The following is a 56581-nucleotide window of genomic DNA, read 5'->3' on the forward strand; positions in this document are numbered from 1 at the left end:
CTGACGAAAACCTGCTCCGGCAGAATGCTTCAAGCTAACCAGGAAAGGCTCTAAACCAGCTCCACATCGATCACTCCGGGGGCCGAGCGCATGGCGGCGGCGATTTCGGGCGTGATCCGGTATTTCTGCGCCAACTCCACCTCGATCTCGCGCTTGCCGTCCTCCTTGATGACGATGAAGGAGACGAGGCCGTCGCCCCTGGCGTTAAGGTGGGCGGCAACGGCGCGCAGCGGGCCGGAATCGCGGACATAGACGCGCAGCGCCTTCTGCATCTGCAGCGACTTTTCCTCCAGCGACTGGATCGTCTGGATGCGCAGGCCGATGCCCTCGGGCCGCTCTTCGCCGGTCGCGGTGATGACGAAGGATTTTCCCGATTCCAGCATGTCGCGATACTGGTTCAGCATCTCAGAGAAGAGCACCGCTTCGAACTGGCCTGATGAATCCGAGAAGACGATGATGCCCATCTTGTTGCCGGTGCGCGTCTTGCGCTCCTGCTTGGAGATGACGGTTCCCGCGAGGCGCGCATTGCTGGCGCCCTGCTTCACGGCGGCCGCGAAATCACCGAAGGTCTGGACGCGCATTTTCTCCAGCACGCTACTGTAGCTGTCGAGCGGATGGGCCGTCAGATAGAAACCGAGGACCTGGAATTCCTTGAGCAGGCGCTCGGAGGGCAGCCAGGGCGAGAAGGGCGGCATCGAGATCTTTTCCGGACCCGATGACAACACGCCACCGAAGATATCCGACTGGCCGCTCAGCTTGTTTTCCTGGGCGCGCTGGGCATAGCCCATGATGCGATCGATGCCGCCAGAGAGCTGGGCGCGATCAAGATCGAAGCAATCGAAGGCGCCGGCGAAGATCAGGCTTTCCAACACACGTCGGTTCACCTGCTTGGGATCGATGCGCAGGCAGAAATCCTCGAGGCTGGCGAAGGGCGTGTCGCCGCGCACCTCGACGATATGATCGACGGCCGATTCGCCGACACCCTTCAGGGCCGCCAGCGCGTAATAGATGCGGTTGTCGCCGGTCTGGAAGTGGCGGAACGAGGTCTGCACGGAGGGCGCGATCACCTCGATACCGAGGCGCTTGGCATCCTGGCGGAAGTCGTTGACCTTTTCGGTGTTCGACATATCGAGCGTCATCGAGGCGGCGAGGAACTCGACCGGATAATGCGCCTTCATGTAGGCCGTCTGATAGGAGACGATGGCGTAGGCGGCCGCATGCGACTTGTTGAAGCCGTAGTTGGCGAACTTCGCCAGAAGCTCGAAGATGTTATCGGCCTGCGGCTTCGACACGCCGTTCTTGACGGCGCCGACGACGAAGCGCTCGCGCTGCTGGTCCATCTCCGCCTTGATCTTCTTACCCATGGCGCGGCGCAGAAGATCGGCCTCGCCGAGCGAATAGCCCGAGAGCACCTGGGCGATCTGCATGACCTGCTCCTGGTAGACGATAACGCCCTGCGTTTCCTTCAGCAGATAGTCGATGGTCGGATGGATCGATTCGAGCTCTTCCTCGCCATGCTTGCGGGCATTGTAGGTCGGGATGTTCTCCATCGGACCCGGACGATATAGCGCCACGAGCGCGATGATGTCCTCGATGCAGTCCGGCCGCATGCCGATTAGCGCCTTGCGCATGCCAGCACTTTCCACCTGGAACACGCCGACCGTTTCGCCGCGCGAGAGCATCTCGTAGGTCAGCTTGTCATCCAGCGGGATCGCGGCGAGATCAACCTTGATGCCGCGCTTGGCGACGAAATCGACGGCGACCTTCAGCGTCGTCAGCGTCTTCAGGCCGAGGAAGTCGAACTTGACGAGACCGGCCTGCTCGACCCACTTCATGTTGAACTGGGTGACCGGCATGTCAGAGCGCGGATCGCGATACATCGGCACCAGCTTCGACAGCGGGCGGTCGCCGATGACGATACCGGCGGCGTGGGTCGAGGCGTGGCGGTAGAGACCTTCGATCTTCTGGGCGATGTCGAGCAGGCGGGCGACGACGGGCTCCTTGTCGGCCTCTTCCTGCAGCTTAGGCTCTTCCTCGATCGCCTTTGACAGCGGTGTCGGGTTGGCCGGGTTGTTGGGCACCAGCTTGCAGATCTTGTCGACTTGGCCGTAGGGCATTTCAAGCACGCGACCGACGTCGCGAAGAGCCGCGCGCGCCTGCAGCGAACCGAAGGTGATGATCTGCGCCACCTGCTCGCGGCCATACTTCTTCTGCACGTAGCGGATCACCTCTTCGCGGCGATCCTGGCAGAAGTCGATATCGAAGTCGGGCATCGAGACGCGTTCCGGATTGAGGAAGCGTTCGAAAAGTAGCGAGAAGCGCAGCGGATCGACGTCGGTAATGGTGAGCGCATAGGCGACCAGCGAGCCCGCGCCGGAACCACGGCCGGGGCCGACCGGAATATCCTGCAGCTTCGCCCACTTGATGAAGTCGGCAACGATCAGGAAGTAGCCGGGGAATTTCATGCGTTCGATAACGCTGAGCTCGAATTCCAGGCGGTCGCGGTAGTCCTTTTCCTCGTAGCCCGCCGACATGCCGAGTGTCTGCAGGCGCATATCGAGACCCTCGACCGCCTGGCGGCGCAGCTCCAGCGATTCGGCGCGCTCCGCCTCTTCCGGATCGGCGGTGGCGCCGGTGAAGCGCGGCAGGATCGGCTTGCGGGTCTTCAAGACGAAGGAGCAGCGGCGGGCGATTTCCACCGTGTTCTCAAGCGCCTCGGGCAGATCGGCGAAAAGCTTCACCATCTCGGCGCGGCTCTTCAGATAGTGATCCGGCGTCAGGCGAAAACGCGTGTCGTCGGAGACGATGGCATTGTGCGCCACGGCCATCAGCGCATCGTGCGCGTCATAATCGTCGCGGGTCGGGAAGAAGGCCTCGTTGGTCGCGACCAGCGGGATCTCGTGCTCATAGGCAAGGCCGATCACACGCTGCTCGTGGCGCTTGTCATAGGTGCCCTGGCGCTGAAGCTCCATGTAGAGCCGGTCGCCGAACTTCTCCTTCAGAGACAGCAAGCGCGCGGTCGCCGGCGCGATGTGCCCCTCTTTCAACGGCATGTCGATCGGGCCGGTCGATGCGCCTGACAGCGCGATCAGGCCCTCGGTGCCGAGCTCGTCGAGCCACGACGCCTTGATGTGGACCGCCTGGCCGGCGCCCTCGCCGCTGAGATAGGCGCGGCTGACGAGATCCACCAGCCGCTCGTAGCCGGCGTCGGTGGCAGACAGGAGCACGATCGACGGCAGTTTCGCCAGCTGCTGCTGGCCGCGGCGCTCGGTCTCAAGCCCGTCTTCCATGTCGATGGAGACCTGGCAGCCGATGATCGGCTGCAGACCTTCGTCCATCGATTTCTGCGCAAATTCCAGTGCGACGAACAGATTGTTGGTATCGGTGATGGCGATTGCCGGCTGGCTATCGCCCGATGCCTTGTAGAGAATCTTCTTGAGCGGCAGCGCCCCCTCAAGCAGAGAGAAGGCGGAGTGCACACGCAGGTGAACGAAGCCCGGCGTACCGCCGATGAAGTCGCTCGCGCCGTTTTCAGTGCCCGCCATGATATGCCTTTCCGCGCATCCGTATGAATCGGATGCATTGTCGGATTTGGGGAGGACGATGTCCAGAGAGGCGGGTACCATCGGACCGCATGACAGCCATGCGGTCCCCGTTATTCTTAAATTGCCATGCAGATCAAAGAGAAGCTGGCAATGAACATTGCGATGGAGGTGAATGCTGCGATATCGCGGATCATGTCAGTCATTTGGCTCTCCTGTGCTCTTATGTTTTTATTTTGTTCCGCTCTTGTTCCGTTGTCAACAGGATTGTTTTCTGTTTGGTTAACGGCAAACGGGAGACGAGCATGCGTCGATTCATCTTTGTGGCAGTCCTGCTTTCAGCCAACGCGGCCTTCGGCGCGGATCCCGATCCGGCGCGCATCGTCGATGCGGCCATCGGCGACTGGAACGGCGATGGCAAGCCGGATCTGGCGCTGCTCGCCGGGGCCCCAGATAATGCCGCCGACGACCAGCTTGGCGTCTACATTTATCTGCGGGATGACCACGACCTGTTGCGGCTTGCGACCAGCGCGCCCGGCAAGATCTGGGGAACAACGGTGGCTGAGGGGATTTACGGCCAGGAGCCGTCGATCAAGGCGGCGGGCAAGAGCTCGATCGCGATCCATTCGCAGAACAGCGCCATCGGTCGCGACCGCTGGGAGCAGACGCTGACCCTTGCCTACCGAAACAATCAATTCGTCGTCGCCGGCTACACCTACAGCCATTACGACACGCTAAATCCGGACGGCGGCGGCTCATGCGACTACAATGCGCTTACCGGCAAGCTGCAGCGGGACGGAAAGGATGCGAAGGCCGAGGCGCGGACGATCGCGATTGCCGATTGGAAGGACGAAACCGGGCAGTCGATCTGCGGCGGCTAGACTGCTCCTGCCCGGCTGTGAAATCTCAGAAATCCACGACCTTGCCGTCGGCGATGGTGACACGGCGGTCCATGCGGGCCGCGAGCTCGTGGTTGTGGGTGGCGATCAGCGCCGCGAGGCCGGACTGGCGCACCAACGCTTCCAAGGCTTCGAAGACATAGCTGGCCGTCTCGGGGTCGAGATTGCCTGTTGGTTCGTCGGCGAGCAGAAGGCTCGGCGCGTTAGCGACGGCGCGGGCGATCGCCACGCGCTGCTGTTCACCACCAGACAATTCGCCCGGACGATGGGCGCCACGGTGGCCGATGCGCATGTAGTCGAGCAGCTGCCCTGCTCGCACCTTGGCTTCGTTGCGCGGCAGACCGGCGATCATCTGCGGCATCATGATGTTTTCGAGCGCCGAGAATTCGGGAAGCAGGTGGTGGAACTGATAGACGAAGCCGATCTCGCTGCGGCGGATCGCCGTACGCTTGTCGTCGGAGAGGCCATTGCAGGCATTGCCGCTGATGGTGACTTCGCCGCCATCGGGATGCTCAAGCAGGCCCGCCAGGTGCAGCAGGGTCGACTTGCCGGTGCCTGATGGAGCCACAAGCGCGACGATCTCGCCGCTGTTGATGGTCAGGTCCGCCTTCTTGAGGATCGAAAGCTGGGTCTCGCCCTGGCCATAGTGACGCTCGACGCCGGAAAGCTTGAGAACGGTATTCCGCTTCATGTAATCAGCATTCCTTATTCGTAGCGCAGGGCCTGCACGGGATCGAGCTTGGAAGCGCGCCATGCGGGGAAGATTGTCGCGAAGAAAGACAGCGTCAGCGCCATGACGACGACGGAGACCGTTTCGCCGACCTCCATCTTGGCCGGGAGCTGGCTGAGGAAGTAGAGCTGCGGGTCAAACAGGACCGTACCCGACAGCCAGGAGAAGAACGCGCGGATCTTCTCGATATTGATGCAGACGATGACGCCGAGCAGCACGCCGGCGAAGGTGCCAACCAGGCCGATGGCGGCGCCAGTCATAAAGAAGATCCGCATGATGGCGCCGGAGCTCGCGCCCATGGTTCTGAGGATCGCGATATCGCTGCCCTTGTCCTTCACCAGCATGATGAGGCCGGAGATGATATTCAGGGCGGCGACGAGAACGATCAGCGTCAGGATCATGAACATGACGTTGCGCTCGACCTGCAGCGCCGAGAAGAAGGTCTGGTTGCGTTGGCGCCAGTCGGTGATCGCGATCTGCCGGCCAGCGGCGGCCTCCACCTTGGGGCGAAGCTCGTCGATATTGTCGGGATTGTCGACGAAGAGTTCGATCGACTGAACCAGCCCTTCGGCGTTGAAATAGAGCTGCGCTTCCTCGAGCGGCATATAGATGATCGTCGCGTCATATTCCGACATGCCGATCTCGAAGATGCCCGAGACCTTGTAGGATTTGACGCGCGGATTGATGCCCATCGGCGTCACGTCACCTTCCGGTGATATCAGCGTAATATTGTCGCCCGCCTGCAGTCCCAGCTGGTCGGCCATGCGCGAGCCGATGAGAACGCCCTGGCCAGCCGCAAAACCGACGAGGTCGCCGGACTTGATGTTGTCGGAGACGGTTTTCACCTTGCTCAGGTCTTCGGCGCGAATGCCGCGAACCAGCGCGCCGGTGCCAGCACCGCCGGCACCGGAGGCCAGCGTCTGGCCTTCGACGAGCGGCAGCGCCACTTTGATGCCGGGGACGGCGCCCAGGCGATCGGTCAGCGCCGGATAATCCGTGAACGGACCATCGACCGGCTGCACGATCATGTGGCCGTTGATGCCGAGGATGCGCGAGATCAGCTCGGTGCGGAAGCCGTTCATCACGGCCATGACGATGATCAGCGTCGCGACGCCGAGCATGATGCCGATGAAGGAGAAGCCCGCGATCACCGAGATGAAGGCTTCCTTGCGGCGTGCGCGCAGATAGCGCCACGCCACAAGTCGCTCGAAAGCGGAAAATGGCCTGCTGGCCGCAGCCGAGCCGGATTTGGATCCCTGCTGGCTCACCGCTGCGTCTGCCATTTCGCCTCCCGCCTTCTTCTTAGCCCAAGAGCTTATTGATTGCCGCGTCGATGGTCATCGTTTCGCGGGCACCGGTCTTGCGGTCCTTGACTTCCACTTCGCCGTTCGCGACCGCGCGCGGGCCGGCGATGATCTGTACGGGCACGCCGATCAGGTCCGCGGTTGCGAACTTGGTGCCGGCGCGATCGTCGGTATCGTCATAGAGAACATCGACGCCGGCCTTGGAGAGCTCCGCGTAGATCTTCTCGCAGGCGGCGTCGCAAGCTGCATCGCCGGCCTTCATGTTGATCACGACGACATCGAAAGGCGCAACCGAGGCCGGCCAGATGATTCCGTTCTCGTCATGCGATGCTTCGATGATGGCGGGAACAAGGCGTGTCGGGCCGATACCGTAGGATCCCATGTGGACGGCGTGTTCCTTGCCATCCGGTCCCTGCACCTTCGCGCCCATCGGCTCGGAATATTTCGTGCCGAAGTAGAAGATATGGCCGACTTCAATTCCGCGTGCGGAAAGGCGATCGCTCTCGGGGATGGCGTCGAAAGCGGCTTCGTCGTGCATCTCGGACGTGGCGGCGTAAACCGAGGTCCACTTCTTGAAGATCGCGTCCAGACCGGCGACGTCGTCAAAGTTGGTGTCGACCGAGGGGATATCGAAATTCACGAAATCCTTGTGGCTGTAGACTTCCGATTCACCGGTGTCGGCAAGGATGATGAACTCGTGGCTGAGATCGCCGCCGATCGGGCCGGTGTCGGCGCGCATGGGAATGGCGCGCAGGCCGAGACGATCGAAGGTGCGCAGATAGGCCGCGAACATCTTCTTGTAGGAATGCTCGGCGCCTTCGCGGGTCATGTCGAAGGAATAGGCGTCCTTCATCATGAATTCGCGCGAGCGCATGGTGCCGAAGCGCGGACGGATCTCGTCGCGGAACTTCAGCTGGATGTGATAGAGGTTCAGCGGCAAGTCCTTGTAAGACTTGACCGAAGACCGGAAAATATCGGTGACCATCTCTTCGTTGGTCGGGCCGTACAGCATCGGACGGTCCTGACGGTCCTTGATGCGCAGCATCTCCTTGCCGTAGGCGTCATAGCGCCCGCTTTCCTGCCAGAGCTCGGCCGACTGCAGGGTCGGCATCGAGAGCTCGATGGCGCCGGAGCGGTTCTGCTCCTCGCGGATGATGTTGTTGACCTTGTCGAGCACGCGCTTGCCCAGCGGCAGCCAGGAGTAGATCCCCTGCGACTGCTGCCGGATCATGCCGGCGCGCAGCATCAACCGGTGGGAGACAATTTCAGCCTCCTTGGGGTTTTCCTTGAGGATGGGCATGAAGTAGCGAGACAGACGCATGGCGAATTCCAGAGCTGTTGAGACGCCGCCAAATAGCGGAATCGAAGGCAATCACAATGTTGGCAGCGTTCATAACCGCTTCGCGGCAGGAAGGAAACCCGCGAGGGATTTCCACAGGCTTCTCTTAGAGCAAGTTGGAGCCCGCAAACCGAAGAAACCAAGAAAGCGGCGAAATTATAATGACTTGCGCGAAACTCTTATCAACAGAAAAAATTTACTCGAGTGTAGCAAAAATGCAAAAAAATCTGATGACAAAGCACAATCTTTGAGCTAGCTTTAGCCCACAAAACAGGCAGGGAGTTCAAATCCCTACCATTTTCGCGGTCAAGTCTTGGGAGGATCAGATCTTAGGCGCGCTTGTCGCAGCCCCGGTAACGGTTAAGGATCACGCGATACTTAAAACAAGGCTTTTAGCCTTGTTTTTTTTTGGCTTTTCGACACCACGCCCCTCGCTCGAAACGCCCATCTTCCGCAACGTAAGCTGCCCATTCCGTTACGGCACCTCCATGCCGCAACTTGATGACATGCGTATGACGCACTTTCTCTCGCATCTGCTCAATTGGTGAGCAAACGCCCTCAGACGTTAGAGAATGACGGGCCGATCTGCGGGAGGGCATCGAAGCCCCAGCCGAAGTAGGTCGAAGAGACATACCAGAGGGTGTAGATGACGGCGGAGACCAGCGTCGTCAGCGAGAAGGTGAAGAGCGGTCGAAAACGCGTTGGAGCGCTGTGCACGGTGCCAAGCACGATATCGTCGTCCTCCGCCTGCGTCCGCAAGCCGATCGGCAAGACGGCAAAGAGTGTCATCCACCAGACGATGAAGTAGACGGCAAAGCCCTGTAGAAATGTCTGCAGCATAAGATCTCCCACCCAAGCGGCCGCATCGGGCCACCGCCCTTATAAGACGGAACAGCGACGATACAAAGCGGTGTTGAGAGGCTTGTGCGTTCTCTGCGGCGTTTGGGTCACTCTGCCGCAGCGATCAGACCTGCTCGAGCTCGATCAGCGTGCCGAAGAAATCCTTGGGGTGCAGGAAGAGCACGGGCTTGCCGTGGGCGCCGATCTTCGGCTCGCCATTTCCAAGCACCCTCGCCCCGGAGCTAAGCATCTGGTCGCGGGCCGCGATGATATCGCTCACCTCATAACAGATGTGATGCATGCCACCTGATGGGTTCTTCTCCAGGAAGGCCGTTATCGGGGATTGCGGGCCGAGCGGCTCGAGCAGTTCGACCTTGGTATTCGGCAGTTCGACGAAAACGACGGTGACGCCGTGTTCCGGCAATGCCTCGGCCGCCGATACCGTGGCGCCGAGCGTATCCCGATATGCGGCCGTGGCGGCTGCGAGATCGGGAACGGCTATGGCGACATGGTTGACGCGGCCGAGCATCGGATCAGACCTTGGTGACGAAGACGGTGACCAGCGGCTTCTTGCCCCAAATCTGGTTCGCCGTCGAACGGACCGCGCGGCGCATCGATTCCTGCAACAGGTCCAGATCCTTGCGGCGTGCGCGCGGAATGCTCTCGAAGGCGCTCAGCGCGGCGTCATAGAGCGTGTCTTCGAACTCATCGCCTTCATCGTCGTAGACAGGCAGGCCGATCGCCACCATGTCGGGTTCGCCGATGATATCGAAGCGGGCGTCGATCACGACGTTCAGCGCGACATGGCCGACATAGGAGAGCTTCTTGCGGTCGCCGATGCCCATTTCGTCGAAATCGCCGATCAGCGTGCCGTCCTTGAAGATGCGGCCATGCGGGGCTTCGTCGATCACTTCCACCGTACCGGGCGCCAGGCGCAGGACATCGCCGTTGCGCACGCGCGGAACGGTGGAGATGCCGGATTGCTCCGCGAGCTCCTTGTGGGCGGTCAGATGCGTGGCTTCGCCGTGCACGGGAACGACGACGGTCGGCCGCGTCAGTTCGTACATCTTCTGCAACTCGTTGCGGCGCGGGTGGCCGGAGACGTGAACGAGCGCTTCGCTATCGGTAATGATGTGAACGCCCTGCTCGACGAGGCCGTTCTTGATGTCCTGAATGGCCTTCTCGTTGCCCGGGATGGCGCGCGAGGAGAAGACGACCGTGTCGCCCGCAGCCAGCGCCACGTTGCGCATCTCGTCACGCGACAGCTTGGCAAGGGCTGCGCGCGGCTCGCCCTGGCTGCCGGTGAGGATGACGACGACGTTTTCGCGCGGAATATAGCCGTATTCCTCTTCGGCGATGAACGGCTTGATGCCATCGAGCAGGCCGAGATCGCGGGAGACGTTGACGACGCGCTTCAGCGAGCTGCCGAGCAACAGGACTTCGCGTCCGGCGGCCTCGGCGGCTTCGGCCACGGTGCGGATACGGCCCACGTTCGAGGAGAAGGTGGTGATCGCGACGCGACCTTCGGCATTCTCGATAATCTTGCGCAGGCTTTCCGAAACGTCCTTTTCGGACGGCGAGACGCCGTCGCGGAGCGCATTGGTCGAATCGCACATCAAGGCGAGTACGCCTTCATCGCCGAGCTGGCGGAAGCGTGCCTCGTCGGTCAGCGGGCCAAGCGACGGCTCGTGGTCGATTTTCCAATCGCCGGTGTGGATGACGTTGCCCAAAGGCGTGCGGATCATCAACGACATCGGCTCGGGGATCGAGTGGTTGACGGCCACGCCCTCGACGCTGAAGGGGCCGACATTGACGACGGTGCCCGCAGTGAACGGCGTGATCGGGATTTCGACCATCGTCGACTTCTCGTAGTTGCGCTTGGCTTCCAGGAGCCCGGCCGTGAAGCCTGACGCGTAGACAGGCACATTGAGGCCCGGCCACAGATCGGCCAGCGCGCCATAGTGATCCTCATGCGCGTGGGTGATGAAGATCGCCTTCAGGTTCTTGCGTTCCTTGGCGAGGAAGCGGATATCGGGCAGAACCAGATCGACACCCGGCAAATCTGGACCCGGGAAGGTCACGCCGCAGTCGACCATGATCCACTGGCGATGCGCGGACGGGCCATAGCCGTAAAGGGCGAGATTCATACCGATCTCGCCAACGCCGCCCAAAGGCAGAAATACCAGTTCGTCCTGCTTCGCCATACTGCTTGTTTTTCCAATCATCCAAAGAAGACGTCGCCGGCGGCGATCGTCATCATCCTGCCTGCCCCCGTATCGAGCAGCAACAGGCCATTATCATCAATTCCGCTGAAGTGGCCGGAAATCGAACGGTCCGGCAGATTCACGGTTATCTTTTCGCCGATACCGCAAGCGACGTCGCGCCAACGGGCGGTGATATCGCGAATACCGCGGCCGCGGTCCCACGCTGATAGCACATCGGCCATGGATGCGAACAGGTGCGCGAAGAGTTCCTGTGGAGAGGCGGAACTTCCCTGCTCTCGCAGGCACGTCACGGGATAGAGCGGATTGTCGGGCATGAAGGCGACGTTGATGCCGATGCCGATGACAAGGGCGTAGCGGCCGTCGGCCAGGGCCTCGCCTTCCATCAGAATGCCGCATGTCTTCTTGCGGCCGATCAGGATGTCGTTCGGCCACTTGACCTCGAGCGGCTCTGCGCTCGGCGGCAGAACCATCCGTACCGCCTCGTGCACGGCCACAGCAATCGCCAGCGGCAGGGACGAGATGCGCTCCATCGGCGCCGGATCGATCAGGAGAAGAGAGGCGTAGAGATTGCCGGGCTCAGACACCCAGGGACGACCACGGCGGCCGCGGCCGCCGGTCTGTCTTTCCGCGGTCACCCAGAGGCGACCGGCATCCCCTGCCCGGGCCCGGGCAAGGCATTCGCTATTGGTGGACAATGTCTCCGACAGAGCCTCGTGCCTGAAGTCATCGAGCGACTTCAGGCGCCGTGGGTCGAAGCTCATCAGAACAGCGTCGCGGCTGCGAGTTCGGCAGCACCACCGATCGGACCGCCGATGAGGACATAGGCGAGAACGAACAGGCCGGAAACGCCGAAGACCAGGCGCAGCGAGCCGGACACGCGGGCGAATTCGCCGGTAGCTTCATCGAACCACATCAGCTTGATGACGCGCAGGTAGTAGTAAGCGCCGACTACCGATGCGAGGACGCCGATGATGGCAAGCGCATAGAGCTTGGCTTCGATGGCGGCGACGAAGACGAAGTATTTCCCGAAGAAGCCTGCCAGCGGCGGAATACCGGCCAGCGAGAACATCAGGATGGTGAGAACCGTCGCCATCATCGGATTGGTGGTCGAAAGGCCCGCGAGATCAGCCACGTTTTCGACAACGGTGCCATCCTTGCGGCGCATCGACATGATGATCGCGAAGGAGCCCAGCGTCATGACCATGTAGATGAGCATGTAGAGCATCACGCCCGAAACGCCCGTCTGCGAGCCGGCGGCAAGACCGACCAGCGCGTAGCCCATGTGACCGATGGACGAGTAGGCCATCAGTCGCTTGATGTTCTTCTGGCCGATCGCGGCAAACGAGCCGAGCAGCATCGAGGCAATCGAGATGAAGACCACGACCTGCTGCCAGTCCGCCATGACGGGCTGGAAGGCGGTGATGACGATACGCGTCATCATGGCCATGGCGGCGATCTTCGGCGCGCTGGCCAGGAAGGCGGTGACCGGGGTCGGCGCACCTTCGTAAACATCCGGCGTCCACATGTGGAACGGAACGGCCGAGATCTTGAAGGCGATGCCGGCGAGGATGAAGACCAGACCGAAGATCAGGCCGAGCGAGCGAGCGCCATCCACCGTCAGCGCCTGGGCGATATCGGCGAAGTGGGTGTGGCCGGTGAAACCGTAAACCAGCGACATGCCGTAGAGCAGCATGCCGGAGGAGAGAGCGCCGAGCACGAAGTACTTCAGGCCGGCTTCGGTCGACTTGACGCTGTCGCGGTTGATCGCGGCGATGACGTAGATCGCGAGCGACTGCAGCTCGAGGCCGAGGTAGAGCGAGATCAGGTCGTTGGCCGAAATCATCAGCAGGATGCCGAGCGTGCAGAGCACGATCAGAACCGGGAACTCGAACTTGTCGAGCTGGTTTTCCTTGGCAAGGCCGAGCGACATGAACAGCGCCACGATGGAGCCGACCAGCGCCGTCACCTTCATGAAGCGGCCGAAGCCATCAGCCAGGAAGACGCCGCCATAGGCGAGGCCTTCGCTCGGAGCGAAGACCAGCCAGAGGGCCGCGACCGCCAACAGGATGATCGCGAGAACGCTGACCATGCGGCCGGAGCGCTCTCCCGAGAATACGCCGATCATCAGCAGGACCAGAGAGCCGATCGCAAGGATCAGTTCCGGTATCGAAAGATGCAGGCTTGCGAGTAGTGTTTCAGAGGTCATATCACAAAAGTCCCGTCATCATTTCATCGACAGCGCGACGTCATGCGCTGCCTGGACTGCGGCCGAATAGCTGTTGATCAGATGGTCGACGGAGGCAGCGGTCACGTCGAAGACCGGAGCCGGATAGACGCCGAAGAAGATCGTCAGAGCAATCAGCGGGTAGAGGATCAGCTGCTCGCGCGGCGACAGGTCGAGGAGAGCCTTGAGCTTTTCCTTGTCCAGCGTGCCGAAGATCACCCGGCGATAGAGCCAGAGCGCGTAAGCGGCCGAGAGAATGACGCCGGTGGCCGCAAAGAGCGCGACCCAGCTGTTGACCCGGAACACACCGATCAGCGTCAGGAATTCGCCAATGAAGCCCGAGGTGCCGGGAAGACCGACGTTCGCCATGGTGAAGACCATCATCGCAACAGCATATTTCGGCATGTTGTTGACGAGGCCGCCATAGGCCGCGATCTCGCGGGTGTGGGTGCGGTCATAGACCACGCCGACGCAGAGGAAGAGCGCTCCCGAGACGATACCGTGCGACAGCATCTGGAAGATCGAGCCCTGCAGACCCTGCGCGTTGGCCGCGAAGATACCCATCGTTACGTAGCCCATGTGGGCAACCGAGGAATAGGCGATCAGCTTCTTGATGTCTTCCTGCATCAGCGCCACCAGCGAGGTGTAGATGATGGCAATGACAGACATGGCAAAGACCATGGGCGCGAAGAAATCGGAGGCAACAGGGAACATGCCGAGCGAGAAGCGGATGAGGCCGTAGCCACCGAGCTTCAGGAGCACGCCCGCCAGGATGACGGAACCAGCCGTCGGCGCCTGAACGTGAGCGTCGGGAAGCCAGGTGTGGACCGGCCACATCGGCATCTTCACCGCGAAGGAGGCGAAGAAGGCCAGCCATAGCCAGGTCTGCATGTGCGGCGGGAACTTGTAGGCGAGCAGCGCCGAGATATCAGTCGTGCCGGCCTGCCAGTACATGGCCATGATGGCGAGCAGCATCAGCACGGAGCCGAGCAGCGTGTAGAGGAAGAACTTGTAGCTGGCGTAGACGCGATCCTTGCCACCCCAGACGCCGATGATCAGGAACATCGGGATCAGGCCGGCTTCGAAGAACACGTAGAAGAGAACGATATCGAGCGACACGAAGACGCCAACCATCATCACTTCCAGCATCAGGAAGGCGATCATGTATTCCTTCAGGCGCTTCTCCACCGAGAACCAGCTGGCGAGCACGCAGAAGGGCATGAGGAAGGTCGAGAGGATGACGAACAGCATGGAGATGCCGTCGACACCGAGATGGTAGCTGATGCCCGTGCCAAGCCAGCCGTGCTTCTCGATCATCTGGAAGCCCGGGTTCGCATTGTCGAAACCGATCCAGATGAAGAGCGACAGGATGAAGGTCACGACCGTCGTCAACAGGGCAATGTTGAGAACGTTGCGGCGGCCGTTCGGGCCGTTCTCATTCATCAAAAGCAGGAGCACCACGCCGACGAACGGCAGGAAGCTGACCGTGGAAAGAATAGGCCAATCGGTCATCAGAGGGCACTCCCGAGCATCATCCAAGTAACGAGCGCTGCAACGCCGATCAGCATGGCGAACGCGTAGTGATAGAGGTAACCGCTCTGCAGGCGCACGACGCGGTTGGTGACATCGACGACACGGGCGGCAATGCCGTTCGGGCCGTAGGTGTCGATAACGCCGACGTCACCCTTCTTCCACAGGAACCGGCCAAGGGCCTTTGCCGAACGGACGAAGAGGAAGTCGTAGAGCTCGTCGAAGTACCACTTGTTCAAGAGGAACTGGTAGAGCACCCGATGCTGGCGTGCGAGCACGGCTGGCGTCGATGGCGACTTGATGTACATGTACCACGCGGTCACGAAACCGATGACCATGGCGATGAATGGGCTGAGGGCAACGAGGGCCGGAACATGGTGGAACTCGTGGACCAGCTCATTGTGCTCCGAGGTGAAGAGCGCGCCCTTCCAGAACTCCGCATATTCCTCGCCGTAGAAGTGTCCTTCGAAGAACCAGCCCGCGAAGACCGCGCCGATCGCCAGCAGATAGAGCGGGATCAGCATGACCTGCGGCGATTCGTGCACGTGGTGCATGACCTCGTGCGAAGCGCGCGGCTTGTTGAAGAAGGTGAGGAACATCAGGCGCCAGGAATAGAAGCTCGTGAACAGAGCCGCGATGACCAGCATGGCGAAGGCGAAGCCAGCGACCGGCGAATGCGATGCGTAGGTCGCCTCGATGATCACGTCCTTCGAGAAGAAGCCGGCGAAGCCGATCGGCGTGAACGGAATGCCGACGCCGGTGATGGCGAGCGTACCGATCAGCATCATCAGGAACGTGACCTTGATGTGCGGACGCAGGCCACCCATGTTTCTCATGTCCTGCTCACCATCGACGGCGTGGATGACCGAGCCCGCGCAAAGGAAGAGCAGTGCCTTGAAGAAAGCGTGCGTGAACAGGTGGAAGATGGCCGCGCCATAGGCGCCGACGCCGAGAGCGACGAACATGTAGCCGAGCTGCGAGCAGGTCGAGTAGGCGATGACGCGCTTGATGTCGTTCTGCACGAGGCCGACGGTGGCCGCGAAGAAGGCGGTGATCGCACCGATGATGGTGACGACGGTCAACGCATCGGGAGACAGTTCGAACAGCGGCGACATGCGGGCGACGAGGAAGACGCCGGCGGTGACCATGGTCGCGGCATGGATGAGCGCCGACACAGGCGTCGGGCCTTCCATGGCGTCAGGCAGCCAGGTGTGCAGCAGGAACTGCGCCGACTTACCCATCGCGCCCATGAAGAGCAGCAGGCAGGCGCCGGTCAGCGCGTGTGCCTTGTCGAGGTGCATGCCGAAGAGGTTCAGGACCACTTCGCCACCCTCGCCGCCTTCATGCGCGAAGCTCGCGGCATTGGCGAAGATGGTGTCGAAGTTGATGGCGCCGAAGAGAACGAAAACGCTCGAGATGCCGAGGATGAAGCCGAAGTCGCCAACGCGGTTGACGATGAAGGCCTTCATCGCGGCGGCGTTCGCCGACGGCTTCTTGAACCAGAAGCCGATGAGCAGATAGGATGCCAGACCCACGCCTTCCCAGCCGAAGAACATCTGGGCAAGGTTATCCGACGTGATCAGCATCAACATCGCGAAGGTGAAGAGCGACAGATAGGCGAAGAAGCGCGGGCGATGCGGGTCATGGTGCATGTACCCGATCGAATAGAGATGGACGAGCGTCGAAACCGAGTTGACGACGATCAGCATGACCGAGGCCAGCGTGTCAATGCGCAGCGACCAGGAGACGTCGATGCCGCCGGACTGGATCCAGCGCAGGACTTCGACCTTGATCGGGCCGCCTTCGACATGGCCCATGCCGACGGTGATGAAGACGTACCACGACAAGACCGCCGCGATGATCATCAGACCCGTCGTGACGAATTCCGACGCCTTGGCGCCGATCGCGCGGCCGAAAAGGCCGGCGATGATCGCGCCGATCAGGGGAAGAAAGACGATAGCCTTATATAAAAACATAGCCTTATCAGCCCTTCATCATATTGACGTCTTCCACGGCGATGGAGCCGCGGTTGCGGTAGAAGACGACGAGAATTGCGAGACCGATGGCCGCTTCAGCAGCAGCGACGGTCAGAATGAACAATGCAAAGACCTGGCCGACGATGTCGTTCAGGAACGACGAGAAGGCGACCATGTTGATGTTGACGGCGAGCAGAATGAGCTCGATCGACATCAGGATGACGATGATGTTCTTCCGGTTGAGGAAGATGCCGAAGACGCCGAGCGTGAAGAGGATGGCGCTGACCGTCAGGTAATGGGAAAGTCCGATGACCATTGTGTTGTTTCCTTAAGCTCGCGCCTGCCTCAAAGCCCCTGCCCCGGCTTCACCGAGATCACCTCGACGGCGGTCTTCGGGTTGCGGGCAACCTGGTTTGCGATGTTCTGACGCTTGACCGTCGTGCGATGCTTGAGCGTGAGCACGATTGCCCCGATCATCGCGACCAGCAGGACGAGAGCGGCGATTTCGAAGAAGTAGACGTAATTCGTATAAAGCACGTCGCCGAGGGCGGCGGTGTTGGTGCGCTCGGTGATCGCGGGGATCGGCATGGCGACCGTCTTGGCGATCTCCGGCGAGATCACGCTGCCGCCGACCACGACGATCAGCTCGGCTGCGAGGATCACCCCGATCAGCGCACCGATCGGCGCGTATTCCAGAACGCCCGCGCGCAGCTCCGTGAAGTCGATGTCGAGCATCATGACCACGAAGAGGAAGAGAACCGCCACGGCGCCGACATAAACGACGAGCAGGATCATCGCGAGGAATTCAGCCCCGAGCAGCAGGAAGAGACCGGCCGCGTTGAAGAAAACCAGGATCAGGAACAGAACCGAGTGAACCGGGTTCTTCGACCAGATGACCATGAACGCCGACGCTATCGCGATAAAGGCGAAAATATAGAAAAATAGAGCCTGCAGACCCATGTTCGTGCCTTCTTCATCTTCCCACGGGCTGCCGGGTACTCCCCCCGCCCGATGAAGCTTCGCATTGGTTGCCGCGAAGCTCTGGTGCATGTTGACTGGGCGACGCTTCAAGCACCGCCCGGCATTTCAATTTCAATCAACGGTACGGAGCGTCGAGTGCGAGGTTGCGAGCGATTTCACGCTCCCAACGGTCGCCGTTCTCGAGGAGCTTCTGCTTGTCGAAGTAGAGCTCTTCGCGCGTTTCCGTCGCAAATTCGAAATTCGGGCCCTCGACGATCGCATCGACCGGGCAAGCCTCCTGGCAGAAGCCGCAATAGATGCACTTCACCATGTCGATATCGTAACGGACCGTGCGGCGGGTGCCATCGTTGCGGCGCGGGCCGGCTTCGATGGTGATCGCCTGAGCAGGACAGATAGCCTCACACAGCTTGCAGGCGATGCAACGCTCTTCGCCGTTGGGATAACGACGGAGCGCATGTTCGCCACGGAAGCGCGGGCTGACCGGACCCTTTTCGAACGGATAGTTCACCGTTGCCTTCTGCTTGAAAATGTAACGGAACGTCAGCCAGAAAGCGCTGATGAATTCCTTCAGGAACAACGAGCTGACAGCGTTGGACAAGCCTGCCATCTTCAACCTCCAATATTGCTGGAAACCAGGGCCGGCATGATCATGCCCCTGCCGTCAGCTTCAGCACGAATGCAACAATGATGACCATGGCGAGCGACAGCGGAAGGAAGACCTTCCAGCCGAGGCGCATCAGCTGGTCGTAGCGGTAGCGCGGCACGAATGCCTTGACCATCGCGAACATGAAGAACACCAGGCACGACTTCAGCATGAACCAGATGATGCCGGGAACCCAGTTGAGGAACCAGACGTCGACCGGCGGCAGCCAGCCTCCGAGGAACAGGATCGTCGTCAGCGAGCACATCAGGACGATGGCCGCGTATTCGCCGAGCATGAACATCATGTAGAGGGCCGAACCATACTCGACCATGAAGCCGGCGACGAGTTCGGATTCAGCTTCCGGAAGGTCGAAGGGCGGACGGTTGGTTTCAGCCAGTGCCGAGATGAAGAAGATGATGAACATCGGGAACAGCGCAAGCCAATGCCAGTCCAGGAAGGACGATGGCATGCCGAGACGCGTACCGATGCCGCTCTGCTGCGCGTGAACAATATCCGTCAGGTTCAGCGAACCCACGCAGAGAAGAACGGTGACGATCACGAAGCCGATCGAGACTTCGTACGACACCATCTGTGCCGCCGAGCGAAGCGCGCCGAGGAACGGGTACTTCGAGTTCGAAGCCCAGCCGCCCATGATGACGCCGTACACTTCAAGCGAGGAGATCGCGAAGATGTAGAGGATGCCGACGTTGATGTTGGCGATAACCCAGCCATCAGCGAAGGGAACCACGGCCCAGGTCGACAGTGCCAGAAGCACGGTGACCAGCGGGGCCAGAAGGAAGACCGCCTTGTCGGCGCCGGCCGGAATGATCGGCTCCTTGAAGACGAACTTCAAAAGGTCGGCGAAGGACTGGAAAAGGCCGAAAGGACCCACCACATTCGGTCCGCGACGCAGCTGTACGGCCGCCCAGATCTTGCGGTCGGCCAACAGGATGTAGGCGATGAAGACGAGCAAGCAGACGAGGACGAGAAGCGACTGACCGACCATGAGGAGGCCTGGCCAGACATATGTTGAAAGAAACGATTCCATAGTCCCCTGCCCTTACTCTGCCGCGACTTTGAAGTTGTTGCGGGCCAATGCCGAGCACTCAGCCATGACAGCCGATGCGCGCGCGATTGGGTTCGTCAAATAGAAGTCTTTCACCGGCGATGCGAAGCCGGCCTTGTTCATCTTGCCGGCTTTCTTGGCGACGGCAGCAATCTTGGCGCTGTCGCTTTCGGCAATCTCGTCGGCGGCCGCGAAGTGCGGGAACGCCTGGTAAAGCCTGGCGCGCAGCTGGCTCAGCGAATCGAACGGCAGCTTCTTGCCGAGAACGTCGGAAAGCGCGCGGATGATCGCCCAATCCTCGCGGGCATCGCCCGGTGCGAAGCCTGCGCGGTTGCCGATCTGAACGCGGCCCTCGGTGTTGACCCAGGTGCCCGACTTTTCCGTGTAGGCGGCGGCCGGCAGGATGACGTCGGCGTTCTGTGCGCCCTGGTCGCCGTGCGAGCCGATGTAGACGGTGAACTTCGCCTTCTTGGCTTCGAAGTTCATTTCGTCGGCGCCGAGCAGGAAGAGAACGTCCATCGAGGTCAGCATCTCGGCGGCATTCACGCCCTTGGCGCCCGGCACGAAGCCGAGATCGAGACCACCGACGCGGGCAGCAGCCGTGTGCAGGACGGCGAAGCCGTTCCAGCCATCGACGACAGCACCGACAGTGCCGGCGAGCTTGGCAGCACTTGCGAGAACGCCTGCGCCATCAGCGCGCGCGAGAGCGCCCTGGCCGATGATGATCAGCGGCTTCTTGGCGTCGGTCAGAACCTTGGCGAAGCTGTGCGCGCCGTCGACCAGATCCTTCAGCGTGTCCGGGCCGGAGCCGAGATATTCGTAGTCGTAGCGCAGTTCGCCGGCTTCGCCGATCACGCCAATCGGGAAGTTGCCGCGGCGCCAGCGCTTGCGGATACGAGCGTTGAGAACTGCGGCTTCGAAGCGCGGGTTGGCGCCGATGATGAGCAGCGCGTCGGCCTGTTCGATGCCTTCGATCGTCGGGTTGAAGAGGTAGCTTGCGCGGCCCAGCGACGGATCAAGTGCCGTCCCATCCTGGCGACAGTCGAGGTTCTCGGAACCGAGCGACTTTACCAGTTCGGACAGAGCGTACATCTCTTCGACCGAAGCGAGGTCGCCGGCGATGGCGCCGATCTTGTCGCCAGCGGTCGAGGCGACAGCCGACTTGATCGCTGCGAACGCATCCGGCCAGCTTGCGACCTGCAGGCGGCCGTCCTTGCGAACGTAAGGCTTGTCGAGGCGCTGCGTCTTCAGGCCGTCCCAGATGAAGCGGCTCTTGTCGGAGATCCACTCTTCGTTGATCTGGTCGTTGACGCGCGGCATGACGCGCATGACTTCGCGGCCACGGGTATCGACGCGGATTGCCGAGCCGAGCGCGTCCATGACGTCGATCGTTTCGGTCTTGTTCAGTTCCCACGGACGAGCCGTGAAGGCGAAGGGCTTGGAGGTCAGCGCGCCGACCGGGCAGAGGTCAACGACGTTGCCCTGCAGCTCGGAGGTCATTGCCTGCTCAAGATAAGTCGTGATCTCGGCGTCTTCGCCACGCCCGATCAGGCCAAGCTCGGCAATGCCGGCGACCTCGGTGGTGAAGCGAACGCAGCGCGTGCAGTGAATGCAGCGGTTCATGACCGTCTTGACGAGCGGTCCAATGTACTTGTCCTCGACGGCGCGCTTGTCTTCCTGATAGCGCGAGCCGGCGATACCGAAGGCCATGGCCTGGTCCTGCAGGTCGCATTCGCCACCCTGGTCGCAGATCGGGCAATCCAGCGGATGGTTGATCAGCAGGAATTCCATCACGCCTTCGCGGGCCTTCTTGACCATCGGCGTGTTGGTGAAGACCTCGGGCAGTTCGCCGTTCGGGCCGCCGCGGATATCGCGCACGCCCATGGCGCAAGATGCCTGCGGCTTCGGCGGGCCACCCTTGACCTCGACGAGGCACATACGGCAGTTGCCGGCAACCGAAAGGCGTTCGTGGAAGCAGAAGCGCGGAACTTCAGCACCGGCTTCCTCACACGCCTGAATGAGGGTGTAATGATCCGGGACCTCGATCTCGTTACCGTCAATCTTCAGTTTTGCCATCGTCACTCAGTCCTGTTTCCCGTTCACCGGAAGCCGGTAAACAAACCTATTCTGCAACGTTTCCACTGCCAGGCCGGATTTTTATCCCGCTGACACTGGTGTCGTCCAAATTTTCGTCTCCGCCCCCCGAGGCCCGGGAACCGGCCTGCGACGTCGCGGCATTGGGACCCTCCCCGCGCCGCTCAGTCTTGTCTCTCCTCCGATCGCGATCCGCGACCGGACATCATCACGTCCGCTTCCGGCCCTTTGCCGTCAGCGCCTTGGCCTGCGCCACCCAGCCATCGCGGGCGATGCGGCCGTCGAAACCAAGCTCCGCGTCCAGGCGGGCCACGTCGGCATCCGACCAGGCGGCGATCTCGGCGAGCGTGCGAACACCCTTGGCCTTCAGCACCTGCTCGAGCTTCGGGCCGACGCCGGAGATCTGCTTGAGATCATCGACCTTCTTGCCACGCGCCGCCGGCTTAGCGGCTGCAACAGTCTTCGTCTTCGCCACCGGCTCGGCCTTGTCGGCAACCACGGCCAGCTTCACGCGGGCCGTCGTCTTCTTCGGCGCGGCCGGGCGAATGTTTTCCGACTTCACGTCGATCTCAGGCTTCGGCTCTTCCGGCGGCGTCTCGTCGAGAACCGCCGCCAGCTTGTTCGATGCTTCCATCGCTCCCTGGAGGGCGCCGAAGAAGGCGCCGGCCATCTGCGTGGAGAAGCCGAAACCGATTGCGGTCGCGGCAGCCATGGCGGCTGCCGGATTGACCATCATCGGCGCGATCGGCAAGGCGCGGGCATTTTCCAGCATCTCGGCGGCAAGACGGCCGAAGTCGGCCGAGAAATCGGCGATCCCTTCCTTCTTCTTGCTGTCGGATGCGTTTGCCATTGTCTTACTCAGCAGCCTCGAGAACCGCGCCATGATCCATGGCGTTTGCCGTATACTGATCGATGCGCGCTTCGATCTCATGACGGAAGTTGCGGATCAGACCCTGCACCGGCCATGCGGCAGCATCGCCAAGCGCACAGATGGTGTGGCCTTCGATCTGCTTGGTGACAGCGAAGAGCATGTCGATTTCGCGCTTCTGGGCGTTGCCCTTGGCCATGCGCTCCATGACGCGCCACATCCAGCCCGTGCCTTCGCGGCACGGCGTGCACTGGCCGCAGCTCTCGTGCTTGAAGAAGGCCGAGATACGGGCGATCGCCTTGATGACGTCCGTGGACTTGTCCATGACGATCGAGGCTGCCGTACCGAAGGAGGAGCCAACCGAACGCAGACCGTCGAAGTCCATCGGCACGTCGATCATGTCCTTGGCGGGAACGATCGGGCACGAAGCACCGCCGGGAATGACCGCGAGCAGGTTGTCCCAGCCGCCACGGATACCGCCGGCGTGCTTGTCGACGAGCTCACGGAAGGTGATGCCCATTTCTTCTTCGACGGTGCACGGCTTGTTGACGTGACCGGAGAGCATGAACAGCTTGGTGCCGACGTTGTTCGGGCGGCCGAGTGCCGAGAACCAGCCGGCGCCGCGACGGAGAATCGTCGGAGCAACGGCGATCGACTCGACGTTGTTGACCGTCGTCGGGCAGCCGTAGAGGCCCATGTTGGCCGGGAATGGCGGCTTCAGGCGCGGCTGGCCTTTCTTGCCTTCCAGGCTTTCGAGCAGTGCGGTTTCTTCACCGCAGATGTATGCGCCGGCGCCGTGGTGGACGAAGATGTCCATCGGGTAGCCGAGCTTGTTGTTCTTGCCGAGCAGACCGAAATCGTAGCACTCGTCGATCGCAGCCTGCAGCGCCTCGCGCTCGCGGATGTATTCGCCACGGACGTAGATATAGGCGGTGTTGGCGCCCATGGCGAAGCTAGCGATAACGCAGCCTTCGATCAGCGTGTGTGGATCGTGACGCATGATGTCACGGTCCTTGCAGGTGCCGGGTTCGGATTCGTCGGCGTTGACGACCAGATAATGCGGCCGACCGTCGTTTTCCTTCGGCATGAAGGACCACTTGAGACCCGTCGGGAAGCCTGCGCCACCACGACCGCGAAGACCGGAGGCCTTCATCTCGTTGATGATCCAGTCGCGACCCTTTTCGAGGATCTGCTTGGTGCCGTCCCAGTGGCCGCGGCTCATCGCGCCCTTCAGGGACTTGTCCTTGAGGCCGTAGATATTGGTAAAGATGCGATCTTTATCTTGTAACATGCTTCACCTCTTACCGCGGCTTCTTGCCGAAGACTTTAATGTATTCGGCTTCGCCGCCCTTGGCGAGCGCCTTGGCCTGCTTGACCCAGTCGTCGCGATCGATGCGGCCCTTGAAATTCAGGTAGCCATCGACCCACTCGCGCTCAGCCTTCTTCCAGCCCGCGACCTGCGCGAAGGTGAAGATGCCGAGTTCGTGCAGCGTGCCCTCGATCTTCGGGCCAACGCCCGAGATCAGCTTCAGATCGTCAGGGGTCGCAGGCTTTTCGATGCCGGCAGGACGGTTCTTGTCTGTCAGCGACGGCTTTGCCGTTGCCGGAACGGGTGCCGCGACACCCGGCTGTTCTTCAACGGCCTTGGCATTGCTGGCGGCAGCCTTTGGCGCCGTGACAGGCGTCTTCAGCGCGGCATTGGTCTCGGCGTCCGTGCTCTTGGCGCGGGCGGCTTCCGACGGGGGAACCGGTGCGGCGTCGACCGTTGCCGTCGCTGCTTCGGTAACAACCTTCTTGGCGGAGGCCTTCTTCTTCGGCTCTTCGTCGGTCAGCGACGTCGGGCCGCCTTCCGGAGAGGAGAAGTGACGGTCGATCTGCGGGCCGGGCGTGACGCTCGCGCCGTTGCCGGCATCGAAGGTGTCTATGATCTCGGCCAGGCGCTCCGGCGTCAGGTCTTCGTAAGTGTCCTTGCCGATCATGACCATGGGCGCGTTGACGCAAGCCCCGAGACATTCGACTTCTTCCCAGGACAGCGTCCCTTCGGCGTTACGCTCGAACGGATGGTGATGGATCTTGCTCTTGCAGACCGACATCAGGCCTTCCGAACCGCGCAGCATGCAAGGCGTCGTGCCGCACACCTGGATGTGGGCGCGCGTACCGACCGGGCCGAGCTGGAACTGCGTGTAGAAGGTCGCGACTTCGAGAACGCGGATATAGGCCATGTCCAGCATGTTGGCGACCTTTTCGATCGCCGCGCGGGTGACCCAGCCGTCCTGTTCCTGCGCTCGCATCAACAGCGGAATGACCGCGGATTGCTGACGGCCCGCAGGGTATTTCTGGATCGTCTTATCCGCCCAGGCCGCGTTCTCGTCATTGAAGGCGAACGCGGCAGGCTGGAATTGATCTTCGGCTAATCGACGAACGGACATTCTTCCTCACGCCTTGTCAGTTTAGGGCGCCACACTGCGACGAGGTCAGAGACCTCATCTCGCAAGCGTAGGCCGACTGGTCTTTCTGCAGGAACACAACGAAGAACTTTCCACCGTTGGGGACTGCAGCCTTGATTTGATAGCCCTTGGACAAAAGTTCGCCCATGGACGCCTTGTTTGCCGGCGGCGCTACGTCTTCCTGGCCCAGCTTGGGGCCAAGTCCACCGGCTTGCTGCGCGTAAGCGCCAGAAGCCAGGAGGAGAACGACGGTAACGAGCGACGGCAGTTTCATTAGCGGTCGACCTCGCCGAAAACGATGTCGAGCGAACCGAGAACGGCGGTCACGTCAGCCAGCATGTGGCCTTTGCACAGGAAGTCCATCGCCTGCAGGTGGGCATAGCCCGGGGCGCGGATCTTGCAACGGTAGGGCTTGTTGCTGCCGTCGGCGACGACGTAGACGCCGAACTCGCCCTTCGGCGCTTCGACAGCCGCGTACACTTCGCCGGCCGGAACGTGGTAGCCTTCGGTGTAGAGCTTGAAGTGGTGGATCAGCGCTTCCATCGAGCGCTTCATCTCGCCACGCTTCGGCGGAACGACCTTGCCGTCGATCGAGGAGACCGGGCCGACCTTGGCATCGCCGAGCAGGCGATTGACGCACTGCTTCATGATGCGGACGGACTGGCGCATTTCGATCATGCGGATCAGATAGCGATCGTAGCAGTCGCCGTTCTTGCCGATGGCGATGTCGAATTCGAGATCGTTGTAGCACTCGTAGGGCTGCGAGCGGCGCAGGTCCCAGGCAGCGCCGGAACCGCGAACCATGACGCCCGAGAAGCCCCAGGACCATGCGTCTTCCAGCGAGACGACGCCGATATCGACGTTACGCTGCTTGAAGATGCGGTTGTCGGTCAGGAGGCCTTCGATATCGTCGAGAACCTTGAGGAAGGGATCGCACCACTTGCCGATATCCTCCACCAGTTCCTGCGGGATGTCCTGGTGGACACCACCCGGACGGAAATAGGCCGAGTGCATACGGGCGCCACAGGCGCGCTCGTAAAACACCATCAGCTTTTCGCGCTCTTCGAAGCCCCAGACCGGCGGCGTCATCGCACCGACGTCCATGGCCTGTGTCGTCACGTTCATGATGTGCGACAAGATTCGGCCAATTTCGGAGTACAAAACTCGAATCAGCTGACCGCGAATCGGAATTTCCAGCTTCAGCATCTTTTCGACGGCGAGTGCGAAAGCATGCTCCTGGTTCATCGGCGCGACGTAGTCGAGGCGGTCGAAATAAGGAACAGCCTGCAGATAGGTCTTCGATTCGATCAGCTTTTCGGTGCCGCGGTGCAGGAGGCCGATATGCGGATCGACGCGCTCGATGATTTCACCATCGAGCTCGAGCACCAGACGCAGAACGCCGTGCGCGGACGGGTGCTCCGGTCCGAAGTTGATCGTAAAGTTGCGAACGTTATGTTCAGTCATAGCGACGCGCTCCGCGCTGGCAATTGGCATGAGACGGCGAACGGAGAGGCTTCAAGACAGTCGAGCCTCATCTCAATTCGCAGCCTTCTCGTCTCCCGGAAGTACGTAATCGGTGCCTTCCCACGGGGACGTGAAATCGAAATTGCGGAATTCCTGCTTCAGTTCGACGGGTTCGTAGACGACGCGCTTGGCGGCATCGTCATAACGTACCTCGACATAACCTGTCGTCGGGAAGTCCTTGCGCAGCGGATGGCCTTCGAAGCCATAGTCCGTCAGCAGACGGCGCAGGTCGGCATGACCGGAGAACGGAATACCGTACATGTCCCAGGCTTCGCGCTCGAACCATTCGGCGCCCATGTAGACCGACGTCGCCGACGGAACGGAAACGCCATCGGCAACAGCGAGCTTGACGCGGATGCGCAGGTTCTGCTTCGGCGACAGGAGATGATAGACGACATCGAAACGCTTTTCGCGCTGCGGCCAGTCGACGCCGCAGATGTCGATCATGCTGACGAAGCCGCAACGCGGATCGTCGCGCAGGAACGTCAGTAGCGCGACAATCGTTTCCGGCGTCGTCGTTACGTTCAATTCGCCATAGCTGATCGATGCATCGACAATCAGATCGCCGCGCATCTCGCGGAGATACGACGACAGTTCGCTCAAGGCTTCACTCATGACAGTCCTCCGCCCTTAGCGCTCAATCGTTCCGGTGCGCCGTATCTTCTTCTGCAGAAGCAAGACCCCGTAGAGCAGCGCTTCTGCCGTGGGGGGACAGCCCGGCACGTAGATATCGACAGGAACGACACGATCGCAGCCACGCACGACCGAGTAGGAATAGTGATAGTAGCCACCGCCGTTTGCGCAGGAGCCCATCGAGATGACGTAACGCGGCTCCGGCATCTGGTCATAGACCTTGCGGAGCGCCGGCGCCATCTTGTTGGTCAGCGTACCAGCGACGATCATGACATCAGACTGGCGCGGCGAAGCGCGCGGAGCAACGCCGAAGCGCTCCATATCGTAACGCGGACCGGAGACCTGCATCAGGCCTTCGACGGCGCAGCAGGCCAGACCGAACTGCATCCACATCAGCGAGCCGGTGCGCGCCCAGGTGATCAGATCGCGAGTGGAGGTGACCAGGAAGCCCTTGTCGGCCAGCTCGTCATTGATCTCGCCGAAGAACGCACTGTCGCTACCAATCGGCTTACCCGTTGCCGGGTCGATGATGCCTTTGGGATGCGGCGCGACGAGCGCCTTGTCGCTTGGGGCTACTCCCATTCCAGGGCTCCCTTTTTCCACTCATAAATAAAGCCGATGGTCAGCACGAGAAGGAAGACCATCATGGACCAGAAGCCGAACCAGCCGATCGCGCCGAAAGAAACGGCCCACGGGAACAGAAAGGCGACTTCGAGGTCGAAGATGATGAAGAGAATCGACACCAGATAGAAGCGGATATCGAATTTCATGCGGGCGTCGTCGAACGCGTTGAAGCCGCATTCGAAAGCCGAAAGCTTTTCAGCATCAGGCGCCTTGTAGGCAACGGCGAACGGCGCAATGAGCAGCGACAAGCCGATTACAAGGGCGATGGCAATGAAAATGGCGATCGGAATATAGGAACTGAGAAGTCCAGTCATCAGGTTCATCCCTGCTTGCCATTTGCGCCGGGAGGCGCAGCTGGGCATTTGCCCGGCAAGCGAACGTGCGTTGCAACAAGCCGTGGTTAGCGCAGCCACAGCCAATGCGCAAGAGTTTTAGCGTGTCAATTCCAATTGCACGCGTGCGACATTATTAGCCATGCACATTGTTTTTGCGACAAATCAACGCACAGCACGCGATCTTGCATGCCAGCCTAGCATATATTGCATAACTCGAGGGCTTTCATGAGTGGAAAATGCAGGATTTGAACAAGCCAGGCGGCGAACTCACGCTACCGAAGCGCTTGAGAACTAAGGCATATCCGCTGCGTGCGTCGCGCAGACCCGCGCGAAAAACTGCGAACCGCTGCATGTCTATGTATTTGATATGCAATCATCATTTTCGCGCAAGCGCGGCGCCACAAGTGCGACGCGCCTCGCCCAGCCACCCGACAGCGGGGCAAAATCGGTGACTTTGCGACGACTAAATGCGTGTTTCCTCATCTAGAGCCGGTGAATTGTCGGATAGTCGGAGGATCGGTTGCGATTCGATCAAAAACCAGCGCCAATCGGGTCGCTATGTCGCAGGCCCAACGGCTAAATAAAGGGCATTTCGGCCAGTGGATATCACGCGCACGCCGGCGCCGGAACGGACCGCGCGGGGTGATTGGGCGGGTGCACGACAGGCGCCTCGGACACACTCCCAGGACCCGCGATTCCTGACATGCGCGAACGCTACTTAAAGCCATAAGTTGCGTTAAATAGCCTCGCTGAAGAGGCGCATTCCGACACTTCTGTATTGGCAACGATAGCCGGGCGATGGCGGCGACGTGTGGGATTATCGAGTGCCAGAGACACGCTTGGTCGGTGGAACGTTGGGATGCACAGGAGAGGCGCCTGTCGCGCGCATTGCGCGGCTCCTGGTACACAATACGAGGCCGCCTGCCCTCTTGGCGACAATGGCGCCACACGGAAGGCATGGCGAAACGCGCAGGACCGCATGAGCAATGCGCACGACGTGCGCCCCGAATGCAGAAAGGCGCAAGCGCACCTTCTAGGTGATCTATGTTCTGGAGACATCCTGGAAAAGAATGGCGCGAGTGACGGGGCTCGAACCCGCGACCTCCGGCGTGACAGGCCGGCACTCTAACCGACTGAGCTACACCCGCATTCATTTCAAGCAATCCGGATGCTTTCGCGTCCGTGTCAAAGCAGCTTGCCGCTTCGATGAGCGGCTAACTACGGGGTTCGCATTTGAGTGTCAAGCAGGTTTGGAGACAAAACGATGACAGCCTGCGATTTGTTTGTGGGTGAATGAAATCAGATCGAAAATCGCCCACATATAAAGGACCATTCCAGCGCCGCCGCTCCAGATATCCGCCAGCGAACGATCCTGGCTCTGCCCTCCCCTTGGCCCTCCCTTGTCGATTTTTCTTTTTCACAGACGGAATTACCGGGAAACCGGGGCATTGGTGGATGCCGATCGAAAAAAATCAAAAAATCTTCACAAACGCTCTTGCGGTTTGTCCGCGATCCGCATAGATCACGGCCATCGACGCGGCGGACATGATCCGCACCGCGGAGGGCGATTAGCTCAGTTGGTAGAGCGCCTCGTTTACACCGAGGATGTCGGGAGTTCGAGTCTCTCATCGCCCACCATTTTCTCTCCCTTTTATGTGATTGATCGCCCCGCAGCTTTGATTTTGCTGCGGTTGCTAATCCCGTTCCCGGCGATTAGGTTCCGGCCAAATCGAACGGCACCTCTATGTGCTTCAGGCGGAGATAGAATCATGAAAACACGCGAAGATCGCCAGGCACAGCGGGCAGCCATGCCGCGCACGCAGCTCAGCGCCCACCACATGGAAAACGCGCGCCTGCTGCCCGATCGTGGCGAATTGCTCTATCGTATTCCGAATGGCGGCGTCGGCGTCGAGATCGGCGCGGCATTCGGTGAGTATACGGCGGAGATTCTCGAAAAGAATCGCCCGGCTCAGCTTTATCTCATCGATCCCTGGAGCATGGACCGCTACAGCTCTGGCCTCGACCAGATCCACACGCAGTTCGGAAAGCAAATCGAAAGCGGGCAGCTGCACCTGATGCAGGGCACCTCGCTGGAAAAGCTCGCCGAGTTCGAGGACGATTTTCTCGACTGGGCCTATATCGACACCGATCATTCGTTCGAACTGACCTGGCAGGAGCTCTTGCTCTGCGACCGCAAGGTCAAGCGCACTGGCCGCATCGCCGGTCACGACTTCTGCACCGGCAATACGGTAAAGCCGATCGTCTACGGCGTTGTCGAGGCCGTCACCAAGTTCTGCAAGGATTATGGCTGGCAGTTCGAATTCCTGACCGTCGAATCGCATGCGCACTTCTCCTTCTGCCTGAAGCGGCTCTGAGTCGCCCAAGCTTCAAGGGAAAACGGTAGGGCGGATGCGCCGCCCTGCCCTATCTCCTCCCTCTCAAGCGCTTGTCGGCCTTTGTGCGGGCTGATACTGCCATCAGCGAAACGAGGAGGATCATTCCAATGAAGCAGCATTCTTTCGGCCACCTGCCCCATACGGTGAGCAATATCGGTTTCGGCGCATGGCAGATCGGCGGCGCCTGGGGCGATGTCAGCGAAGCTGATGGACGCGCAGCGCTCAATGCGGCGCTTGACGCCGGGATCACCTTCATCGACACCGCCGACGTTTATGGCGACGGCCGCTCGGAAAAGATTATCGCCGATGTGCTCGAGAGCCGTGGCGGCGAGCGGCCGATGGTTGCCACCAAGGCCGGCCGGCGGTTGAATCCGCATGTGGCGGATGGTTACACCAAGGCCAATCTCGAGGGTTTCATCGACCGCAGCCTGAAGAACCTCAAGGTCGACAGCCTCGACCTCGTGCAGCTGCACTGCCCGCCGACGGAGGTGCTTTATCGCCCCGAGGTGTTCGAGGGGCTGAACGAGCTGCAGAAGGCTGGCAAGATTCGAGGCTATGGCGTCAGTGTCGAGAAGGTCGAGGAAGCGCTGAAGGCGATCGAGTTCCCCGGCGTGGTCAGCATCCAGATCATCTACAATCTCTTCCGCCAGCGCCCGAGCCATCTGTTCTTCCAGGAGGCGCGGCAGAAGAACATCGCCGTCATCGCCCGCGTGCCGCTGGCAAGCGGCCTGCTCTCGGGCAAGATCAGCCGCGAGACGACGTTCGCGAGCGACGACCATCGCAACTTCAACCGCCATGGCGAAGCATTCGATGTCGGCGAGACCTTCGCGGGCGTTCCGTTCGAGGTCGGCCTGCAGGCGGTGGAAGAGGTTCGCAAGCTGGTGCCCGAGGGCGCCACGATGGCGGCTTTCGCACTGCGCTGGATCCTGATGAGCGATGCCGTCACGGTGGTCATTCCGGGCGCCCGCAACGCCGAGCAGGCGAAGGCCAATGCGGCGGCCGCCAGCCTGGCGCCGCTGACGCATGAGGTGATGGCCGCGAGCCATGAGATTTACGACCGGCTGATCGCGCCGCATGTGCACCAGCGCTGGTAACAGCTGTAACTATTTCGCCAAACAGAAATGGCCGGGCATCGACCCGGCCATTTCCTTATCTGGGCTTTGCCCGGATTACTTCTTTTCAGCGTAAGCCTTGATGGCGGCGGCGACTTCGGCCTGTGCCTTCTCGGCGTTTTCAAAACCGTTCAGCTCGACAACCTTGCGCTTTTCCGGCAGCTGCTTGTAGACGCGGAAGAAGGCCTGCAGGCGCTGCTGCTCGATCTCGGGAAGATCGCTGATTTCCTTGATCTTGTCATAGCTCGGGTCGATGTCGCTGGCCGGAACGGCAACGATCTTGTCGTCCTTTTCGCCGCCGTCGATCATGTTCAGCACGCCGATCGCACGAACCTTGATGATGGCGCCCGGAACGACGGGCTCGCGGGTGTAGACCAGCGCGTCGAGCGGATCGCCGTCACCGCCGAGCGAGCTGGTGATGGAGCCGTAGTTGGCAGGATAGATCACCGGCATCGACTGGAAGCGGTCCACGACAATGTGGCCGGTCTTGGCGTCGATTTCGTATTTGGTGAAGCTTCCCTGCGGAATTTCGATCGCTGTGAAGAACTCCTTGCTGTCATCCTTCGGCTGCGGATAGTCGAGATAGGAAACATAGTCGGAAGCGGCGGCAACGCCGGCCGTGAAGAGAATGGCAGCGGCCGCGGAAATAATGGTCTTCATAAGAGATACCCCCAATTGGCATTGCGAAGAAACGCCCTCCGCCTATGGGGTTTGCATTACAGCGATGTGACATATGCCGGGCGCTCGGGATCATCCACATGACAATCGCGTGAGCGCCCAGAGCAGCGCTGTTATGCGGCTCCGCGCTCGCGCTTCATCTCGTGGCGCATGAGGAACAGCGAGGCGCAGAGAATCAGGGCGGCGCCGAGCCACAAATAGCCCGCCGGCGCGTAACCGAAGACCAGCCAGCCCGCGAGAACGTTGAGCGGCAGCTTCAGATCGTCGAAGGGCTGGACATAGGCGGCATCGGCGGCGCTGTAGGCGAGCGTCAGGAGGTACTGGGCGATCGCCGTCAGCAGACCCGCCGCAACGAGCAGCATCAGCACTGTGCCTGTTGGCATCGCAAAGCCGGCCGCAAAGGCGAGACCGCCGTTGACGGGCGTGAGAAGCACGAGCAGCCATACGGTGATCGTCTCCGGCTTCTCGATCCCCGTCAGGCTCTTTGTGATCAGCGACGAGGCGCCCCAGAGCAGTGCCGACAGGATCGGCAAAAGCGCCGCCCAGCTGAAGCTGTCCGACCACGGCTGCAGGATGATCATGGCGCCGGCGAAGCCGCAGGCGGTGGCGCCCCAGCGGGCCGCGCCGACCTGCTCGCCCAAGAACAGGCGGGCGCCGAGGATGATGAAGAAGGGCGAGGTCATGACCAGCGCGATTGCCTGCCAGATCGGCACGCTCGCAAGACCCGCGACCCAGGTCTGGACACCAAGAGCGGCCAGCACGACACGAACGATGTGGCGCCAGGGATATTGGGTGCGCATCGCAGCCAAGCCGGTCTTCCACAGGAAGGGCAGCGAGAAGACGAGCGCGAAGGCGTATTGCCAGAAGGCGACCGAGGCGGATGGGAAGGCCAGGGTCATCGTCAGCCACTGGGTGACGACGTTCAAAATAGCGAAGGCGATGCCGGCAAGCACCATCCAGCTTGCGCCGGCGAGTGCACGCGATGCGCATATGGAAATCTGGGTAGTCTGATTCATGTCATTCATCCGAACAAAAGGACCAACACAAATCAGGACGCATGAACGCGGGTGCCGACGCGGCGGACGATGCCGCCCCGCGTACCCTGCTCATTCTCTTTCATCCGGACTATGACCGTCGGCTCCGGAATTCAACCGGATCTGCTGACCCTTTTCACCTGAGGTGAAAAGGCGCTCGCGGGCTCAAGCTTGCGCTCTTACCGCCGGTGGGGAATTGCACCCCGCCCTGAGAACGATTCATGCGTAGTTGAAAGCCGCGATCGCGGCAAGTCTCGCAAATGCGAAAAGGGTCCGGCTTTCGCCGAACCCTTCGAATACTTGTGCTGCCGGTCTCGTTGTCCGACTGCCAAGCAAATCCAATCAGCCGTTGACGGCTTCCTTCAGGCCCTTGCCGGGCGTGAACTTCGGCACGTTGCGTGCCGGAATGTCGACTTCAGCGCCGGTCGACGGATTGCGGCCCTTGGTGGCAGCGCGATGGGAAACGGTGAAGCTACCGAAACCAGCGAGGCGAACGTCGCCCTTGCCCTTGAGTTCAGCCTGGACAACTTCGAAAACAGCGTCGACGGCCGAAGCGGCATCGGTCTTCGAGAGTCCTGCCTTTTCGGCAACTGCGGACACGAGTTCATTCTTGTTCATGTTTCCACCCCTTTCAAATGGTTCGAAACGACTCAAATCTATAGCCGGGCACGGAATATGGTGCATCAGGCCCGCCGCACCCCAAAGAGCCTGCAAATTAAGGAAAAGCAAGCGTCTCCGTACGGTTTTCACAAAAAAAGGCTGGCAAAAATGCCAGCCTTTTCAGGGTTTTTAAGCAATAGGGCACGAATGTGGCAAACAAGGCTCAATGAGCGATGGAAGTGCCGCTTTCGTCGTGCCCTTCGACCGTTGCGATAACAGGCGTTTCCACCGTGCCATCCCACTCGATCGCCTCCGGTCTGCGGACCAGAGCATGCTTGATCACCTCGCCCATACGGGACACGGGGATGATCTCCATATTGTTCTTCACGTTATCCGGAATCTCCGCCAAGTCCTTGGCGTTTTCTTCCGGGATCAGAACAGTCTTGATGCCGCCACGCAGTGCGGCGAGCAGCTTTTCCTTCAATCCGCCGATCGGCAGGACGCGACCACGAAGCGTGATCTCGCCCGTCATCGCCACGTCCTTGCGAACAGGGATACCGGTCATGATCGAGACGATCGCGGTTGCCATGCCGACGCCGGCCGATGGGCCGTCCTTCGGCGTGGCGCCTTCCGGCACGTGGACGTGGATGTCCGACTTGTCGAAGCGCGGCGGCTCGATGCCGAAATCGACAGCACGTGAGCGGACGTAGGACGCCGCCGCAGAAATCGATTCCTTCATCACGTCCTTCAGGTTGCCGGTGACGGTCATGCGACCCTTGCCCGGCATCATGACGCCTTCGATCGTCAGCAGTTCACCACCAACCTCGGTCCAGGCCAGACCGGTTACGACACCGACCTGATCCTCGCCCTCGGCTTCGCCGTGACGGAAGCGCGGAACGCCCAGATAGTCCGAAATGTTCTCGGCGGTAACCGCGACCGATTTCGTCTTACCCTTGATGATCTCGGTGACCGCCTTGCGGGCGAGCTTCATCAGTTCACGTTCGAATGAACGCACACCGGCTTCGCGTGTGTACTGCTGGCTGATCGCCATCAGGGCATCATCCGAAACCGAGAATTCGTTCGGCTGCAGAGCGTGTTCCTTGATGGCCTTCGGCAGCAGGTGCCGCTTGGCGATCTCGCGCTTTTCGTCCTCGGTGTAGCCGGCGATACGGATGACTTCCATGCGGTCCATCAAGGGTGCAGGGATGTTCAGCGTATTCGCCGTCGTGATGAACATCACGTCCGACAGATCGTATTCGACCTCAAGGTAGTGGTCCATGAAGGTCGAGTTCTGAGCCGGATCGAGCACTTCGAGCAGAGCCGAAGACGGATCGCCGCGGAAGTCCTGGCCCATCTTGTCGATTTCATCGAGCAGGAAGAGCGGGTTGGACTTCTTCGCTTTCTTCATCGACTGGATGACCTTGCCGGGCATCGAGCCGATGTAGGTGCGGCGGTGACCGCGGATTTCAGCTTCATCACGAACGCCGCCAAGCGCCATGCGGACATACTCACGGCCGGTCGCCTTGGCGATCGACTGGGCGAGCGAGGTCTTGCCGACACCCGGAGGGCCGACGAGGCACAGGATCGGACCCTTGATCTTGGTCGCGCGGGCCTGGACAGCCAGATACTCGACGATGCGCTCCTTGACCTTGTCGAGACCAAAGTGGTCGGCTTCGAGGATCTTTTCGGCGTTGTTGAGATCCGTCTTGATCTTCGACTTCTTCGACCACGGAATACCGAGCAGCCAATCGAGATAATTGCGCACGACGGTGGCTTCCGCCGACATCGGGCTCATCTGACGCAGCTTCTTCAGCTCGGCATCGGCCTTCTCGCGACCTTCCTTTGAGAGCTTGGTCTTGGAGATGCGCTCTTCCAGTTCGGCCATCTCGTCGCGGCCTTCCTCGCCGTCGCCGAGCTCCTTCTGGATCGCCTTCATCTGCTCATTCAGGTAGTATTCGCGCTGGGTCTTCTCCATCTGGCGCTTGACGCGCGAGCGGATGCGCTTCTCGACCTGAAGGACCGAGATCTCACCTTCCATGAAGCCGAGCGCCTTTTCGAGGCGTGCCTTGACGCTGGTGGTTTCCAGCATCTCCTGCTTCTCGGTGATCTTGATCGACAGGTGCGAGGCAACCGTATCGGCCAGCTTCGAGTAATCGTCGATCTGGCTGGCGGCGCCAACGACCTCGGGCGAGATCTTCTTGTTGAGCTTCACGTAGCTCTCGAATTCGGACACGACCGAGCGGCTCAGCGCTTCCAGTTCGACCGGATCGTCATGCGGCTCTTCGAGCACATGACCGAGGGCTTCATAGAAATCCTCGCGATCGGTGTAGGCGTCGATTTCAGCGCGCGCGCGGCCTTCGACGAGAACCTTGACGGTTCCGTCTGGAAGCTTCAGCAGCTGCAGAACATTGGCGACGGTGCCGACATTGTGGATGGCGGACGGTTCGGGATCATCGTCGCTGGCATTGATCTGCGTGACGAGCATGATCTGCTTGTCCGAGCCCATGACTTCTTCGAGCGCGCGGATCGATTTCTCGCGGCCTACGAAGAGAGGTACGATCATGTGCGGAAAGACCACGATGTCGCGCAGGGGCAATACTGGATAAGCGGTGCTCGCAACTGACGTTTTCTTCGTCATTTTATTTCCTTTCCATCGTCCCGTTGCCGGGCTCTTCTGGCGCGACCGTTTGGGACCGGCCGCACTCTCACTTGGATTAACAAGTGGAGGTTCTGACTATGCTTTTCAAGCTGCCACATGGCCCGTGTCCGCTTGGACATGACAGCTATGCTACAACGGAACACCTCACTATGTCGCGCCTAGCTGGACCGGCGCCGACCATTTCCGAACCGGCTAAAATACAACGCCGAAACACACCAACGGAATCATTGCATAATTGCCAAGGGCGGATGAATTCGCAACGGCAACGAACGTGGTTTCAGGCGTCATCAGCAAGTTTTATCGGCATTTGGAGGTGCCGCGAACGGTTTTTCAAATAGAAAGGGGCCTGCCAACAGCAAGCCCCTTAAATTCACGGTTCGTATCGCGCTGATACTTAGGCCGAGGCGTTGGCCTTTTCTTCCTGGCGATCCGCGTAGATGTAGAGCGGACGCGAGGAGCCGCGGACGACTTCGTCGGAAATGACGACTTCGCGTACGCCTTCGAGTGTCGGCAGTTCGAACATCGTGTCGAGCAGGATCTTTTCCATGATCGAACGAAGGCCGCGGGCGCCGGTCTTGCGGGTGATCGCCTTGCGGGCGATTTCGCGAAGGGCGTCCTCGTGGAAGGTCAGTTCGACATCTTCCATCTCAAACAGGCGCTGGTACTGCTTCACGAGCGCGTTCTTCGGCTCAGACAGGATCTGGATCAGCGCGTCCTCATCGAGGTCCTCGAGCGTCGCCAGAACCGGCAGACGACCGATGAACTCAGGGATCAGGCCGAACTTCACGAGATCTTCCGGCTCCAGTTCGCGCAGCACTTCGCCGACGCGACGGTCATCCGGAGCGGCAACGCTTGCGCCGAAGCCGATCGAGGTCTTTTCGCCACGGGCCGAGATGATCTTGTCGAGACCGGCAAAGGCGCCACCGCAGATGAACAGGATGTTCGTGGTGTCGACCTGCAGGAATTCCTGCTGCGGATGCTTGCGGCCGCCCTGCGGCGGAACGGAAGCGACCGTGCCTTCCATGATCTTCAGAAGCGCCTGCTGAACGCCCTCGCCCGACACGTCGCGGGTGATCGACGGGTTGTCGGACTTGCGCGAGATCTTGTCGACTTCATCGATGTAGACGATGCCGCGCTGCGCGCGCTCGACGTTGTAGTCGGCAGCCTGCAGAAGCTTCAGGATGATGTTTTCGACGTCTTCACCGACATAGCCGGCTTCGGTCAGCGTCGTGGCATCGGCCATCGTGAAGGGAACGTCGATGATGCGGGCGAGCGTCTGGGCAAGATAGGTCTTGCCGCAACCGGTCGGACCGACCAGCATGATGTTCGACTTCGCAAGCTCGATTTCGCCGTTCTTGGTGGCGTGCGCGAGACGCTTGTAATGGTTGTGAACGGCAACGGACAGGATCTTCTTCGCCTGACGCTGGCCGATGACGTATTCGTCGAGGACCTTGATGATGTCCTGGGGCGTGGGAACGCCATCACGGGACTTGACCATCGAGGACTTGTTTTCCTCGCGGATGATGTCCATGCACAATTCGACGCATTCATCGCAGATGAAAACTGTCGGTCCGGCAATCAACTTGCGGACTTCGTGCTGGCTCTTTCCGCAGAAGGAGCAGTACAGGGTGTTCTTAGAGTCGCCGCCGTTGCTGCCGCTGACTTTGCTCATATCACTTTCCTTCCAGCACGCCGCATTTCAAGGTGAAAGTGCGGTCAACTCATTGGCCTGCCCCACTTGGAGCTACAGCCGGCCAAGGCCGTCAAGGGGTACGAACCGGGTCCAGACTAGGCCGTCTTGGCCCCGGCGGCAACGAACTCCCCTCGAAGCCAAATGCTATGTCATAAAAATTCAACATAGCATTAATACTTGAGAATGGTTCACCCGCCACTCGGTTTATTCCCTAGTTCGATCACAAATGAGATAGAACTGTGGCGGGGAAAACACCATCCCTAGTTCTGACTAGGCGCAGCGCCTTCGATCTCGACACGAGACGTGAGGACCTTGTCGATCACGCCCCAGTCCTTGGCTTCCGCCGCATCCATGAAATGGTCACGGTCGAGCGTCTTTTCAACTTCCTCGTAGGTCCGGCCCGTGTGCTTGACGTACACTTCGTTCAGGCGGCGCTTCATCTTGAGAATGTCGCGTGCGTGACGCTCGATGTCCGAAGCCTGGCCCGAGAAGCCGCCCGACGGCTGGTGAACCATGATGCGCGAGTTCGGCGTGGCGAAGCGCATGTCCTTGTCGCCGGCTGCGAGAAGCAGCGAGCCCATGGACGCGGCCTGGCCGATGCACAGCGTCGAAACGGCAGGCTTGATGAACTGCATCGTATCGTAGATCGCCATGCCGGCAGTGACGACGCCACCCGGCGAATTGATGTAGAGCGCGATTTCCTTCTTGGGGTTCTCGGCTTCGAGGAAAAGCAGCTGGGCGCAGACAAGCGTCGCCATGTGATCCTCGACCGGACCCGTCAGGAAAATGATGCGTTCCTTGAGCAGGCGCGAATAAATGTCGTAGGAGCGTTCACCGCGATTGGTCTGTTCCACAACCATCGGCACGAGGGCCATAGCGGTATCGACTGGGTTTCTCATGTGCGTCCTTTGTCAACGTCTTTCCGGCCCGACGCCGGGAATCAAAGAAAATGCCTTATCCCTACATAGAACTTCCCTACCCTTCTCTTCAAGACGCGCCTTGGGATAACGTTAAGACGGTGGGAAACCATGCCTGTTTTCATGGGCCCTCTGTAGGGAGATTCTTCGAAACCGTCATTAACGGCGTTGGGCCATACTCCCGGCTCACAACTTTTCTCTTCAGCAAGATGAAGAAATGCTGAATTCGCCCAGTATGGGACGCCGCTCATTTACCTCGTGGAAAGCCTATCGCCAGATAACGGACCAGGCCCGCGGGCTGCCGCTCCGCGATTAACAAAGTCGCCAGCTTATTTAGCGAGGATGCGGCCATACAAGGGGTATTGCCGTGTTCAATGTTACGACAGGACTGGCCATTTGGTGCTCCGAGGCTATGACGCTCGCGCTGGTCGCGTTCATTGCCTGGCGCCACAATGTCCGAGATAAAACTTATTTCTATTGGGGCTGGGGCTTTGCGCTCAGCGGCATTGGATTTGCATTGGTCGCATTGCGCGGCCACGTCCCGAGCTATTTGTCGGTCGAGGTGGGCAATACCATCGCGCTTGTCGGCCAGAGCGCCTGGGTGGCTGGATATCTGGCGCTCGACCGGCGCAAGATCGAGTGGTGGGTACTATTGCCGCCGGTCGTCTGGCTGGCCGGCGTGTTCTTGCCCTGGGTGCACGACGACTACCCGAACCGGGTTGCCCTCTACAACCTCGCCTCGGCAACGGGCGCGACGGCGCTGACCATGGCGGTCAGCTCGCCTGGGCTCAACCGGGAATCGGCGCGCGCCAAGCTCGCGGTCATGTTCATTCTGCAGGCCTGCGTCTGTTTTATCGCCGCCGGCGCGATCGCCGTGCTGTCGCCGGGTGATATGGAAGCGGCCAATATCGCGGGCCTCGCCGCTATGGGTACGGCACTAATGCTGACGCTTGCCTGCGCGCTGACGGTTCGTCTCATCATGGAGCGTTCGGAGCAGAAATTGCGTATTCTCAGCCTGACCGACACGCTGACGGGTGTTCTCAATCGCCGCGGCCTGTTTGCGCAGTTCACGCGCATCCAGACGAAGGCCTTCGACGAGAACCGCCAGGTCGCCGTTCTTCTGTTCGATCTCGACAATTTCAAGCGCATCAACGATCGCTTCGGCCACCAGGGCGGCGATGCCGTGCTGACGGTCTTCGCCCGCATGGCGCAGCAGTTCACCCCCGCAGGCGTGTTCGGCCGCATGGGCGGCGAGGAATTCGGCGCGTTCGCAAGCGTCGCCGACCAGACGGAGGCCGAAGCGCTGGCCGAAACGATACGCACCGAGTTCTGCCGCGTTCCCGTCAGCACCGGCGATGCCATCATTCCGGCCACCGTCAGCATTGGCGTTGCCCTTGCCTCGCCCATCGAGGCCAATATGGACAAGCTGGTATCGGCAGCCGACCGCGCGCTCTACGCCGCCAAGGCCGCGGGCCGCAACTGTACCGTCACCTTCGGCGAGGCCGAGGCGGCAGCACCCCCGCCGCCGGAAGAAAAGCCGGATCACACCACGGGCGAGCTCGTGCCGACGCTCGACGACCAGATCCATGCGCTGCGTCGCGTAGGTTCACTCGGACGCTGACAATAGGTTGTGCCCAGAGGTTGTCCTCTCTTCCCGAGATTGGGCAAATCCGCTAAGCCTCGGGCATGATCACATTGCCTTACATGTCCATTGACCCTGCCGCGCGCCGCGTCTCCATCGATGCACGCAGCCCCTTGTTCTACAGCAATCCCAATGCCGCATATGCGGCATTGCATACCCACTGTCCCACATTTTACTGGGAAGAGCAGAAGCAGTGGTTCTTCACCTCATATGACCATGTGAACGCGCTTTTGCGCGACCGTCGCTTCGGCCGGCAGATCCTGCATATCGCCAGCCGCGAAGAACTGGGGCTTCCCGAACCCGACCAGCACGTCGTCAATTTCGACCTTGCCGAACGCTACTCCTTGCTTGAGCTCGAGCCGCCGGAGCACACGCGCCTGCGCACGCTCGTCAACCGCGCTTTCGTCTCGCGCCATGTCGAGAAGATGAAGCCGGAGCTCGAGGAACTCGCCAACCGGCTGATCGACCAGTTCCAGCACAAGGGCGAGGTCGAGCTGCTTTCGGCCTTCGCTGACATCATCCCGGTCACGATGATCGCGCGGATGATCGGCATCCCCGAGGAGATGGGGCCGCAGCTCCTCAAGTGGTCGCACGCCTATATCCGCATGTATCTCTTCGGCCGCACCCGCGCCGACGAGGATGGCGCGGAGAAGGCTGCGACGGAATTCGCAGACTACGTGAAGACCGTGATCGCCGAGCGCCGCGCCAATCCGCGCGACGATCTCTTGACGCACATGATTCACACCGAGCACAAGGGCCAGTATCTGACCGAGGACGAACTCGTCTCGACGACGATCGTGCTTTTGAGTGCCGGGCATGAGGCGACCGTGCATCAGATCGGCAACTCAGTGCGGATGATCCTCGACAGCGGCTTTGCGCCTTCAGAACTGTTCAAGGACGAGGAAACGACCGAGCGGACCGTCGAGGAATCGCTGCGCATCTGCGCGCCGGTTCACATCTTCCAGCGCTGGGCGCTGGAGCCGGCCGAAATCGACGGCATATCGTTCAAGCGCGGCGACAAGGTGAGCCTGATCCTGGCTGCCGCCAACCTCGACCCGCTGAAATTCACCGATCCGCTGACCTTCAAGCCGGATCGCCGCGAGGCGGCCAACCTCTCCTTCGGCGCCGGCATTCACTTCTGCATCGGCGCGCCGCTGGCGCGGCTGGAGCTCAACGTGGTCTTGCCGATCCTGTTCGAGCGCTTGCCCGGCCTGAAGCTCGCTAAAACGCCCGAAGTAAAGGACGTCTACCATTTCCACGGGCTCGACCGGCTCGACCTCAGCTGGCCGACTAAATAAAACGACCGCGCTCCCTTTCGGGAGCGCGGCCGTCCGCCTTGGGAGGCACAGCTGCCTGTTAAAGGCAGGCTGTTCTTTGGTTCGTTTGCCTTATTCGGCGGCCTGCAGGCCGGGAACCGGCTGGTCGAGCTCTTCCGGAAGCTGGCCGGCCATGGCGGCGGCGAACTTTTCCTGGTCGAGTTCATTTTCCCAGCGGGCGACCACCACGGTGGCGACAGCGTTGCCGACTAGGTTGGTCAGAGCGCGGCATTCCGACATGAAGCGGTCGATACCGAGGATCAGCGCCATGCCGGCGACCGGCACCGAAGGCACGACCGACAGGGTCGCGGCCAGCGTGATGAAGCCGGCGCCGGTGATGCCTGCGGCACCCTTGGACGACAGCATCGCAACGAGGAGCAGCAGGATCTGGTCGCCGAGCGACAGATCGATGCCGGTTGCCTGGGCGATGAAGAGCGCTGCCAGCGTCATGTAGATGTTGGTGCCGTCGAGATTGAACGAATAGCCGGTCGGGATGACCAGGCCGACGACCGAGCGCTTGCAGCCGGCGCGTTCCATCTTCTGCATCAGACCCGGCAGAGCCGCTTCCGACGAGGACGTACCGAGGACGAGCAGCAACTCTTCCTTGATGTAGCGGATCAGCGACAGGATCGAGAAGCCGTTATACTTCGCAACCGCACCCAGCACGACCAGCACGAAAAGAAGCGCGGTGATGTAGAAGGTGAGGATGAGGTAGGCGAGATTGGCGACCGAACCGATACCGTATTTGCCGATGGTGAACGCCATGGCGCCGAACGCACCGATCGGGGCAGCCTTCATCAGGATGGCGACGAGGCGGAAGACAGGGGCGGTAAGCGCGGTCAGGAAATCCGTGACCGGCTTGCCCTTCTCGCCGACCATGCCGAGCGCGATGCCGAACAGGACCGAGAAGAACAGCACCTGCAGGATATCGCCCTGGGCGAATGCGCCGACGATGGTTTCCGGGATGATGTTCATCAGGAAGCCGGTGATCGTGGTTTCATGCGCCTTGGTGGCGTAGGTCGAGACCGCCTTGCCATCGAGCGTCGCGGGATCGATGTTCATGCCGGAGCCCGGATGCAAAAGGTTGCCGACGATGAGGCCGACGATGAGCGCGAGCGTCGAGAAGACGATGAAATAGAGCATCGCCTTGCCGGCGACGCGGCCGACCTTCTTCAGGTCGGACATGCCGGCGATGCCGGTGGCGACCGTGAGGAAGATAACCGGTGCGATGATCATCTTGACGAGGCGGATAAAGGCATCGCCTAGCGGCTTCAGGCTGGCGCCGAAGTCCGGCCAGAAATGGCCGATCAGCATGCCGGCGATGATGGCGACGACGACCTGGAAATAGAGATGCCGGTAGAACGGCATCTTTGTCCGCGGCTCGGCGGCTGGAATTGCAACACCCATAGTGTCCTCCATAAAGCCCCCAAACCTGACCGGCCTCCCGGGGCAACTGCGTTTCAATCAACAGCCTTCCGGCTATTCGCAGCTACTTTGCAATGACCGTGCCAGTTTCCTCGCGCCGCAATATCGCCATGATTCAAAACGGTTTTCTTCTGGGCTGAAACGTCGCCGGAGCCCGATTGCGCGAATTACCGCACAATTTCATTTGACGAATGTGCGAAAATCCGCACATTAAACGTCATGCCAGATACGCCAAGCATTCCGGGGTTTGAGACCATCGACGACGTCGATCGCAGGACGCGACGCGGCTGGATCCTCTTCGTCGCGCTCTCGGCCGCCTTGCTTGTCGCAGCCCTGATCGGTGCGGCGCTCTACGGGCGCAGTTCGTCCATCAACGCGCTCGCGACCCAGAGCCAGACCGATGCCAGCCTGAAGGTGGCGCTGCTGACCGCCGTGCTTGAGCGTCCCCGCGCGCTGCCATTGCTGCTCGCCGAGGACCAGCAGGTCCTGAATGCGCTGTCCTCTGCCAGTGTCACCGATATCGACATATTGAACCGCAAGCTGGAGCGGCTGGTGACGGGTACGCAGGCCGCGGTCCTCTATGTCATCGGCACCGACGGCCTTGCCATCGCGTCCAGCAACTGGCGCGAACCGATCAGCTTCGTGGGCAACGACTATACGTTCCGCGACTATTTCAAACGGGCGATGCAGCAGGGAACGGCGGAGCATTTCGCACTCGGCAGCGTCAGCAAACGCCCAGGCCTCTACATCTCGCGCCGGGTCGGCAGCGCCGACGCGCCGCTCGGCGTCGTGGTGGTGAAGCTGGAATTCGACCAGCTAGAAACCGACTGGCGCGACACGCGCCGGCCGGTCTACGTGACCGACGAGCACGGCGTCGTGCTGATCACCAGCATCCCCTCATGGCGCTTCATGACGGCGGTGCCGGTGCCGCAGCAAGAGCTCGCCGCCATCCGCGAGAGCCTGCAATTCGGCGACGCGCCGCTGACGCCACTGCCGGTCGTCAGGCCTGATATCATCGACCCCAAGACGTCGCTGGTTTCAGCGATCCTTCCCGGCAGCAGTGCCGCGGAATACCTGCGCCTCTACGCTACGGTGCCGACGACGCCCTGGCGGCTGGAGTATCTGGTGCCGACGGAGGCCGCCGTCGCCTCCTCTGTGCGGGAGATGCGGCTGCTGTCGCTCGCCGTGCTGGTGCCTATCCTCGCGGTTGCGGCGTTCCTGCTCCGGCGCAGGCAGAGTGCGGCCATGCGGATTGCGGTCGAATTGTCGATGCGAGAGGAGCTCGAGCGACGGGTCGCCGCCCGCACCGAGGATCTCAGCCGCGCGCGCGACCGCCTGCAGGAAGAGATCGCCGATCACAGGAACACCGAATCCAGACTGCAGGTCGTGCAGCAGGAGCTTGTCCAGGCAAACCGGCTTGCCATTCTCGGCCAGGTCGCAGCCGGTGTTGCGCATGAGATCAACCAACCGGTCGCGACCATCCGCGCCTATGCTGATAATGCCCGCGTCTTCCTCGACCGCGAACAGGCCGAGCCGGTGAAGGAGAATCTTGGCGCCATTGCAGCGCTGACAGAGCGGATCGGTTCGATCACCGAGGAGCTGAAGGCCTTCGCGCGCAAGGGCCGAACGGCGCCGGAGCCGGTGGAGCTGCGCGATGTGATCGAGGGCGCCGTGGTGCTGCTCAAGAGCCGCTTCGCCGGACAATTGCAGGCGCTCAGCATCAAGCTGCCGCCAGCAGGATTGCAAGTTCTCGGCAACAGGGTTCGGCTTGAGCAGATCCTGATCAACCTGTTTCAGAACGCGCTCGAAGCGCTGGAGGGACGTAGCGACGCGCGGGTGGAGATCTCGGCGGTCGCAACGGATGAGGATGTCGAGGTCATCGTCGCCGATAATGGTCCGGGAATACCCGCCGCCATCCTTGCCTCGTTGTTTACGCCCTTCAACACCTCCAAGGAGAAGGGCCTCGGCCTCGGCCTGGTGATCTCGAAGGATATCGTCGCCGATTACGGCGGACGCATCGAGGTTTCCAGCAGCGACCAGGGAACAAGCTTCATCGTGCATCTCGTGAGAGCAAAGCCATGACAGACGCCGCATCCATCTTCCTCGTCGACGACGACAAGGACCTTCTGCGCGCCACCAAGCAGACACTCGAACTGGCGGGCTTTTCCGTTTCCGCCTTCTCTTCGGCGGTCGATGCGCTGGCGGCGCTGACGGCGGATTTTCCTGGAATCATCGTTTCCGATATCCGCATGCCGCAGATCGACGGCCTGCAGCTGTTCGACCGCGTGCAGCGGCAGGACCAAGACCTTCCCGTCATCCTGGTCACCGGCCACGGCGATATTCCGATGGCGGTGAAGGCGATCCAGCAGGGTGTGTATGATTTCATCAGCAAGCCCTTCCCCGCCGACCGGCTGGTGCAGAGCGTGCGACGGGCCGTGGAGAAGCGGCGTCTGGTGCTGGAGAACCGAGCGCTCCGCAAGGCAAGCGAGCAGGTGCGCGACGACCTGCCGCTGATCGGCCAGACGCCGGCAATGGAGCGGCTGCGCCATACACTGCGGCAGATCGCCGATACCGACGTCGATGTTCTGGTGACCGGGGAGACCGGCAGCGGCAAGGAGGTCGTGGCCAGCCTGCTGCACCAGTGGGGACGGCGAAAGGCCGGAAACTTCGTGGCGCTCAATTGCGGCGCCCTGCCGGAGACCGTCATCGAGAGCGAGCTTTTCGGACACGAGCCCGGCGCCTTTACCGGCGCGCAGAAGAAGCGTGTCGGGCGTATCGAGCACGCCAGCGGCGGCACGCTGTTCCTCGACGAGATCGAGAGCATGGCGCCATCGACACAGGTGCAGATGCTGCGCGTGCTTGAAATGCGAGAGGTGACGCCGCTCGGAACCAACGAGGTGCGGCCGGTCGACCTGCGCGTGGTCGCGGCCGCCAAGGTCGATCTCGGCGATCCCAGACAGCGCGGTGAGTTCCGCGAGGATCTCTACTACCGGCTGAACGTCGTGACGATCTCGATCCCGCCGCTCAGGGAACGCCGTGACGACATCCCGCTGCTCTTCGGCTACTTCGCCGAGCGCGCGTCGAAGCGCTTCAAGCGCGACATGCCGGTAGCGTCTTCCGCCGTGCACCGGCATCTGCAGGGCCATGACTGGCCCGGCAACGTGCGTGAACTCTCGCATTTCGCGGAGCGTTTCGTGCTTGGGGTCGAGCAATTCGCCGGCAGCGCGTCCGAGGCGAAGCCTTCCGGTCTCGGCGAAGGCCTGCCCCTGCCCGATCGGCTGGACCGTTACGAGGCGAGCATCATCCGCGACGTGCTCGACGCAAATGACGGCGATGTGCGCAGGACGATCGCGGAGCTCGGCATTCCGCGAAAGACCTTCTACGACAAGCTGCAGCGCCACGGCATCGTGCGTGCCGACTTCGCGCCGAGCGACGAGCGGAACTAGCCCGCGTTTGCTACGCCATAGCGGGCGGCGGGCTTGTTGTGCGAGAGGTTGGGACCAAGCGCAAATCGTGCTGCCGTTGCGGCATCGAGATCGCCGCTATCGGGCAAGGACGGGATGGTGACCAACTCGCCCTGATCGAAGCCCGCAAGGGCTGCGTCCACCATGTCGTTCACATCCATGACCATCGAGGGCGGCATCTGGTCGAAGGAGCGGCCAACGCGCTCGAAGATTTCAGTGCGGGTCAGGCCGGGCATGACCGCTTGAACCTTGACGCCCTTTTCCGCGACTTCCGAATGAATGGCCTGGGTAAGGTTGAGGACGAAAGCCTTGGTGGCGCTGTAGGTGCCGTTGAAACGCTCCGGAATATAGGCGACCACCGATGCGATGTTGATGATGGCGCCCCTGCCCCGCTCGGAAAAGGCCTGCGCGGCGGCGACGGCCAGCCGGTTGGCGGCAACCACGTTCAGCTCGATCATCGTTTCGAGATAATCGATGTCATCCTCCACCAGCGTGCCCTTGGGGCCGATGCCGGCATTGTTGACGAGCAGGCTGATATCCGCGTCCTCCCGCAGGCGCTTCTCGACAATCCTGACGTCGGCGCGATCGGTGAGGTCGGCCGGTAGCACGCTCACTTTCACACCGGTCTCACCGGTCAACCTGTCGGCCAGCGCCTGCAGACGCGCGGCATCGCGGGCGACGAAAACGAGATCGTAGCCGCGCTTGGCAAGGCGATCGGCATAGGTGGCGCCGATGCCGGACGAGGCGCCGGTGACGAGTGCGGTTCCGAGAGAAGCGGTGGACATTGCGGCATTCCTTCTTTGTTTGAACCCGCCCTGCTTGGTCTCACGGGGCGCGTTGAAATTTACTGGTATATGCCACTATATTTAGGCGACGGATCGGCGTGCGCAAGAGGCGCTGAAAAAGATGTGTCGTTTAGCGGTTGACGGACCGCCACCAATCGGAAGACATCACCGATGGAGAACATGCGATGGCAGAGAGCAACACCCCTGACGGGGCATGGAATTATTGCAGCAACAGCGCGCTCAAGCGCGCCTCACGGCAGTTGGGCCAGCTTTATGAAGACCTGCTGGCGCCGAGCGGCTTGAAGATCACGCAATACACGCTGCTGACGCAGATCAAGCTTGGCCGCGAAACGCCGCTGAAGCTACTTGCGGAGGCGATGGTGATGGATCTCTCCGCGCTCGGCCACACGCTGAAGCCGCTGCAGCGCGATGGGCTGGTTGAGCTTGTGGCCGACGAGCACGACCGCCGCGTCAAGCGGGTGCGGCTGACCGAGAAGGGCAATCGATTGTGGAGCAACACGAACGGCCTGTGGCGCGAGGCACAGGCGCGTTTCGACGCGGCCTTCGGAAAAGAAGCCTCCGAAAACCTCCGGCGAACGATGGATCTCATCGCATCGCCAGGCTTTGCCGCGGCATTTTCCGGGGCCCGACAGGATCAGGATTGAAGAGCGCAGCAAGGATGTCCCTGCGCAGGGACAGCGCCATCAGAGCCTGATGACGTAGTCCTTGCGAGTCGTTTCAATGACTTCCCACGTTCCCTTGAAGCCGGGTCTCAGGATCATCCGGTCGCCGGCGCGCAGATGGACGGGCTCGCCATCGTCTTCGGTGACGACCGAATGGCCTGACAATACGTTGAAATATTCCCACTCATCATAAACGATGCGCCACTTGCCCGGCGTCGCCTCCCAGATGCCCGCATAGAGACCGCCATCGGCCTCCTCCAGGTTCCATGTCCGAAACTGCGGATCGCCCGCGATCAACCGATCCTCCGCCGGGGCGCCGACCTCAGGTTCGACGCCTGTGATATCGAGCTTGAGCTGCTTTGCCATTCCGCCTCACACCTTCGCCAGCGACTGTTCGAGATCGGCGATGATGTCCTTGACGTCCTCGATGCCGATCGAGAGGCGCACGACATCCGGGCCGGCGCCGGCGGCGGTCTTTTGCTCGTCGGTCAGCTGGCGGTGGGTCGTCGAGGCCGGGTGGATGACCAGCGAGCGGGTGTCGCCGATATTGGCGAGGTGAGAGAAGAGCTGAAGGCCTTCGACCAGCGACTTGCCGGCTTCGTAGCCGCCCTTGACGCCGAAGGTGAAGACGGAGCCCGCACCCTTCGGCGAATAGCGCTGCTGCAAGGCGTGGTTCGGATCGTCCTCAAGGCCGGCGTAGTTGACCCATGCGATCTTGCTATGCGCCTTCAGCCATTTGGCGACCGTCGCGGCGTTTTCGCTGTGGCGCTGCATGCGCAACGGCAGCGTCTCGATGCCGGTCAGGATCAGGAAGGCGTTAAAGGGCGAGATGGCCGGGCCGAGGTCGCGCAGGCCGAGAACGCGGCAGGCGATGGCGAAGGCGAAGTTGCCGAAGGTGGAGTGCAGGACCACGCCGTTATACTCAGGCCTTGGGCTCGAAAGCATCGGGTAGTTGCCCGACTTCGACCAGTCGAAGGTGCCGCCGTCGACGATGATGCCGCCCATGGAATTGCCGTGGCCGCCGAGGAATTTGGTCAGCGAATGCACGACGATATCGGCGCCGTGCTCGATCGGGCGGATCAGATAGGGGCTGGCCATCGTGTTGTCGACGATCAGCGGCAGGCCGTGCTTGTGGGCGACATCGGCGATTGCCGCGATATCGACGAAGGTCCCGCCGGGATTGGCGAGGCTTTCGATGAAGATGGCGCGGGTGTTTTCGTCGATCTGGCTTTCGAAGCTCGCCGGATCGGCGGAATCACCCCAGCGCACCTGCCAGCCGAAGTTATCGAAAGCGTGGCCGAACTGGTTGATGGAGCCGCCGTACAGCCGCTTGGCTGCAACGAAGTTTTCACCTGGGCGCAGCAGCGTGTGGAAGACTATCATCTGCGCGGCATGGCCGGAGGCGACGGCGAGCGCTGCCGTGCCGCCCTCAAGTGCCGCGACACGCTCTTCGAGCACCGCCTGGGTGGGATTCATGATGCGGGTGTAGATGTTGCCGAATTCCTGCAGGCCGAAGAGTGCCGCCGCATGATCGGCATCGTTGAAGACGTAAGCCGTCGTCTGATAGATCGGCGTGGCGCGGGCGCCGGTCGCCGGATCGGGCTTTGCGCCCGCATGCACGGCCAACGTATTGAAACCCGGATCATTCGCGGTCATGAAGTCCTCCCGTTCTGATTTGACATTATGGCGGCGAGCATAGCGGACGATCGGCAAAAGTTAATCGCCATCCGTTTCAACCGAAACGCGTTTGGCGAAAAATTTGCCCTTCTCAGCCGATGAGGCGTGGGTACTCGATTGCCGGGCAGCGGTCCATGACAACCTTGATGCCGGCCGCCTCGGCTTTGGCGGCAGCGGCATCGTCGCGCACGCCGAGCTGCGCCCAGATCACTTTCGGTCGCGGGTTCATCGCCAGCGCCTCGTCCACCACCTCCGCCAGATAGTTTGAGGCCCGGAAGACGTCGACCATGTCGACCGCAACAGGCACGTCAGCGAGGTGGCCGAAGACCTCCTGCCCTTGGATGCGCTTGCCGACCTGGCCGGGATTGACGGGCACGACCTCGTAACCACGCGACAGAAGATAGCCCATGACGCCATTGCTCGGCCTTGCGGGATTGGGCGACGCGCCGGTGAGCGCTATCGTCTTCACCGACCGGAGGATATCGAGGATGTATTCGTCGCTATAGTGATCGTGATCCATCTTTCCTTGTCTCCAACTCAATGACAGCGCTAAAGCGTTTCCTATATATAATAGGTACGCCAGACGCCGAAGGAGGAGATCGCCGTGAGAAAAGTGCTTGTGTTCGCCGCCGCGCTGCTCGCCGCCACGCCGGCGCTCGCCATATCGCGCTACAATTCGCAGACGATCAGCTGCGACCGGGCACGCGCCGCCATCCATAACGAGGGAGCGGTCATCTTGCGCTACCCCTCCACCCGCGTTCGCGGCATGACGCTCTACGACAGATATGTGCGCAACAGCCGCATGTGCGACGCCAACGAATATGCCGAATGGACCACGGTTCCGACCAAGGACAACGCGAAATGCCGGGTTCTGAACTGTCAGAATATCGACAACCTGGACGGGATGCTGTTCATTCCGGATAATTCGCTCTGAGACCTGAAATTCCGGTTGAGCGGCTGCCCATCAGACGGGCATAAAACCCACCAATTTTGACAGGCCGATCTCGCCCTCGCTTGGTTTTTTGTGATCTATTTGCATCACCCAGTCGGGTTAATGCACTCGCCTTAGCAAATGTTCATTGTATATCCCGTTTATGTCCCCATCTGTTCACGGCCATTTTAGAAACACCTCATAGTTGAATGAGGAAAAAATGTTTGAAACTTCTGGCGTACGTATCGCAACGACCGCTTGGCGATGTGATCGTCCGAAGGTTGCATAATCGATTAAGCAGGGTCGGCGCTGCATAGCTTCGTCTCAATGGCCGCTGTTGCATTTTCCTGATGACGGCGTAACAAGCTTTGTCCCGTCTTTTCGCCACACCATCAGGTAGTTCTTTTGTCCCTCACCGTCATCCTGCTGGTCCTCTTCGGCGCGCTTCTTCACGCGACCTGGAACGCATTGATCAAGGCCGGGACGGACAAGGCGCTGGATGCCAGCCTGATCTCGGCGGGCGGAGCGATCGCGGCCTTGCCTTTTCTGCCGTTCCTGCCGTTTCCCGCTGTCGAGGCCCTGCCCTATATCGGCGCCTCGGCGATTTTGCAGTTCGCCTATTTCCAGCTGGTCGCAGGCGCCTATCGTGCCGGCGATATCGGCCTCGTCTATCCTCTCATGCGTGGCTGCGCGCCGCTCTTGGTGGCGGCAACCAGCGGCTTCGTTCTTGGCGAGAGCCTGTCGGGCGGCGCGCTGATCGGCACGATTACGATCTGCGCCGGCATTCTGACGCTCGCCTTCGAGGCCAAGCGCGGCAGCGGCCACGCCATTCGGCTGGCGCTCGCCAATGCCATGGTCATCGCCACCTACACCTATGTCGACGGCATCGGGGCGCGGATATCGGGCAATGCGATCTCCTATACGCTGTGGATGTCGCTGTTGCCGCCGGTATTGCTGCTCAGCTGGGCGATCTCGCGGCGCGGCGCCTATGCGGTTGCGATGCATGTGAAGGTGAACTGGTGGCGTGGCCTGATCGGCGGCACCGGTTCGATCGCATCCTATGGGCTGGCGCTCTGGGCCATGACCAAGGCGCCTGTCGCCACCGTCGCCGCGCTGCGCGAGACGTCTATCCTCTTCGCGCTCATCATCTCCGTCGTGTTCTTGAAGGAGAAAGCCAGCCCCTGGCGCTATCTCGCCGGCGCGATCATCGCGCTCGGCGGGCTATTGCTGAAGCTGGCTTAAAAGGCTCCGAGCTCCGCCGAGTTCAGTCCCGCGTCCAATCCGGCATCCTGTTCTCCAGGAATGCCCCGATCCCCTCTTCCGCATCCTCGGTCATCATGCTGTCCACCATGACTTCCGCGGCATAGCCGTAGGCTTCCTCGATCGGCATTTCGACCTGTCGATAGAAGGCCTCCTTTCCGATCTGGAGCGCCATGGGCGATTTGCTTGCAATCACCGACGCGTATTTGGTGACGACCTGCTGCAGATATTGTTTCGGCACGATGCGGTTGACCAGGCCGAAATCCTTGGCTGTCGAGGCGTCGATCGTCTCGCCGGTCAAAAGCATCTCCATCGCCTGCTTGCGATGGGCGGAGCGCGTCAGCGCCACCATCGGCGTCGCGCAGAAGAGCCCGATATTGACGCCCGGCGTGCAGAATGTCGCGGTATCGGTGCAGATCGCGAGATCACAGGAAGCGACGAGCTGGCACCCGGCGGCGGTCGCAAGTCCGTCGATCTCGGCGATGACGGGCTTCGGCAGCTTGGTGATCTCCAGCATCAGATCGGCCGCGAGCGCGAAGGTCTCCTCGAAGAAGGCTTCGCCGTCATCGGCATCGGCGCGATGCTCGGTCAACTCCTTGAGATCATGGCCGGCCGAGAAGACATCGCCGGTCGATGCGATGATCACCACACGCACGTCGTCGTCCTCGGACGCATTCTGCAACTCGCCCATCAGCGTCTCCATCATGGCGAGCGACAGGTGATTGGCGGGAGGATTGTTCAGGGTCAGCCGCAGCACGCCATCGGAAAGCTGGCGCAGCACGAGCGAACCGCTGGCTTTGCTGGCATCGGTGCGGAACGATAGAACTTCGGCCATGATGAAACTCCCTGCATGTCGATTTCGTGCTATCAGTCCTGCCACAAAAGGCCAGTCATTTCGAGGAGAAGCGATGCCTTTGACGCCAAAGCGCTCACATCGAGACGCTGAAAATTGAGGTATCAAAATACCACATACTTAAAGCGTTGATTTCATTGACTTGTTTTTACGGCAGCGACCCGCGACAATATTGACGCTGCCGACCTCAACCTCTATACACACCGCCAGAACGCAGCCTTTCCCGGCTGCTTTCTTTTTGGTGCGCTCCAGGGCTCCCAAATCAAGCAACAAGAAACGCCCTTTCGCCTTCGGGCCAAGGGATCAAAAGAGAGTAACTACTATGGCAACCTTCTCCCAGAAGCCTGCAGAGGTAGAGAAGAAGTGGGTCATCATCGACGCCGAAGGGCTTGTCGTTGGTCGTCTCGCTTCTGTTATCGCCATGCGTCTGCGCGGCAAGCACAAGGCTACCTTCACTCCTCACGTTGACGACGGCGACAATGTCATCGTCATCAATGCCGACAAGGTCGTATTCACCGGCAAGAAGTATTCCGACAAGGTTTACTACTGGCACACGGGTTTCGCCGGCGGCATCAAGGAGCGTACCGCTCGCCAGATCATGGAAGGCCGCTTCCCGGAGCGCGTTCTTGAAAAGGCAGTCGAGCGCATGGTTCCGCGTGGCCCGCTCGGTCGTCGCCAGATGAAGAACCTGCGCGTTTACGCTGGTTCCAACCATCCTCATGAAGCTCAGCAGCCTGTCGCTCTCGACGTGGCCTCGCTGAACAAGAAGAACGTAAGGAGCGCCTAAGAATGGCTGACCTCTCCTCCCTGAAGGATCTCGGCACGGCTACCGAAGCTTCGGCTCCGGCACACGTCCGTAAGGTCGATTCGCTTGGCCGCTCCTACGCGACCGGCAAGCGCAAGAACGCTGTTGCTCGTGTATGGGTCAAGCCGGGCTCCGGCAAGATCGTCATCAACGGCAAGGAATTCACGGAATACTTCGCACGTCCGGTTCTGCAGATGATTCTGCGTCAGCCGATCGTCGCTGCTGCCCGTGACGGCCAGTTCGACATCATCGCAACGGTTGCCGGCGGCGGTCTTTCCGGCCAGGCCGGTGCCGTTCGTCACGGCGTCTCCAAGGCTCTCACCTACTTCGAACCGGGCCTGCGCTCGGTCCTGAAGAAGGGTGGCTTCCTGACCCGCGACAGCCGCGTCGTCGAGCGTAAGAAGTACGGTAAGGCCAAGGCCCGCCGTTCGTTCCAGTTCTCCAAGCGTTAATCGCTTCGGACTTCGGAATGTGGAAAGGTCGGGTGCAAACCCGGCCTTTTTTCGTTTTGGCATGCGCTTTGACAATCCGGCGCCGTGAATTATAATTCACACATGATGGAAGTTCGCCAAACGCCTTTATTCGCCAGGTGGCTTGGCGACCTCCGGGATGGCAGAGCCCGCCTGCGTATCGCTGCGCGCATTCGCAGGATGGAACTCGGAAATCCAGGTGATGTGAAATCGGTTGGTGAAGGTGTGAGCGAGATGCGCATTTCGTACGGACCGGGTTATCGCATCTATTTCATCCGGACTGCGGACACGATCACCATCCTGCTGTGCGGCGGCGATAAGTCCTCACAGAGCCGCGACATCGTACTGGCGAAGCAGATGGCAAAGGAGATATGAACATGCCTCTCGAAACCACACGCTTCGACATTCAGGATCACCTGAAGACGCCGGAAGACCGACTTCTTTATCTCGAGGCGGCATTCGATGATGGCGATCCTGCCCTTATCGCGCATGCGCTAGGCGATGTCGCCCGAACAGTCGGCATGACGTCTATCGCCAAGGACGCAGGCGTCACGCGGGAAGCGCTCTATAAGGCGCTCAGCGAAACAGGCGACCCGCGGTTGTCTACCTTCTTCGGCGTCATCAAGGCGCTTGGGCTGAAGATTTCCATCGAGGCGGATCAGGACGCCGCTTGAGTTTCATCATGGGCCTGAGACAGCGCCTATGACCTTCACCGAGCTTCCAAACCAAAGGACAGTCACTTGGCCAACAAGTCGATCGATCATGCTTTCACGGCAACGAGCCTCACCTCGGCGGCAACGGACCCGACCTTTGCCGGAGCGCTGTCCTTCATGCGCCGGCGCTTCACCAAGGATCTGACGGGCGCCGACGTGGTGGTATGGGGTGTCCCCTTCGATGCCGCGACCTCCAACCGGCCGGGCACGCGTTTCGGGCCGCAGGCGATCCGGCGGGCTTCGTCGATCTTCGACAATGATCCGCAATACCCCTTCAATCGCGATCTCTTCGCCGAGATGGCCGTCATCGACTACGGCGATTGCCTGCTGGACTACGGCAATCACCAGGAGACGCCAGCGGCAATAGAGCGGCAGGCGAAGACGATTGTCGATGCCGGCGCCTTCATGTTGACGCTGGGCGGCGACCATTACGTGACATGGCCGATCCTCAAGGCGCATGCGGCCAAGCACGGCCCGCTGGCGCTCGTACAGTTCGACGCGCATCAGGATACATGGTTCGACGACAACAAACGGATCGACCACGGCTCCTTCGTGGCGCGTGCGGTCCGCGATGGGATCATCGATCCGGATCGGTCGATCCAGATCGGCATCCGCACGCATGCGCCCGACGATTTCGGCATCAACATTCTCTATGGCCATCAGGTCGAGGAGATGAGCGCTGCTGAGATCGCCTCTACGATCATCTCGCACACCAAGGGCGCGCCCAGCTATCTGACCTTCGATATCGACTGCCTGGATCCGGCCTTTGCGCCCGGCACCGGTACGCCGGTCTCCGGCGGCCCGTCCAGCGCCAAAATCCTCTCCGTGCTGCAGCGGCTGCACCAGCTCGATATCCGCGGCGCCGACGTCGTCGAGGTGTCGCCCGCCTATGACCATGCCGACATCACCGCCATTGCGGGGGCGACGGTCGCGATGTATATGCTGGGGCTGCATGCCGAACGACGCGCGACAGCGTCACACGGCTGACTCATCCATCTTCCAAAATGATTCCGGACTTCTTTCTAACCTATTGAAAGTGTGAGCAAGACAATGGCACCGAAGATCTTCATCGATGGCGAACACGGCACGACGGGCCTGCAGATCCGCACGCGCATGGCCGGCCGCCGCGATGTCGAGCTTCTGTCCATTCCGGAAGCGGAGCGCCGCAATGCCGCGATCCGCGAGGACATGCTCAACAGCGCCGACATCGCCATTCTCTGCCTGCCCGACGATGCGTCGAAAGAAGCCGTGCAGATGGTCTCGGCCAACAACAATGTCCGCGTCATCGACACCTCGACCGCCTATCGCGTCGACCCATCCTGGGCCTATGGCTTTGCCGAGATGGACAAGGAGCAGGCTGGCAAGATCAGTTCGGCGCGCTTCGTTGCCAATCCGGGCTGCTACCCAACCGGCGCGATCGGCCTGATGCGGCCGCTGCGGGCCGCCGGCATTCTTGCGGACGGCTATCCCGTCACCGTCAACGCGGTCTCCGGCTATACCGGCGGCGGCAAGCAGATGATCGCGCAGATGGAAGACCAGAGCCGCGACGACGCGATCAGCGCGCCGCACTTCCTCTATGGTCTGACGCTGACGCATAAGCATGTGCCTGAGATGAAGATCCATGGCCTGCTCGACCGCGCGCCG

Annotated in this window: 52 protein-coding genes, 2 tRNA genes and 1 riboswitch (1 of these 55 cut by a window edge); of the genes, 17 read left to right on the forward strand and 37 right to left on the reverse strand. The window is 60.9% G+C overall.

Going from position 1 to position 56581, the window contains the following annotated elements; genetic code table 11:
- Window positions 1-50: 50 nt before the first annotated feature.
- Window positions 51-3545: a DNA polymerase III subunit alpha gene (dnaE, locus tag ACODTZ_RS12945; protein WP_489026236.1), complete on the reverse strand. Its 3495-nt coding sequence runs from the start codon at window positions 3543-3545 to the stop codon at window positions 51-53.
- A gap of 302 nt (window positions 3546-3847) precedes the next feature.
- Between dnaE and ACODTZ_RS12950 the strand changes: the two genes are divergently transcribed.
- Window positions 3848-4423 (forward strand): hypothetical protein, encoded by a 576-nt coding sequence (locus ACODTZ_RS12950; RefSeq protein WP_489026238.1) that lies wholly within the window; start codon window positions 3848-3850, stop codon window positions 4421-4423.
- Window positions 4424-4448: 25 nt separating this feature from the next.
- On the opposite strand, the gene ACODTZ_RS12955 is transcribed toward ACODTZ_RS12950, so the two are convergent.
- The 24 genes from ACODTZ_RS12955 to ACODTZ_RS13070 form a co-directional block, all read right to left on the reverse strand.
- Complete coding sequence (locus ACODTZ_RS12955; RefSeq protein WP_111561297.1) at window positions 4449-5132, reverse strand: ABC transporter ATP-binding protein; 684 nt, start codon at window positions 5130-5132, stop codon at window positions 4449-4451.
- Between the two features lie 14 nt (window positions 5133-5146).
- Complete coding sequence (locus ACODTZ_RS12960; RefSeq protein WP_489026240.1) at window positions 5147-6454, reverse strand: lipoprotein-releasing ABC transporter permease subunit; 1308 nt, start codon at window positions 6452-6454, stop codon at window positions 5147-5149.
- A gap of 19 nt (window positions 6455-6473) precedes the next feature.
- Window positions 6474-7796, reverse strand: a complete 1323-nt coding sequence (gene proS / locus ACODTZ_RS12965; protein WP_018900194.1) for a proline--tRNA ligase — start codon at window positions 7794-7796, stop codon at window positions 6474-6476.
- Window positions 7797-8372: 576 nt separating this feature from the next.
- On the reverse strand, window positions 8373-8654 hold the full coding sequence (locus ACODTZ_RS12970; RefSeq protein ID WP_018900195.1) for a DUF1467 family protein: 282 nt from the start codon (window positions 8652-8654) through the stop codon (window positions 8373-8375).
- A 124-nt stretch (window positions 8655-8778) separates the two neighbouring features.
- Window positions 8779-9183, reverse strand: coding sequence for a methylmalonyl-CoA epimerase (gene mce / locus ACODTZ_RS12975; protein ID WP_112979521.1), 405 nt, complete (start codon window positions 9181-9183; stop codon window positions 8779-8781).
- A 4-nt stretch (window positions 9184-9187) separates the two neighbouring features.
- Window positions 9188-10858, reverse strand: a complete 1671-nt coding sequence (locus ACODTZ_RS12980; protein ID WP_018900197.1) for a ribonuclease J — start codon at window positions 10856-10858, stop codon at window positions 9188-9190.
- Between the two features lie 17 nt (window positions 10859-10875).
- Window positions 10876-11640 carry a biotin--[acetyl-CoA-carboxylase] ligase gene (locus tag ACODTZ_RS12985; RefSeq protein ID WP_112941540.1) on the reverse strand — a complete coding sequence of 255 codons (765 nt, stop codon included), beginning with the start codon at window positions 11638-11640 and terminating at the stop codon, window positions 10876-10878.
- Window positions 11640-13085 carry an NADH-quinone oxidoreductase subunit NuoN gene (nuoN, locus tag ACODTZ_RS12990; RefSeq protein WP_018900199.1) on the reverse strand — a complete coding sequence of 482 codons (1446 nt, stop codon included), beginning with the start codon at window positions 13083-13085 and terminating at the stop codon, window positions 11640-11642. Before nuoN ends, ACODTZ_RS12985 begins: the two co-directional genes overlap by 1 nt.
- An 18-nt stretch (window positions 13086-13103) precedes the next feature.
- Complete coding sequence (locus ACODTZ_RS12995) at window positions 13104-14615, reverse strand: NADH-quinone oxidoreductase subunit M (RefSeq protein WP_489026243.1); 1512 nt, start codon at window positions 14613-14615, stop codon at window positions 13104-13106.
- Window positions 14615-16609 (reverse strand): NADH-quinone oxidoreductase subunit L, encoded by a 1995-nt coding sequence (nuoL, locus tag ACODTZ_RS13000; RefSeq protein ID WP_489026244.1) that lies wholly within the window; start codon window positions 16607-16609, stop codon window positions 14615-14617. Before nuoL ends, ACODTZ_RS12995 begins: the two co-directional genes overlap by 1 nt.
- A 7-nt stretch (window positions 16610-16616) precedes the next feature.
- Window positions 16617-16925 carry an NADH-quinone oxidoreductase subunit NuoK gene (gene nuoK / locus ACODTZ_RS13005; RefSeq protein WP_018900202.1) on the reverse strand — a complete coding sequence of 103 codons (309 nt, stop codon included), beginning with the start codon at window positions 16923-16925 and terminating at the stop codon, window positions 16617-16619.
- Window positions 16926-16954: 29 nt separating this feature from the next.
- Complete coding sequence (locus ACODTZ_RS13010) at window positions 16955-17569, reverse strand: NADH-quinone oxidoreductase subunit J (protein ID WP_018900203.1); 615 nt, start codon at window positions 17567-17569, stop codon at window positions 16955-16957.
- 136 nt (window positions 17570-17705) lie between these two features.
- Window positions 17706-18197 (reverse strand): NADH-quinone oxidoreductase subunit NuoI, encoded by a 492-nt coding sequence (gene nuoI, locus ACODTZ_RS13015; protein WP_018900204.1) that lies wholly within the window; start codon window positions 18195-18197, stop codon window positions 17706-17708.
- A 40-nt stretch (window positions 18198-18237) separates the two neighbouring features.
- The gene (nuoH, locus tag ACODTZ_RS13020) at window positions 18238-19281 is read right to left on the reverse strand and encodes an NADH-quinone oxidoreductase subunit NuoH (RefSeq protein WP_018900205.1); all 1044 of its coding nucleotides are present in this window, start codon (window positions 19279-19281) and stop codon (window positions 18238-18240) included.
- A gap of 12 nt (window positions 19282-19293) precedes the next feature.
- Complete coding sequence (gene nuoG / locus ACODTZ_RS13025; RefSeq protein WP_489026246.1) at window positions 19294-21375, reverse strand: NADH-quinone oxidoreductase subunit NuoG; 2082 nt, start codon at window positions 21373-21375, stop codon at window positions 19294-19296.
- A 226-nt stretch (window positions 21376-21601) separates the two neighbouring features.
- The gene (locus ACODTZ_RS13030; RefSeq protein ID WP_489026248.1) at window positions 21602-22243 is read right to left on the reverse strand and encodes a helix-hairpin-helix domain-containing protein; all 642 of its coding nucleotides are present in this window, start codon (window positions 22241-22243) and stop codon (window positions 21602-21604) included.
- Between the two features lie 4 nt (window positions 22244-22247).
- Window positions 22248-23552: an NADH-quinone oxidoreductase subunit NuoF gene (gene nuoF / locus ACODTZ_RS13035; protein WP_047509989.1), complete on the reverse strand. Its 1305-nt coding sequence runs from the start codon at window positions 23550-23552 to the stop codon at window positions 22248-22250.
- A 10-nt stretch (window positions 23553-23562) separates the two neighbouring features.
- A complete protein-coding gene (locus tag ACODTZ_RS13040; protein ID WP_489026250.1) occupies window positions 23563-24690 on the reverse strand; it encodes an NADH-quinone oxidoreductase subunit E in 1128 nt (375 codons plus the stop codon).
- Window positions 24691-24706: 16 nt separating this feature from the next.
- A complete protein-coding gene (locus ACODTZ_RS13045) occupies window positions 24707-24982 on the reverse strand; it encodes a hypothetical protein (RefSeq protein ID WP_489026252.1) in 276 nt (91 codons plus the stop codon).
- Complete coding sequence (locus ACODTZ_RS13050; protein WP_018900211.1) at window positions 24982-26172, reverse strand: NADH-quinone oxidoreductase subunit D; 1191 nt, start codon at window positions 26170-26172, stop codon at window positions 24982-24984. The genes ACODTZ_RS13045 and ACODTZ_RS13050 overlap by 1 nt, the downstream gene beginning before the upstream one ends.
- A 72-nt stretch (window positions 26173-26244) precedes the next feature.
- The gene (locus ACODTZ_RS13055; RefSeq protein ID WP_018900212.1) at window positions 26245-26847 is read right to left on the reverse strand and encodes an NADH-quinone oxidoreductase subunit C; all 603 of its coding nucleotides are present in this window, start codon (window positions 26845-26847) and stop codon (window positions 26245-26247) included.
- Between the two features lie 15 nt (window positions 26848-26862).
- Window positions 26863-27447 (reverse strand): NuoB/complex I 20 kDa subunit family protein, encoded by a 585-nt coding sequence (locus ACODTZ_RS13060; protein WP_018857058.1) that lies wholly within the window; start codon window positions 27445-27447, stop codon window positions 26863-26865.
- Window positions 27438-27803: an NADH-quinone oxidoreductase subunit A gene (locus ACODTZ_RS13065; RefSeq protein ID WP_026283310.1), complete on the reverse strand. Its 366-nt coding sequence runs from the start codon at window positions 27801-27803 to the stop codon at window positions 27438-27440. The genes ACODTZ_RS13060 and ACODTZ_RS13065 overlap by 10 nt, the downstream gene beginning before the upstream one ends.
- A 1092-nt stretch (window positions 27804-28895) precedes the next feature.
- A tRNA-Asp gene (locus ACODTZ_RS13070) sits at window positions 28896-28972 on the reverse strand.
- Window positions 28973-29386: 414 nt separating this feature from the next.
- On the opposite strand from ACODTZ_RS13070, the gene ACODTZ_RS13075 reads away from it, so the two are divergent.
- The 3 genes from ACODTZ_RS13075 (at window position 29387) to ACODTZ_RS13085 (ending at window position 31314) form a co-directional block, all read left to right on the forward strand.
- Window positions 29387-29462: transfer RNA gene (locus ACODTZ_RS13075), tRNA-Val, on the forward strand.
- 131 nt (window positions 29463-29593) lie between these two features.
- The gene (locus ACODTZ_RS13080; protein ID WP_018900215.1) at window positions 29594-30199 is read left to right on the forward strand and encodes a class I SAM-dependent methyltransferase; all 606 of its coding nucleotides are present in this window, start codon (window positions 29594-29596) and stop codon (window positions 30197-30199) included.
- A gap of 128 nt (window positions 30200-30327) precedes the next feature.
- Complete coding sequence (locus ACODTZ_RS13085) at window positions 30328-31314, forward strand: aldo/keto reductase (protein ID WP_489026254.1); 987 nt, start codon at window positions 30328-30330, stop codon at window positions 31312-31314.
- Between the two features lie 75 nt (window positions 31315-31389).
- Here ACODTZ_RS13085 and ACODTZ_RS13090 read toward each other — a convergent pair whose 3' ends face one another.
- The 6 genes from ACODTZ_RS13090 to clpP form a co-directional block, all read right to left on the reverse strand.
- A complete protein-coding gene (locus tag ACODTZ_RS13090; protein ID WP_489026256.1) occupies window positions 31390-31992 on the reverse strand; it encodes an inorganic diphosphatase in 603 nt (200 codons plus the stop codon).
- Between the two features lie 131 nt (window positions 31993-32123).
- Window positions 32124-33026 carry a DMT family transporter gene (locus tag ACODTZ_RS13095; protein WP_489026258.1) on the reverse strand — a complete coding sequence of 301 codons (903 nt, stop codon included), beginning with the start codon at window positions 33024-33026 and terminating at the stop codon, window positions 32124-32126.
- A gap of 88 nt (window positions 33027-33114) precedes the next feature.
- Window positions 33115-33264, reverse strand: a riboswitch (FMN riboswitch).
- A gap of 122 nt (window positions 33265-33386) precedes the next feature.
- The gene (gene hupB / locus ACODTZ_RS13100) at window positions 33387-33662 is read right to left on the reverse strand and encodes a DNA-binding protein HupB (protein ID WP_018900220.1); all 276 of its coding nucleotides are present in this window, start codon (window positions 33660-33662) and stop codon (window positions 33387-33389) included.
- Window positions 33663-33867: 205 nt separating this feature from the next.
- Window positions 33868-36282, reverse strand: coding sequence for an endopeptidase La (gene lon / locus ACODTZ_RS13105; protein WP_018900221.1), 2415 nt, complete (start codon window positions 36280-36282; stop codon window positions 33868-33870).
- A 415-nt stretch (window positions 36283-36697) separates the two neighbouring features.
- The gene (gene clpX, locus ACODTZ_RS13110; protein ID WP_018900222.1) at window positions 36698-37975 is read right to left on the reverse strand and encodes an ATP-dependent Clp protease ATP-binding subunit ClpX; all 1278 of its coding nucleotides are present in this window, start codon (window positions 37973-37975) and stop codon (window positions 36698-36700) included.
- Window positions 37976-38256: 281 nt separating this feature from the next.
- A complete protein-coding gene (clpP, locus tag ACODTZ_RS13115) occupies window positions 38257-38895 on the reverse strand; it encodes an ATP-dependent Clp endopeptidase proteolytic subunit ClpP (protein WP_026283311.1) in 639 nt (212 codons plus the stop codon).
- Between the two features lie 385 nt (window positions 38896-39280).
- On the opposite strand from clpP, the gene ACODTZ_RS13120 reads away from it, so the two are divergent.
- Complete coding sequence (locus tag ACODTZ_RS13120; protein ID WP_489026261.1) at window positions 39281-40534, forward strand: GGDEF domain-containing protein; 1254 nt, start codon at window positions 39281-39283, stop codon at window positions 40532-40534.
- Between the two features lie 65 nt (window positions 40535-40599).
- On the forward strand, window positions 40600-41853 hold the full coding sequence (locus tag ACODTZ_RS13125) for a cytochrome P450 (protein WP_489026262.1): 1254 nt from the start codon (window positions 40600-40602) through the stop codon (window positions 41851-41853).
- Between the two features lie 90 nt (window positions 41854-41943).
- On the opposite strand, the gene ACODTZ_RS13130 is transcribed toward ACODTZ_RS13125, so the two are convergent.
- Window positions 41944-43278, reverse strand: a complete 1335-nt coding sequence (locus ACODTZ_RS13130) for a dicarboxylate/amino acid:cation symporter (protein WP_113238554.1) — start codon at window positions 43276-43278, stop codon at window positions 41944-41946.
- 237 nt (window positions 43279-43515) lie between these two features.
- Here ACODTZ_RS13130 and ACODTZ_RS13135 point away from each other — a divergent pair, with 237 nt between their 5' ends.
- Both ACODTZ_RS13135 and ACODTZ_RS13140 read left to right on the forward strand, forming a co-directional pair.
- Window positions 43516-45378: a sensor histidine kinase gene (locus tag ACODTZ_RS13135; RefSeq protein ID WP_489026264.1), complete on the forward strand. Its 1863-nt coding sequence runs from the start codon at window positions 43516-43518 to the stop codon at window positions 45376-45378.
- A complete protein-coding gene (locus ACODTZ_RS13140; protein ID WP_489026266.1) occupies window positions 45375-46742 on the forward strand; it encodes a sigma-54-dependent transcriptional regulator in 1368 nt (455 codons plus the stop codon). Before ACODTZ_RS13135 ends, ACODTZ_RS13140 begins: the two co-directional genes overlap by 4 nt.
- On the opposite strand, the gene ACODTZ_RS13145 is transcribed toward ACODTZ_RS13140, so the two are convergent.
- The gene (locus ACODTZ_RS13145; RefSeq protein WP_489026267.1) at window positions 46739-47545 is read right to left on the reverse strand and encodes an SDR family NAD(P)-dependent oxidoreductase; all 807 of its coding nucleotides are present in this window, start codon (window positions 47543-47545) and stop codon (window positions 46739-46741) included. The genes ACODTZ_RS13140 and ACODTZ_RS13145 overlap by 4 nt on opposite strands.
- A gap of 185 nt (window positions 47546-47730) precedes the next feature.
- Between ACODTZ_RS13145 and ACODTZ_RS13150 the strand changes: the two genes are divergently transcribed.
- Window positions 47731-48210: a MarR family winged helix-turn-helix transcriptional regulator gene (locus tag ACODTZ_RS13150; protein ID WP_162737559.1), complete on the forward strand. Its 480-nt coding sequence runs from the start codon at window positions 47731-47733 to the stop codon at window positions 48208-48210.
- Window positions 48211-48249: 39 nt separating this feature from the next.
- Here ACODTZ_RS13150 and ACODTZ_RS13155 read toward each other — a convergent pair whose 3' ends face one another.
- The 3 genes from ACODTZ_RS13155 to ACODTZ_RS13165 all read right to left on the reverse strand — a co-directional run bounded on the left by ACODTZ_RS13155 (window position 48250) and on the right by ACODTZ_RS13165 (window position 50425).
- A complete protein-coding gene (locus tag ACODTZ_RS13155) occupies window positions 48250-48594 on the reverse strand; it encodes a cupin domain-containing protein (protein ID WP_489026268.1) in 345 nt (114 codons plus the stop codon).
- A 6-nt stretch (window positions 48595-48600) separates the two neighbouring features.
- Window positions 48601-49884, reverse strand: a complete 1284-nt coding sequence (locus ACODTZ_RS13160; protein ID WP_047510539.1) for an O-acetylhomoserine aminocarboxypropyltransferase — start codon at window positions 49882-49884, stop codon at window positions 48601-48603.
- A 112-nt stretch (window positions 49885-49996) separates the two neighbouring features.
- The gene (locus ACODTZ_RS13165; protein ID WP_489026270.1) at window positions 49997-50425 is read right to left on the reverse strand and encodes a CoA-binding protein; all 429 of its coding nucleotides are present in this window, start codon (window positions 50423-50425) and stop codon (window positions 49997-49999) included.
- 84 nt (window positions 50426-50509) lie between these two features.
- On the opposite strand from ACODTZ_RS13165, the gene ACODTZ_RS13170 reads away from it, so the two are divergent.
- Both ACODTZ_RS13170 and ACODTZ_RS13175 read left to right on the forward strand, forming a co-directional pair.
- Window positions 50510-50839, forward strand: a complete 330-nt coding sequence (locus tag ACODTZ_RS13170) for a hypothetical protein (protein ID WP_413390831.1) — start codon at window positions 50510-50512, stop codon at window positions 50837-50839.
- A gap of 402 nt (window positions 50840-51241) precedes the next feature.
- Window positions 51242-52078, forward strand: a complete 837-nt coding sequence (locus ACODTZ_RS13175; protein WP_489026271.1) for an EamA family transporter — start codon at window positions 51242-51244, stop codon at window positions 52076-52078.
- 22 nt (window positions 52079-52100) lie between these two features.
- Here the strand turns inward: ACODTZ_RS13175 and ACODTZ_RS13180 are convergent, their stop codons facing one another.
- Window positions 52101-52931 (reverse strand): enoyl-CoA hydratase, encoded by an 831-nt coding sequence (locus tag ACODTZ_RS13180; RefSeq protein WP_209233199.1) that lies wholly within the window; start codon window positions 52929-52931, stop codon window positions 52101-52103.
- A gap of 340 nt (window positions 52932-53271) precedes the next feature.
- On the opposite strand from ACODTZ_RS13180, the gene rplM reads away from it, so the two are divergent.
- From rplM to argC, 6 genes are all read left to right on the forward strand, one after another.
- The gene (rplM, locus tag ACODTZ_RS13185; protein ID WP_018900238.1) at window positions 53272-53736 is read left to right on the forward strand and encodes a 50S ribosomal protein L13; all 465 of its coding nucleotides are present in this window, start codon (window positions 53272-53274) and stop codon (window positions 53734-53736) included.
- 2 nt (window positions 53737-53738) lie between these two features.
- Window positions 53739-54206 carry a 30S ribosomal protein S9 gene (gene rpsI / locus ACODTZ_RS13190; protein WP_037177440.1) on the forward strand — a complete coding sequence of 156 codons (468 nt, stop codon included), beginning with the start codon at window positions 53739-53741 and terminating at the stop codon, window positions 54204-54206.
- Window positions 54207-54308: 102 nt separating this feature from the next.
- The gene (locus ACODTZ_RS13195) at window positions 54309-54599 is read left to right on the forward strand and encodes a type II toxin-antitoxin system RelE/ParE family toxin (RefSeq protein WP_112979490.1); all 291 of its coding nucleotides are present in this window, start codon (window positions 54309-54311) and stop codon (window positions 54597-54599) included.
- Window positions 54600-54601: 2 nt separating this feature from the next.
- A complete protein-coding gene (locus ACODTZ_RS13200) occupies window positions 54602-54898 on the forward strand; it encodes an addiction module antidote protein (protein WP_112979489.1) in 297 nt (98 codons plus the stop codon).
- A gap of 66 nt (window positions 54899-54964) precedes the next feature.
- A complete protein-coding gene (speB, locus tag ACODTZ_RS13205; RefSeq protein WP_489026274.1) occupies window positions 54965-55924 on the forward strand; it encodes an agmatinase in 960 nt (319 codons plus the stop codon).
- Window positions 55925-55987: 63 nt separating this feature from the next.
- Window positions 55988-56581: the 5' portion of an N-acetyl-gamma-glutamyl-phosphate reductase gene (argC, locus tag ACODTZ_RS13210; protein WP_489026276.1), read on the forward strand. It continues 339 nt past the right edge of the window; the window shows 594 of its 933 coding nt (coding positions 1-594); its start codon is at window positions 55988-55990; the stop codon falls past the right edge of the window.

It is taken from the genome of Rhizobium sp. FG113, from assembly GCF_057809895.1.

Excerpts from the sequence above, each read along its gene's own strand:
- dnaE (WP_489026236.1), bottom strand. The coding sequence starts at position 3,545 with ATGGCGGGCACTGAAAACGGCGCGAGCGACTTCATCGGCGGTACGCCG.
- ACODTZ_RS12950 (WP_489026238.1), top strand. The coding sequence starts at position 3,848 with ATGCGTCGATTCATCTTTGTGGCAGTCCTGCTTTCAGCCAACGCGGCC.
- ACODTZ_RS12955 (WP_111561297.1), bottom strand. The coding sequence starts at position 5,132 with ATGAAGCGGAATACCGTTCTCAAGCTTTCCGGCGTCGAGCGTCACTAT.
- ACODTZ_RS12960 (WP_489026240.1), bottom strand. The coding sequence starts at position 6,454 with ATGGCAGACGCAGCGGTGAGCCAGCAGGGATCCAAATCCGGCTCGGCT.
- proS (WP_018900194.1), bottom strand. The coding sequence starts at position 7,796 with ATGCGTCTGTCTCGCTACTTCATGCCCATCCTCAAGGAAAACCCCAAG.
- ACODTZ_RS12970 (WP_018900195.1), bottom strand. The coding sequence starts at position 8,654 with ATGCTGCAGACATTTCTACAGGGCTTTGCCGTCTACTTCATCGTCTGG.
- mce (WP_112979521.1), bottom strand. The coding sequence starts at position 9,183 with ATGCTCGGCCGCGTCAACCATGTCGCCATAGCCGTTCCCGATCTCGCA.
- ACODTZ_RS12980 (WP_018900197.1), bottom strand. The coding sequence starts at position 10,858 with ATGGCGAAGCAGGACGAACTGGTATTTCTGCCTTTGGGCGGCGTTGGC.
- ACODTZ_RS12985 (WP_112941540.1), bottom strand. The coding sequence starts at position 11,640 with ATGAGCTTCGACCCACGGCGCCTGAAGTCGCTCGATGACTTCAGGCAC.
- nuoN (WP_018900199.1), bottom strand. The coding sequence starts at position 13,085 with ATGACCTCTGAAACACTACTCGCAAGCCTGCATCTTTCGATACCGGAA.
- ACODTZ_RS12995 (WP_489026243.1), bottom strand. The coding sequence starts at position 14,615 with ATGACCGATTGGCCTATTCTTTCCACGGTCAGCTTCCTGCCGTTCGTC.
- nuoL (WP_489026244.1), bottom strand. The coding sequence starts at position 16,609 with ATGTTTTTATATAAGGCTATCGTCTTTCTTCCCCTGATCGGCGCGATC.
- nuoK (WP_018900202.1), bottom strand. The coding sequence starts at position 16,925 with ATGGTCATCGGACTTTCCCATTACCTGACGGTCAGCGCCATCCTCTTC.
- ACODTZ_RS13010 (WP_018900203.1), bottom strand. The coding sequence starts at position 17,569 with ATGGGTCTGCAGGCTCTATTTTTCTATATTTTCGCCTTTATCGCGATA.
- nuoI (WP_018900204.1), bottom strand. The coding sequence starts at position 18,197 with ATGGCAGGCTTGTCCAACGCTGTCAGCTCGTTGTTCCTGAAGGAATTC.
- nuoH (WP_018900205.1), bottom strand. The coding sequence starts at position 19,281 with ATGGAATCGTTTCTTTCAACATATGTCTGGCCAGGCCTCCTCATGGTC.
- nuoG (WP_489026246.1), bottom strand. The coding sequence starts at position 21,375 with ATGGCAAAACTGAAGATTGACGGTAACGAGATCGAGGTCCCGGATCAT.
- ACODTZ_RS13030 (WP_489026248.1), bottom strand. The coding sequence starts at position 22,243 with ATGGCAAACGCATCCGACAGCAAGAAGAAGGAAGGGATCGCCGATTTC.
- nuoF (WP_047509989.1), bottom strand. The coding sequence starts at position 23,552 with ATGTTACAAGATAAAGATCGCATCTTTACCAATATCTACGGCCTCAAG.
- ACODTZ_RS13040 (WP_489026250.1), bottom strand. The coding sequence starts at position 24,690 with ATGTCCGTTCGTCGATTAGCCGAAGATCAATTCCAGCCTGCCGCGTTC.
- ACODTZ_RS13045 (WP_489026252.1), bottom strand. The coding sequence starts at position 24,982 with ATGAAACTGCCGTCGCTCGTTACCGTCGTTCTCCTCCTGGCTTCTGGC.
- ACODTZ_RS13050 (WP_018900211.1), bottom strand. The coding sequence starts at position 26,172 with ATGACTGAACATAACGTTCGCAACTTTACGATCAACTTCGGACCGGAG.
- ACODTZ_RS13055 (WP_018900212.1), bottom strand. The coding sequence starts at position 26,847 with ATGAGTGAAGCCTTGAGCGAACTGTCGTCGTATCTCCGCGAGATGCGC.
- ACODTZ_RS13060 (WP_018857058.1), bottom strand. The coding sequence starts at position 27,447 with ATGGGAGTAGCCCCAAGCGACAAGGCGCTCGTCGCGCCGCATCCCAAA.
- ACODTZ_RS13065 (WP_026283310.1), bottom strand. The coding sequence starts at position 27,803 with ATGACTGGACTTCTCAGTTCCTATATTCCGATCGCCATTTTCATTGCC.
- ACODTZ_RS13080 (WP_018900215.1), top strand. The coding sequence starts at position 29,594 with ATGAAAACACGCGAAGATCGCCAGGCACAGCGGGCAGCCATGCCGCGC.
- ACODTZ_RS13085 (WP_489026254.1), top strand. The coding sequence starts at position 30,328 with ATGAAGCAGCATTCTTTCGGCCACCTGCCCCATACGGTGAGCAATATC.
- ACODTZ_RS13090 (WP_489026256.1), bottom strand. The coding sequence starts at position 31,992 with ATGAAGACCATTATTTCCGCGGCCGCTGCCATTCTCTTCACGGCCGGC.
- ACODTZ_RS13095 (WP_489026258.1), bottom strand. The coding sequence starts at position 33,026 with ATGAATCAGACTACCCAGATTTCCATATGCGCATCGCGTGCACTCGCC.
- hupB (WP_018900220.1), bottom strand. The coding sequence starts at position 33,662 with ATGAACAAGAATGAACTCGTGTCCGCAGTTGCCGAAAAGGCAGGACTC.
- lon (WP_018900221.1), bottom strand. The coding sequence starts at position 36,282 with ATGACGAAGAAAACGTCAGTTGCGAGCACCGCTTATCCAGTATTGCCC.
- clpX (WP_018900222.1), bottom strand. The coding sequence starts at position 37,975 with ATGAGCAAAGTCAGCGGCAGCAACGGCGGCGACTCTAAGAACACCCTG.
- clpP (WP_026283311.1), bottom strand. The coding sequence starts at position 38,895 with ATGAGAAACCCAGTCGATACCGCTATGGCCCTCGTGCCGATGGTTGTG.
- ACODTZ_RS13125 (WP_489026262.1), top strand. The coding sequence starts at position 40,600 with ATGATCACATTGCCTTACATGTCCATTGACCCTGCCGCGCGCCGCGTC.
- ACODTZ_RS13130 (WP_113238554.1), bottom strand. The coding sequence starts at position 43,278 with ATGGGTGTTGCAATTCCAGCCGCCGAGCCGCGGACAAAGATGCCGTTC.
- ACODTZ_RS13135 (WP_489026264.1), top strand. The coding sequence starts at position 43,516 with ATGCCAGATACGCCAAGCATTCCGGGGTTTGAGACCATCGACGACGTC.
- ACODTZ_RS13140 (WP_489026266.1), top strand. The coding sequence starts at position 45,375 with ATGACAGACGCCGCATCCATCTTCCTCGTCGACGACGACAAGGACCTT.
- ACODTZ_RS13145 (WP_489026267.1), bottom strand. The coding sequence starts at position 47,545 with ATGTCCACCGCTTCTCTCGGAACCGCACTCGTCACCGGCGCCTCGTCC.
- ACODTZ_RS13150 (WP_162737559.1), top strand. The coding sequence starts at position 47,731 with ATGGCAGAGAGCAACACCCCTGACGGGGCATGGAATTATTGCAGCAAC.
- ACODTZ_RS13155 (WP_489026268.1), bottom strand. The coding sequence starts at position 48,594 with ATGGCAAAGCAGCTCAAGCTCGATATCACAGGCGTCGAACCTGAGGTC.
- ACODTZ_RS13160 (WP_047510539.1), bottom strand. The coding sequence starts at position 49,884 with ATGACCGCGAATGATCCGGGTTTCAATACGTTGGCCGTGCATGCGGGC.
- ACODTZ_RS13165 (WP_489026270.1), bottom strand. The coding sequence starts at position 50,425 with ATGGATCACGATCACTATAGCGACGAATACATCCTCGATATCCTCCGG.
- ACODTZ_RS13180 (WP_209233199.1), bottom strand. The coding sequence starts at position 52,931 with ATGGCCGAAGTTCTATCGTTCCGCACCGATGCCAGCAAAGCCAGCGGT.
- rplM (WP_018900238.1), top strand. The coding sequence starts at position 53,272 with ATGGCAACCTTCTCCCAGAAGCCTGCAGAGGTAGAGAAGAAGTGGGTC.
- rpsI (WP_037177440.1), top strand. The coding sequence starts at position 53,739 with ATGGCTGACCTCTCCTCCCTGAAGGATCTCGGCACGGCTACCGAAGCT.
- ACODTZ_RS13195 (WP_112979490.1), top strand. The coding sequence starts at position 54,309 with ATGATGGAAGTTCGCCAAACGCCTTTATTCGCCAGGTGGCTTGGCGAC.
- ACODTZ_RS13200 (WP_112979489.1), top strand. The coding sequence starts at position 54,602 with ATGCCTCTCGAAACCACACGCTTCGACATTCAGGATCACCTGAAGACG.